This window comes from Arthrobacter monumenti, assembly GCF_054511255.1.
This window is the reverse complement of sequence record NZ_JBTNCY010000017.1, coordinates 1-44600: the sequence shown is the minus strand read 5'-3', so window position 1 is coordinate 44600 and position 44600 is coordinate 1. Positions and strand designations below refer to the sequence as shown.

The following is a 44600-nucleotide window of genomic DNA, read 5'->3' as shown; positions in this document are numbered from 1 at the left end:
CACCGGCCGGCACGCCGACGCCCTGCACGCCTACGAACAATGCCGCCAACTGTTCATCGACGAACTCGGCTGCACCCCCGGACCGGCACTGCAGGGCATCCACCACGAACTGCTCCAAGGCGCCGCCGAAGCCGACGGCAGCCTCGCCGACCTGCTCTCAGCCCTGCTGTGCCTGCACGCCCACACCAACACCGACAGCCACACCACCAAACCCGCAGGCACCCCCGCAGCCACCCCGGCAGCAGCCGCCCCCGCGGCCGCACCAACAACCAGCCACGAACCACTACGCGACGCCAGCCGCGTCCTGACCAACCTCCTCAAACAAGCCCAACTCGTCATGCAAACCCAAATACCCGGCTGAGAGACGAGGGCAAGCAACATAACTACATATTTGTCGTCAAAAGCATGTACGTGGACCTCATTCTGCGGCATACTCCCATATAGCGGCCATTTCCGTTAGGGGGCGATATGGACGGCGGCAATACAGTGGCGCGTACAAGGGTACTGGTCGTGGACGACCACTTGACCTTTGCTGAGCTTCTGACTGCCGCCCTTGACCGCGAACCGGATCTTGTCAGCATCGGTCATGCCACGAGCGCTACGGACGGCATTCGGATGTGCCGGGAGCTGAAGCCCGATCTGGTGGTTATGGATGTCCAGCTCCCGGACGGCGACGGCTTCAGCGCCACCTCCGCCATTCTCGAACACAACCCGCAGGCCCGCGTCATCGTGTTGACTGCCCACGCCACCCCTGAGGTTTTCGAACGCGCAGCCCGCGCCGGTGCGTGTGGCTTTCTGCCCAAGGACGGCTCCTTGGCCTCGATGCTCCAGACCCTCCGGCACGCCCGTCCGGGAAGCCTGGTCGTCGATCCTTCGCTGGTGGCCGGGCTGACGTCCCGCAGGCGGGAACAGGATCAGGAAGCCGAGCGCGTTCCGCAACTGACTCCCCGCGAGACTGTCGTCCTGGAGCTCATGGGTGAGGGCAAGGACGTGCGTATGATAGCCAAGCAACTCGGGCTGTCTCCCCTGACCTGCCGAGGCTATGTGAAGACCATTCTGTCCAAGCTGGGAGCCCATTCCCAGCTTGAGGCGGTCGTCATCGCCTCCCGTCTTCACTTGATCCACCGCGACTATGAGGGCTGAAAATAAGGGCAGGCCGGGGCGCCGAAAATTCCCGAGGTCGGCACAAGGTCTGTACTCCAAACTAAGCCGCATGAGCACCATTTTGGCGCCGGTGGACCCGGCGCCGCTGAACGAACGCGATGATGCGATCCGTTCGGATTTGCACCCGTTGAAGGACGAACAGGCCAACGACAGATCCATCGTCCATGAAACAATCACGATTTTCCTGATCCTCGGTCTCACGGCCATGATTCTGGTTTTCATCCCTTCACTGTTGTGGGTCCGGGCTCAAGCCCTCGATCACGCGTTGGGGAACATTGCCGCCAACACTCAACGAATGGCCAACTTCACCCTCGCCCCATTCGTCAATGAAGACTTGCTGTCTGGAGATCCGGAGGCTCAGGAACGCTTGGACGACGTAGTGAATGCCCGGATCGGTGAAGGCGATCTGATGCGGGTGAAGATCGTCACCAAGGAAGGACGCATCGTCTATTCCGATGAGAACCGGCTTATCGGAGAGCGGATGCAACTGGCAGACCGAGCCACCGCACTTTTCGATGGCGCCTCAACCACGGCCGTCATCGAGGAACCGGACGAAGGGGAAAACCGGTTCGAGTCGGATTCCGGCCAGCTCGTGGAGGTTTACACCTTGGCGACGTCGGCCGCCGGAGTTCCGCTAATCTTTGAGGCTTATTATCCAGCCGACGCGGCACTGGCTGAGCAGGGGGCGCTGTTCCTGCGGCTCGTTCCGGGCGTGCTGCTGGCGCTCGTCCTGCTCCAGGCCGCCCAGCTCCCGTTGGCTATCTGGTTGTCCCGTCGGGTCCAGGGCCATCAATTGGTACGACGGCGGCTGCTGCGGCAGTCGATCGCTGCTTCAGACCTGGAGCGGAGGCGGATCGCCAGGGATCTCCACGATGAGGTCATCCAGGATCTCGCCGGGTTGAGCTACGCACTCGAATCCGTCGAAACGCGCAGTCCCGACACAGTTCGTCCCACTATCGTCCAGGCGCGAACGATCCTGCAGGGAAATATCGGGACGCTGCGTGGCATGCTGACCGAGCTGTACCCCGCCGACTTGAACCGGATGGGGCTTCCCAAGGCGTTAAACCGGCTGGTCGATCCTTTGCGTGAACAAGGTGTGGACGTCTCCCTTGACGTGCCGGAGTCCTTCCAAGTCGACAAGACGACCGAGGTCCTGCTGTACCGGGTGGCCCGGGAAACGCTGGTGAATACGGCCAAGCATGCGGAGGCAACGTCGGTGTCGGTCGAACTGCGCGTCGCAGACCATACCGCTGAAATGCGGGTCGCCGACAATGGAGTCGGCTTCGACTCCACCCAGGAAATCCAAAACGGACATCTGGGACTGCGACTGGCGCGGGACACCGTGGCTGAAGCAGGTGGGACGGTGGAGATTACCTCCAGTACCGGGGAGGGAACATGCGTTATCACCAGCGTTCCACTGGCCTCATAACCGTCCTTGTGGTCGACGACCACGCCGTTATGAGGTGGGGGATCGTTTCCGTGCTGGAAGAAACCGGTGAATTCCGGGTGGTGGCCGAGGCCGGCGATGGTGAAGCGGCCGCCGCGGCCGCCCTTCGGTTGCGGCCCGACGTCGTCGTCATGGATGTCAACATGCCGTTGCTCGACGGAATCAGTGCGACCGAGAAAATCCTCGCGGCTTTGCCCGGGGCTAAGGTGGTGCTGATCAGCGTCGACGCCGGACAGGAGCGGTTGTCGCAGTCGGCGGCCGCAGGAGCTGTGGCCTTCCTCCCCAAGGGCAGTCCCAAAGGCGCCCTGATCGACGCCGTCCATTTGGCAGTGGGCCGCTAGCCTGCGGCCTTCAGCACATCGCGGGTCTGCCGCACGTCCAGGCGCATCTGATCGACCAGCGCCTCCGGCCCCTTGTAGGCCACCATGCCGCGGAGCCGGTCAATGAATTCGACGACCACCATTTGGCCGTACAGGTCGAAGTCGTCCGGTGCCTCTTCCGGCCGGTCGATGACGTGAGCCTCAACCTGGCGGGAGACCCCTTCGAAGGTGGGGTTCGAGCCTACGGAAATCGCAGCCGGCCACCGGCGTCCTGCGGCGTCTGTCATCCAGCCTGCATAAATGCCATCGGCGGGAATGAAGCCGGTCGCCGCAGGGGCAAGGTTCGCGGTGGGAAAACCGAGCGCGCGGCCGCGCGACGCTCCATGGACTACTTCGCCGCGGACCCGGTGCGGCCGGCCAAGGACCTGCGCCGCGGTCTGCACATCGCCGTCGTTCAACAGCTCACGGACCCAAGTTGATGAACACCGGCGGTCGACGGCGTTGCTGCCGTTCGCTACGGCGGAATCGATCTGCGGACCGGGAACATCCGACCCGAATTCGTTAATGACGGCCACGCTGAAACCATACTGCTCCCCCAGTTGCTTCATGGTTTCCAGGTCCCCGCTGTTGCCTTTGCCGAAGCGGACATCATGGCCGACGAACACTTTGGAAGCGCCGAGGGTGTCGACGAAGACTTTCCGGACGAACTCCTCCGGAGTGTTTGCTGCCAGCTCGAGGCTGTAGTGCATCACCAGGACACCATCCAGCCCCGTCGCTTCGAGCGTGTCCAGCCTGTCCTCGAGACCCATGATCTGCTCCGGCGCGCTTTCCGGCCGGTGCACTTTGGCCGGATGCGGCTCGAAAGTAACGGCCACGGCGGAACATCCGTCCTCCCTCGCCGCGGTGATCAGTTGCGAGAGAACCTGCTGGTGTCCCCGGTGCACGCCGTCGAAGTTTCCAATGGTGACCACCGAGGGACCGAAGCCGCTGGGAACCTCGGCCAGGTCTTTCCAGTAGTACACGTATCTCCTCGCGAGCGCTGCAATGCTGTGGCCCGGACCGGGCCATTAACATTATGGCTGATTGTGCCGGAGATAATTTAACCCATGTCCTGCGCGGTTCCCTGCTGGTGGGAATAAGTCCGCTTGAGCTCCGCCGTTTTGACCAGCCAGCGGTGCCAGACCACCAGCACGGGCGGGACCACAAGTTCGAGGACCATCAGCACGATCATGATGACGTGGGGAGTTCCGGAAAGGGCCCAGGAAATTACGCGGGCGATACCGCCAATAAAAACCATGGCGCAGACAAACCAGAGGACATTTGCCCATTCGAATTTCACCGCGATGGTCAGGAATGCGGCTCCGACTCCCACCAGCAGCGCGGCAAAGTACCGGTAGTTGCTTTCCAAAGTAGGTGTGGTTTCCGACGCCGGCCCGGGCAACCCCGCTGTTCCCAACAGGACCTGGAAAACGCCGAAGCCCAACAGCAGCAGCCCCACCAGCGCTACGGCGGCACGGAAAAGTTTCCAGTCGCCGCGGTTCTCATCGTCTTTCTCCGCTGCCTTCCCATCGGCTCCGGTTTTGCCCCGGGCATCCCGCTTTTCGGGCGCGTCGCGTTTTCCACCCGTGGCAGCAGCTGTGCGTATCGGTTTGGTGGCTGCGCCGTCGGCCGGCCGGGGCGACACTGAGCTTGTATTGGACTGACCGGACCCGATTTTCGTGGTCGGAGCCGTTTCCGGCACAGTGTGTTTGCCATGGGTTCCATCGGGCTTTGCGCCCTGGGCACCAGCAGCGTTCCTGACCTCGTCTCCAGCCGGCATTCCCACCTGCTCGTTGGCTGGACCGTTGGAGGAGTCCGGGCCGGGCTGGGACATGTTCAACACCTCACCTCAAGGACAGTACTGGGTGAAGCCATACTCTCACGGCCGGTCCGGGGTTGAAAGCGGTTCAGGCCCCGTCCACGGCTCGCAGGGGTTTCCGGGATCGCCGGCCGCCAGCGTCAGAATCCACGCGTCGGTGGGAACACCGCGCTGGACGAAACAGCCGCGGATCGTGGCCTCGTGCCGGAAGCCGAGCTTCCAGGCCAATTTCCGGCTGGCCCAGTTGGAGACACCGGCCCGCCAGTACAGATACTGCAGATTCAGCTGGTCGAACGCATATCCAGTCAGCAGGCGGGCCGCCCGTTCCGCGGCGCCACTGCCGCGGGATTCCGGTCCCATATTGATCCCAATCTCGGCGCTTCCGGGTTGGAAACGTTGCAGGCCGATGGTGCCCAGCAACTGATCGTCCTCCGCACGGGCAATGGCAAAGTTCTGCTGCTCGCCGTTGGCCCAGGCGGCCGGCACGTGGGTGAAAATATGGTCCCGGGCGTCCTGCTCGGTGTAGCCCTCCGGAACACTCGTCCACTGCACCGCCACAGGATCCTGGCAATTGGCGGTAAGTGCCCCCACATCCTGCTCCCCAAGCCGGCGCAGCACCACTGTGCCGTCGGACAGCTCCGGTACGACGGCGGTCACGTCCAGGTTGTCCGGATGCGGTTCTGCGCTGGGTCCGCTGATCCGCCGGGAATCGGATGCCGTCATGGTCAGGATCCAGCAGTCGGTGCGGCTATCGCCGTCGTCCGCCAGGAGCCGCACTGTTCCTTCCAGCGAAAACCCGGCCCGGTGTGCCAGCTTCCGGCTGGCCCAATTCCCCACTTTGGCATACCAGTGCACGACGGACAGATCCCGCTCGTCGAAGGCATAATCCAGTACCAGTTCGACGGCGCGCAGAGCAACCCCGGTGCCCCGGGAACCGGACGCAAGTTTGATCCCCAGTTCGGCGCCGCCGGCGTGCACCCGGTGCAGGGCCACCGTACCGAGCAGCGCATCACTGACGTCATCGGCAACTGCCCAACGCAGTGTCTTTCCGCTCTCCCAGCCCTTTTCCGCATCGCCGGCGATGAACAGCGCCGCGTCGGCGGCCGAATAATCCGGGCTGCCGTTGGACCACTGGACGGCTTCGGGGTCGCTGGACAGCGCGGCAAACGCTTGAGCATCCGCGACCCGCAGCCGCCGCAGTTTGATCACACCGTCGCGGTTCATCGGTGTTCCCGATCCGAACGGTTGTAATAGAGCCACCACAGACCGGCGATTGGCAATACCAGCGGAACGAATCCATATCCGAGGCCGAAGGCTGACCAGACCGTATCATCGGGCAGAGCGGCAGAGCTCGCCAGCGTGACCGCGCCGACCGTAAGTACACCGATCATTTCGATACTGACGGCCAGCACCGAGGTCCAGAACCACGCCGGTCCCGCTTTGGCCAGCGACACCGCAGCCAGGATATAGACGACGGCGGCGAAGGCGGAGAGGCTGTAGGCCACCGGCGCTTCGGAGAACTTCGTCGCGATCTGAAAACCAGCCCGTGCTGTGGCGGCCAACGCAAATACCGCGTAGACGGCGATGATCAGCCGTCCCGGTCCGCTGGACCGGGACGATGTCAATGTTTCTTCCTCTGTGCTGGACATGGGCTAGAAATTCCAGGCGGCAAGCGCCGCGCCTTCCAGCTGCGGTCCGTACCAGATCTGGTTCATCCTCGCGGTCATGACCAAGGCAATCAGCCCGACTGATCCGAGTACGAAATTGCTCCACCGGCTGCGCTCCATCAAGGACCAATAGACAGCCGCCAAAGGTATGACCAGCGCCGTCACGAGATAACCCCAGAATTCCCAGGCCGGCCCGGACGGTCCTCCTGCGCCGATGGCACTGAAGATTGAGCCGGCCAAATACACCAACAGGGTCAGCTCGACGGCGGCCACGGACAGTATCGTCACGTCGTTGGGCCCCAGACCTTTGATGCCAGCAGCGATGCACACCACGGTGGACAGCAGGCCGACGATCAATACCGCGTAGAAGTACCCATCCATTACTCCTGGTGTCCTCCCGTGGCCGGCGCAAAAACCAGCACCGGTTTGGCGGCGTCGTCCTTGTTTTCCAGCAACGCCGCGAGGGACCCGTCCGGTGCAAAGGCTGCCACCGTTTCCGCCCCGGCGCCCGCGGCGATCCTGCGGCCAAAGGACAACTCCGCCGCCTCGTCCGTAGTAAGTTCCCGGACCGGAAGCAGGGCCCGCGCGGCGGTAGAAATGTCCAGCACAGTCAGTTCTTCCGCCAGTTGCTCCAGCGTACGGGCCTGATCAAGCGTATACGGACCGACCCGCGTCCTGCGCAAAGCCGTTAGATGCCCGCCGACCTGCAGGATGCCGCCGAGATCCCTGGCCAGCGCCCTGATATACGTTCCGGAGGAGCACTCGACAGTAACGTCCACGTCCAGATACTCCCCCCCGTCGCCGGCGGCCGTGCCGTTGCCGGCCGGGATGCGGCGGAGCCCATGAACGGAGAATTCCGATACGGTGACCGGCCGTGCGGCGAGTTTCACCTCTTCGCCCGACCGGACCTTGGCGTAGGAACGTTTGCCGTTGACCTTAATGGCGCTGACACTGCTGGGCACCTGCTCAATGTCTCCGGTTAAGCGTTCGACGGCGGCACGCACCGCGGCTTCGTCAACCCCGGCCGCGGTGGTTTCGGATGTGACGTCGCCTTCGGCGTCGTCGGTAATGGTGCTCTGGCCCAATCGGATGGTGGCCGTGTAGGTTTTGGAGACGCCGACGATGTACGTCAGCAGCCTGGTGGCCTTGTTGATTCCGACGACGAGTACGCCGGTGGCCATCGGGTCCAGTGTCCCGGCGTGGCCAACCTTGCGGGTTCCGGCCAAGCGGCGCATTCGGGCCACCACATCATGGCTGGTCCACCCCTCCGGCTTGTCTACGATCACCAATCCCGATCCGGCCAGCCCAGAAGTCACCCACCCAGTATAGGGTGCTGACGGGCCCGCCCGTTACAGCGGCACGTTCCCCACATCTCTCCGTTCCGCCGGTGGTTCGAGCGGCCCTTGATCAAGCCTGAAAGGCGGGTAGTCGTCGCGCATCAAGGCCGTGTAGGTAATGGTGCGGTAGATCCACCGGTTGATGCCCATCAGCAGGTTGAACAGTCCGAGCCGGTAGACACCGGTGAACAGCAGGATGAGGGCGGTGATCAGGACCAGAAGGCTCAGCAGCGAAATACCGTTGGCCGATCCGGTGTTCGAACCGTCTGTCGAAGCCCACACCCCTCCGGTAAGAGCAGCGACGATAAGCAGTTGCGGCAAGGCGAGAAGCCAGGATTTCACCAACACTTTCCAATGCGAAAGCCTCGCAGGATAAGCCACGTCGAACTCCGCTGGATAATCGGTGCGCGCCAAGGTGAAGGGCGGATAGTGATCCGTGCCGAGCACTCCGTAGGCATAGAACGAAACCCGCCAGTTCCAGCGAAGGACGCCGACTGTGAATTGGAAGAGTGAAGATGGATAGCGGCCGGTAAACAAAATCACCAGGCCGGCCGCCACCGTCACGACCAGGAATGCAATCCAGAGGATGGAAAGCACTATGTAGTGCGGGATGGCCAGAAGCCATTTGAGCAGCCACATCCATCTCGACAGGGCAGGGTCCAGTTGTCCCACCAACCGCGTTGGGTAGGCAGAGGCGTCGGTCTCATCTTCCGGGGGCGTCATCGGAGACTGTGGCTGGATGCCGCGGCCTAGACCGGCGGCTCCGACGATGATAAGCGCCAGCCCGGCGGCGAGCAGGGACAGGCCCAGCAGTACCGGTCCTGAATTGGCGAGCACAGCCGGAGCGGCGGCAAACAGCAGCACTCCCACGATGAGTATGAGCATGTGTACCGGGCTCATTTTTTCGACCGGCGGTCCGGACTGCCGCGAAGACTCGTTCGGTGTTGACATTGACATGGCTTTCTTCTTTCACAGACTATAACTTGTGGCTTGATGGATGGCAGATCAGAGGACTGCCCGCGTATTTAGACAGTGATGGCGGCCTTTCCACGCACGTTCCCGGCGTCGAGGTGGCGCATAGCCTCAGGCATCCGCTCCAGCGGATACGTCCTGTCGATCCTCGGTGTCACCGTTCCCGCCTCGATGAATTCGGCAAGCCTTTGCAGGTCGCTGGAACGTACTTTGCCGGTGAACATGGTTAACCGCTGGCGTATCAACAGTGATAGAGCCAGAGCACGGAACTGGCGGTTCATTCCGCCGGATAAATTGCCGCCATTCTCACCGCCGGTGATGACCACCGTTCCGTTGGCCGTAAGGGCTTTGCGGAGCCGTGAGAGACCCGGGTTTCCTGCAATGTCCAGGATCAGATCGTAGCGGTGGCCCCCGTCGGCGAAGTCGGCGACGGTGTAGTCGATGACATGGTCGGCGCCGAGGGATCGCACGAAGTCGAGTTTTGCTGTGCTGCACACGCCGGTAACCTCGGCTCCGACGGCTTTGGCCAGCTGTACGGCATAGCTGCCTACACCGCCGGATGCACCGATGATGAGTACTTTCTGCCCCCGCTGAACGCGGCCGACATCGCACAAGCCCTGCAGAGCGGTGACCGCTGACACTGGCACTACCGCCGCCTGCTCGAACGTAAGATTGGCGGGTTTGTGGGCGAGCCTGTCCTTGCGCACGACGGCGTATTCCGCCATGGCGCCTTTTCCGAAACCGAAGACTTCATCTCCTGGGGCGAATCCGGTCACCGCCGGACCGGCTTCGGACACCGTCCCCGCGACATCAGCGCCGGGAACCCGATTCTTCGGTTTGCGGAGCCCGAATACGAGGCGCAGCAGATATGGTTTGCCCGTCATCAGATGCCACGTTCCACGGTCCAGCCCGGCGGCGTGCACCCGCACCAGGACTTCGTTGTCCGCTATTTGCGGCCGGGAGATCCGCGCCAGGTGGAGCATGTCGGCCGATCCGTAAGCGTCCTGCACGATCGCCCGCATGGCGCTGGCCGCCGTCGTCGTGGCCTGTGCGGCGGTTCGCTTTGGAGCACGTTCTTTTTGGGATGTCATGGGTTTCTTTTTCCTTGAACCGGTGCCATTCAGCAGTACGTTTTCGTACACTGTACGAATATGGTAACGTACAGTGTACGAAAGCGATAGAGTCCTCCGGGAGCAATATGCCTGAAAAATCCAGAAACAACGGCGGCCAGGACCGCACTCCCCTCAGCCGGGAGAGGGTCCTCCTCTGCGCTCTGGCAATTGCCGATCGCGAGGGAATTGGAGCGCTGACGATACGCTCGCTGGCCCGGGCCCTTGAGACCAAGCCAATGTCGCTCTACCACTACGTTGCCAATAAGGACGAAATCCTTGATGGCATCGTCGATCTCGTCTTCAGCGAAATCGACTTGCCTTCCGCCGGCGGGGATTGGCGGTCCGAGATGCACCGCCGGGCGCAGTCTGCACGTCAGGTATTGCGAGGTCATTCCTGGGCCATAGGGCTGCTTGAGTCCCGGACCACTCCTGGACCAGCAACGCTGCAACATCATGACGCAACACTGGGCACCCTGCGTGCGGCGGGGTTCTCAGTGCAGATGACGGCGCACGCTTATGCACTGCTCGACAGCTATATCTACGGCTTCGCCCTTCAGGAAGCCGCCCTGCCGTTCAAAGGCCCCGGGACCGTAGCCGAAGCCACAGAACCGACAGTCAAGCTGATTTCGGCCGGCGACTACCCTCATCTTTTGGAGATCGCCTCCGAGCACGTCCTCCAGCCTGGTTACGACTTCGGTAATGAGTTCGGGTTCGGGCTCGACCTCATCCTTGACGGCTTGGCGGCATCTATTTCAACCCTCGACCGCCCGCTTCCATCTCCAGCGGCCCTGGCCTGATTAGTGTTCCGAGGCACGAAAAGACCCGCCGGACTGCCCGAAGCGATGATGCTATGGGCAGCCCGGCGGGCCTCCTCTTCACTGGTACGGGTTACGGCCGGTCGGAACCGTCCGCCTCAGCGGTTTCCTCATCGTCCTTACGACGGTAGGGATCCGGTTCGCCCGCATACTTCTGTTCAGCGGCCAGTGAGGCCACCTCCGCGTCCCGCTCCTTGGCGCTACGCAAAAGCTCCTCGAGGTTGCTGGCGTTGACCGGAATCTCATCCGGGACGAACTCCAGCGTCGGTGTCAGCCGCACGGTAATGTTCTTGCCTACCTCGGCGCGCAGAATGCCCTTGGCCGACTCCAGCGCACGGCGCGTTTCCGCCGACTCTTCCTCATCACCGTAGACGGTGTAGTACACCGTCGCGTGCTGCAGATCGTTGGTTACTCTGGCGTCGGTCACCGTGACGAAGCCCAAGCGCGGGTCTTTCACCCGTCGCTCCAACGCCTGTGCGACCACTACTTTGATCCGGTCCGCCAGTTTCGCGGCACGTGCTGGATCAGCCATTATCTTTCTCCTGCCTGAGCGGAGGCGCTCGATGGAGCGCCTCCGCAGATTCTTGCGTTATCGATCGACGCCTTAGGCGCGCGGCTTCTCCCGCATTTCGAACGTCTCGACAGTGTCGCCTTCCTTGACGTCGTTGAACGACCCCAGGCCGATACCGCACTCGAAACCTTCGCGGACCTCGGTCGCGTCGTCCTTGAAGCGCTTGAGCGACTCGATGGTGAGGTTGTCCCCCACGACCTTGCCGTCGCGCACCAGACGTGCCTTGGTGTTCCTGCGGATGGTTCCGGAACGGACGATCGAACCGGCAATGTTGCCGAACTTCGAGGAACGGAAGACCTCGCGGACCTCCGCCGTGCCGAGACTGGCTTCCTCGTACTCGGGCTTGAGCATGCCCTTGAGCGCATTCTCAATATCGTCGATTGCCGCATAGATAACCGAGTAGAACCGCAGGTCAACGCCTTCGCGGTCTGCCAGATCGGAGACCCGCTCCGCGGGACGGACGTTGAAGCCGATGATGATGGCGTTGTCCACGGTCGCGAGGTTCACGTCATTCTGCGTGATGGCGCCGACACCGCGGTGGATGACGCGCAGCTGCACTTCATCGCCGACGTCGATCTTCAACAGGGCGTCTTCCAGAGCCTCCACCGCACCGGAAACGTCACCCTTGAGGATGAGGTTCAAGGTGTCGATCTTGCCCTCGGCCACAGCCTGGTCGAAGTCCTCCAGCGTGATGCGCTTGCGGCGCTTGGCCAGAGCCGCGTTGCGGTCCGCCGCTTCACGCTTCTCGGCGATCTGCCGTGCGGTCCGCTCGTCGGCCGTCACCAGGAAGGTGTCACCAGCCCGGGGCACGGTCGACAGTCCGAGCACCTGCACCGGACGCGACGGATCCGCCTTCTCGACGGCATCGCCGTTCTCGTCGAACATCGCACGGACACGGCCGTGGGCCTTGCCCGCCACAATGGTGTCTCCAACGTTGAGCGTTCCGGATTGGACCAGCACAGTCGCCACCGCGCCGCGGCCCTTGTCCAGGTTCGCCTCGATGGCGATACCGCGTGCATCCTTGTTCGGATTGGCGCGCATATCGAGAGCGGCATCTGCCGTCAGCAGGACCGCTTCAAGCAGTTCGTCGATGTTTTCGTTCTGCCGGGCGGACACATTGACGAACATCGTGTCGCCGCCGTAGTCCTCGGGTACCAGACCGTACTCGGCGAGCTGGCCTTTGACCTTCTCCGGGTTGGCGCCTTCCTTATCGATCTTGTTCACTGCCACAACAATCGGCACGTTGGCCGCCTGTGCGTGGTTCAGTGCCTCAACCGTTTGCGGCATCACACCGTCGTCGGCTGCAACCACCAGCACGGCAATGTCGGTGACCTTGGCACCACGGGCACGCATGGCGGTGAACGCCTCGTGGCCGGGAGTGTCGATGAAGGTGATAGCGCGGTTGTTGCCCTCATGCTCACGATGGATCTGGTAAGCACCAATGTGCTGGGTGATGCCGCCATGCTCTCCGGTCATGACATCGGAGTTGCGCACGGCGTCCAGCAGACGGGTTTTACCGTGGTCGACGTGACCCATGACGGTCACTACCGGAGGACGGGCCTGAAGCTCTTCGTCACCCTCTGCCTCAAGTTCTGCGTTGAGGTCGATATCGAAGGCATCGAGCAGTTCGCGCTCTTCGTCCTCTGGTGAAACCACCTGCAGCTTGTAGCCAAGTTCGTCACCCAGCAACGCAAACGTATCCTCGTCCAGCGACTGAGTGGCCGTAGCCATCTCACCCAGGTGGAACAGGATAGTCACCAGCGACGCGGGATTCGCATCAATCTTCTCGGCGAAATCGGTAATCGAGGAACCGCGGCGCAAGCGCACAATAGTACTGCCGTCGCCACGGGGAACCGTGACGCCGCCGACGCTCGGCGCTGACATCTGCTCGAGTTCGGCCCGCTTTGCCCGCTTCGACTTGCGCTGCTTGCCGCGGCCGGCGCCTCCCTTACCGAAGGCGCCCTGGGTTCCGCCGCGTCCGCGGCCGCCCTTGCCAAAGCCGCCGCCCGGAGGACCTCCGGGACCGCCGCCGGGTGCTCCACCACGGCGCGGGCCTGCACCCGGGCGGTCATTGCCGCGTCCGGGAGGGGCCACACGATCGGTGCGGCCGGGCATCATGTTCGGATTCGGACGGGCTCCGCCACCTGGACGCGGTGCCGCTCCGGCACCGGCCGGACGCGGTGCGCCCGGACGTGGGCCGCCGGATCCTGCTGCCGGACGGGGACCGCCTGAACGCTCGCCCGATCCTTCGCCGCGGCCGCCGCGGGGCATACCCTGCGAGGTGGCAAACGGATTGTTGCCCGGACGGGGACCGCCTGAACGCTCCGAACCGCGGCCTCCGCGGGGCATACCCTGCGAAGTGGCAAACGGATTGTTCCCGGGACGTGGTCCGCCCGAGCCGGGGCGTGGGCTGGCTGGAGTCGCTTTGGCTCCGGGCTTGGGGGCAGGACGCGCACCCGGCTTTGGTGCCGGTGTTGCATCCGCCGCTGCGGGCTTAGGCGTCCCGGCTGCAGGCGCTTCGGGTTCGGCGGCAGGCTTTTCGGGTTCAGCCGCCGGCTTTTCAGTGGCCGCTGCCGGTTTTTCAGCTTCGACCGGCTTCTCGGGCTCAGGAGCCGGGGCTGGCTTCTCCGCCTCTGCTGGAGCTGGTTTTGCTCCAGGCTTGGGAGCAGCGTTGTTTGCTCCGGGCTTGGGAGCAGCCGGCTTGCTGTCAGTCCCGGCCGGGGCGCTTTGCTTCTCCGCCGTGCCGGCCTTGTCAGTGGCCTTCGCAGCGGACTTGGAGCCGCCGCCCTTGCCATCCGTCTTGGCATCGGATGCCGGGAATGCGCCGCGGAGTTTCTTCACCACGGGCGCTTCAATAGTTGATGAGGCTGAGCGAACGAATTCGCCCATCTCCTGCAGTTTTGCTACTGCATCTTTAGAGGTAATCCCGAGCTCTTTGGCGAGCTCGTGTACGCGGACCTTGGCCACATTTCTCCTGTCTCGGCTCGCACCGAGTCAGGCACGAACCGTCTATTTCCTACTGCGACTTTGAGCACTCATGGCAAGTGCGCGGTCGTTTTTAAAGCACAACAAATGAATCATCGTTGGGCACTCATCGCTGGGTACTCATCGGGTTTCCATCTTCATTACTGACCCGCTCTCAGGTTGGACGGTTGTCGTGGGTCCTCCGGTCGTTCCGGTGGATTCCGCTGCGTTGAAATAACTCTCCACATTCCGGGTTTCAACCTGGCCTCTAAAAGCACGGTTGAACGCTCGGCGTTTCACAGCCATTACGAAGCAGGGCCGGCTGGGATGCAACCAGGCACCCCGGCCCGCCATGCGGCGGCGGGCATCGACGACGACGACGTTTGTGCCGTCGCAGTTGGTTGCCACCACCCGCAGAAGTTCGCTTTGGGCTGCTCGATCACGGCATCCGATGCAGGTCCGAAGTGGTTGACGTTTCGTCGTTACCACCAGTGGCACCTCTCGCATCGATTGCACAGTCGAATGACCCGGCCACATACATTCTAGCGCTTCCGGCCCGTTTGCCACGAACCGGAAGGGTGTGAGTCTACTCTGACGCCTGCACCTGTGCCGGGGCAGCGTCCGATACGATGTCGATGCGCCAGCCGGTGAGCTTGGCCGCAAGCCGGGCGTTCTGCCCTTCCTTGCCGATCGCCAGCGAGAGCTGGTAGTCGGGAACCACAACCTTGGCCTGCCGCAGCTGCTCGTCGACGATCGTCACCGATGCCACACGCGACGGCGATAGCGAGTTCCCGATGAACGTAGCCGGATCCTCGCTGAAATCAATGATGTCGATTTTCTCGTCGTTGAGCTCATTCATGACCGCACGGACGCGGGAGCCCATCTCTCCGATGCAGGCACCCTTGGCATTCAATCCTGGAACGGCAGCCTTGACGGCAATCTTGGAGCGATGACCGGCTTCACGGGCCAGCGCAATGATCTCCACCGATTTGTCTGCGATTTCCGGAACTTCCATCTCAAAAAGCTTACGGACCAGGCCGGGATGCGACCTGGACAGCGTGATCGAAGGACCCTTCATGCCGCGGTGGACATCGACGACATACGCCCTAAGCCGTGCACCATGCAGGTAGTTCTCGCCGGGGACCTGCTCGGGCGGCGGCAGGACGGCCTCGACGGCACCAAGATTAACCTGGACCATGTGCGGGTTGTGCCCCTGCTGGATGAGACCGGAAACCAGCTCGCCTTCCTTGCCGCGGAATTCGCCAAGGATGTTGTCGTCCTCGGCGTCCCGCAGCCGCTGCAGAATGATCTGGCGCGCGGTGCTGGCCGCGATCCGCCCGAAGCCGGCCGGGGTGTCGTCGTACTCGCCGACCACCGTCCCGTCGTCGTCGAGCTCTGCCACCCAGATAGTGACGTGGCCGCTCTTGCGGTTCAGCTCCGCCCTCGCCTTATCGTGCGCGCCGGAGGTCTTGTGGTACGCGACCAGCAGTGCCTGCTCGATGGTGGGGATCAATAGATCCAAAGGGATTTCGCGCTCGCGTTCAAGCAGCCGCAATGCGCTCATATCGATATCCATCTCAGGCCTCCTCAGCTGAAAAAGTATGGTTGCCGGCTGTTCCACCGTCAAGGTCCTCATCGACCCGGGAGAATTCAATCTCCACCGCGCCCTTGCGCACCTGCTCAAAGGCAAAGTGGGTGGGTTCACCCTTTTTGGGTTTCATGCCCTTTTTGACCTGCACCTGTGGACGGACCGTGACGCCGTCGTCGTCGACGTCGAGAAGACGCCCGGTGACCTCACCGCCGTCGACCATGGCCATGTTCACCAGCCTGCCCCGGGCACGCCGCCAGTGACGTGGCTCCGTCAGTGGACGGGCCGCCCCCGGCGAGGAAACTTCCAGCTGGTACGGCCGTTCGGTGTCATGGGGATCCTCGTCGAGGAGGCGGGAAAGTTCAGAAGAAACATCGGAAATAGTGTCGAGGCTGACACCGCCGGTCCGGTCCTCATGAAGATCGACGACGACGGAAACCGTGCGTTCCGTGCCTGCGGACTTCACCTGGACGTCCTCCAGATAGAGATCGTGAGCCGAAACGGTAGGTTCCAGCAGTTCACGCAGCCGGTGTGATTCTGCGCGGGTCTGCTCCGCGTCCCCCGGATTGTGATTAGGCCGGACCATTACTGCCTCCCACTCGATGATGTTGTAGCTACTAGCGTAACGACAATTCTCCACAGGCGATGCATTGGACTGCGACTTAGCAATGCATACACCAAGCGGGCGAACGTGAGATCATCGTCTGTTGTGAAGCCCACCGGGAAGAAGTCCGCCGCCACCAAGGCGAAGACTGCCGTCCTGCTTTCCGTTGTTGCCCTGCTCGTGCTCAGCCTGGGCACTGTTGTAGCAGACCGGACGCGGCCTGAACCGGACCCACCGAGCGTCACCGACATGGCACGGAGTATGGCGCGCGCCGAGGCAAAGTCACTGCAGTCACGCGCGCGCGAACTTGCCGGAATTGCCGCGCCAGGCGGGATGAAACGTGCGCTCGCCAACACCGCCGATCTGCTGTCCCGCCATGCTGCGCAGTTGGCTGCGCCGGCTCCGGCATCTCCTCAGTCCGAATCATCCCAGTTGCCTTCACCGGTCATTTCCGCGGCTGCTTCAGGCACAGCGGAAAGTACGTCGGCTCCGACAGTTTCCGGCCTCGTGTCCGCCCTGGCGGCCAACGCGAAGACTCTTCGGCTGGATGCCCGCGATGTGAAGGCCGGAATGGCCAGTCTGTTGGCCACCGTGTCGGCACAACAATTCGTGCTGGCCACCTCCCTGGCCGCCAAGGCGGGGCTGCCCGCTCCCGGCCTTCCTCCCGTACCGCAAAGCACCGATCGTGCCGATTTGATCGACTGTCAGTCATCCGGGGCATCCGATGCGAAGCCGGCAGCGGCTTTGCAGGCGACCTACACCGGATTGCAGCGCACCGTCTACGCCTACGAAGTTGCCACACCGCAGTTCGATGACCCCCTGTTCTCCCTCTCCCGCGAGCGGCGGCAACAACATAGGCGCGCCCTGGAGCAAGGAGAGCCAATGCTGGAAGCCCTGTGTGCACAGGTTCCGGTGGCCGAACCTGCCTATGCCCTCCCGGATGAATTCAGGGACGACCCCGCGGGTGGCCTTGCGCTGGTGGAAGAAGATCTCGCAGCGATGTACGCCGATCTCGTAGGGCTCAGCCAAGGAGACGTACGCACCTGGTCGATAAGCATGCTCACCCGCGCCTCATTGGCGGCCTGGCAGTGGGAGAACCGCGCATGATCCCCGGCTTCGAACTCCCCGCGGCCCTGGAGCGCAATGTGCGTTCCGAACCCGCCGGCCGCACCTGGCTGGCCCAGTTGCCGCAGCAGTACGAGCTCTACATGCGCCGCTGGGAGCTGACTCTGGACCTTCCCGACGGAAAGGAACCGTGGACGGGACACACCGGCGTCGTCATCCCGGTGCGGCGGCACGACGGCACGCGGGCTGTACTCAAACTCACGCTGCCGCATGAAGAGGCTCTGGCCGAGGCCGATGCGTTGGAGCTTTGGGACGGTGCCGGAGCCGTCCGGCTGCTGGAAGCGGACAAACCGGAGCTGGTGCTTCTCATGGAGCGGCTCGACGGCGATCGTTCGTTGGCGGACGCGCCGATGGCAGAGGCGTTGGCTGTCTGGGGAGGACTGGTCCGGCGCCTCGCCGTCCCGGTCCCTGCAGCCACCCGTAATGCGTTCCCGCTGCTGGCTGCCCAGGCGGAGCAGTGGACGGACGAGTTCCCGCAGCGGTGGGAACAACTCGGCCGACCGTTCGAACGCTGGCTTCTGGAAGCTGCCCTGGAAGTGTGCCAGGTGCACGGCGCTGTCGGCCGGCGCAGGAACGATGACGTGCTGGTGCACAGCGACCTCCACTACTTCAATATCCTCGCCTCGCTGGAGGAACCGCACTGGTATCTGGCGATCGATCCCAAACCGGTCATTGGCGACGCCGAATTCGCTGTCGCTCCAATGTTGTGGAACCGCCTGCGTGAACTGCCGGAGAAGAATCCGGAAATAGCACTGCTGGACCGGCAGGCCCGGCTGTGCGCCGCCGCTGGCCTGGACAACGAACTCGCACGGCAGTGGACCCTGGTGCGGGAGGTCCAAAACGCGATCTGGTCGTACGAGGACGGCATGGGCGCGGAAGCAGCACGGTCGCTATGGGTGGCGTCCGCCATGGCGGGCAGGACCTACCCCGGTCTTCCCGACGTCGATGAGCTGCCGGAACCTTAGCTCTGCGGAACCCCGGCTTCGGCGGCGCCTCAACTCTGCGGAACCCCGGCCCGGCGCGCCCTCAGGCTAACCGGCGAAGTTTTCCACCCACACGTCGTAGCCAAGTTTGACGATCAGTACCGATACCACGGCGAGGAATACCACCCGGATAAATTTGCTCCCCTTGGTGATGGCCATCCGTGCCCCCAGATAGCCGCCGGCCATATTGGCGACGCCCAGCAAAAGTCCCAGTCCCCACAACAGGTACCCGTTCGGCGCAAAGAACAGCAGCGCACCGACGTTGGTGGCCATATTGACGATTTTGGCCTTTGCACTGGCAGCGAGGAAGTTGTATCCGAGCAAGGTCACCATGGCGATCACGAGGAATGAACCCGTCCCGGGACCGAGCAGACCGTCGTAGAAACCGATGACCAGCCCGATCGCGACGGCGACTCCGTAATGCCGGTGCCCGCTGTGGCGCAGCTTCGTCAGCGTTCCAACGGTCGGCCGGAAAGCCGTGAAGAGCGCGACGGCAATCAGGGCGGCCACGATCATCGGCTTGAACACCGACGCCGGCAGCAGCGCCGCGAAGACGGCACCGCCATAGCTTCCCGCCAGCGCTATCCCTGCCATCGGCAATGCTGTCCGCAAATCCGGTCTGGCCCTGCGGAAATAGGTGATCGCGCTGGTGGTCGTGCCGAAGATGGAGCCCATCTTGTTCGTCGCGAGTGCCTGTACCGGACCGATCCCCGGCACCAACAGCAGCGCGGGCAACTGGATCAAACCGCCACCACCGACGACGGCGTCAATCCAACCGGCCGCGAAACCAGCGAGGACGATCAGGACTATCGTTGCAAGCTGAAGCTCCTCAAGTCCCGGACCCACCTCAAACTATCCGCGGACAAGTTCGATGAGATGAGCCACGGCTTCTCCTACCGGAACCTTGTTCGCCTCTCCGGTGACGCGGTCCTTCACCTCGACAACGCCGTCGGCCAGTCCCCTGCCCACCACCACAAGGGTGGGAACGCCGATCAGTTCAGCGTCGCCGAACTTCACCCCGGGTGAAACCTTCTGGCGGTCGTCATACATGACCTCGATACCGGCCGCGTCCAGCTCCTCTGAAAGTTTTCCGGCGGCTTCAAACACCTCGGCGTCCTTGCCCGCCGCCACGATGTGGACATCGGCCGGCGCCACCTGGCGCGGCCACGTCAGACCCTTGTCATCGTGATTTGCCTCGGCGAGGGCTGCGACGGCGCGGGTCACGCCGACGCCGTATGAGCCCATGGTGACCACGACGAGTTTGCCGTTCTTATCCAGCACCTTCAGGTCCAGGGCATCGGAGAACTTGCGTCCGAGCTGGAAGATATGGCCCAGTTCGATTCCGCGTGCCGATTCGAGTTTCCCCGAGCCGTCGGGCGCCTCATCGCCTGCGCATACCTCGGCTGCTTCGATGGTTCCCTCCCAGCTGAAGTCCCGGCCGGCAACGAGTCCGAAGACATGCATGCCGGACGTGTTCGCCCCGGTGATCCAGGTGGTGCCGCTGACGACACGCGGGTCCACCAGGTACAGCAGTCCCGTGGATCCTTCGGTGCCAAGTACCGGGGAGTCGGTGCTCAGCCCGGGTCCCACATAGCCCTTGACGAGCTGGGGGTTGCGCGCAATATCGGCGTCGTTGGCGGTCTCCATGATGACCTCGCCACCGGTTTGCAGGTGCGGCCCGATGTTCGCTTCGATCCGCTTGAGGTCGACATCGCGGTCGCCGGGAAGCCCGACGACGAGGATCTGCCGCTCTCCGCTGGGAAGGACGGCAGCCAGGACCACGTTTTTCAATGTGTCCGCCGCCGTCCAGTCGCCGTCTTCCCGCGGGAACTTGGCATTGGCCGTGGCCACCAGCGTATCGATCGTCGGCGTGTCCGGGGTGTGCTCAACCCGCGCTTCCGGAGCGTTCGAGAAGTCGATCCCGTCGGGAATGATGGTGGTGACTGCCTCGACGTTGGCGGCGTAACCGCCGGGCGAGCGCACATACGTGTCCTCGCCGATCGGTGTCGGGTGCAGGAATTCCTCACTCCGTGACCCGCCCATCGCTCCGGAGGTGGCGGATACAGCGACGACATCCAGGCCCAGGCGCTCGAAAATCCGGACATAGGCGCGCCGGTGGGCCTCGTAGCTGACGTCGAGGCCGTCGTCGTCGATGTCGAAGGAATAGGAGTCCTTCATGATGAACTCGCGTCCCCGGATCAGACCCGCACGCGGCCGTGCCTCGTCGCGGTACTTGGTCTGGATCTGGAACAGGCTCAATGGAAGGTCCTTGTATGAGTTGTACAAGTCCTTCACCAGCAAAGTGAACATTTCCTCGTGCGTGGGAGCGAGGAGGTAGTCCGATCCCTTGCGGTCCTGGAGCGTAAAAATGTTGTCGCCGTATTCGGTCCACCGGTTCGTGGTCTCGTACGGTTCGCGCGGCAGCAGTGCCGGGAAGTGGACTTCCTGGGAGCCGATGGCGGTCATCTCCTCGCGGATGACGGCCTCGACTTTGGCCAGCACCCTAAGGCCCAGGGGCAGCCACGAATAGATTCCCGGAGCGGCCCGGCGGATATAGCCGGCGCGAACCAGAAGTTTATGGCTGGCCACTTCGGCGGCATGGGGGTCTTGGCGCAGAGTGCGCAAGAACAGCGAGGAAAGGCGAAGGACCACCGGTGGTCTCCGTTCTGTGAAGCAACTGAAGGTAAAACAACTCGACTACTAATCTAACCGCTCATGCGCACGCCCGTTACCACTTGAACCTTGACGGGAGAAACTCTGCGGCTTAGCTTTAATTCATCAACTGGTGAATTATTCGCAAGGAAGTTCCCATGGCACATCTTCAAGCGGATCCGGCCGCTGCCGTCGTCGTCAATGAATTGCAGATCCGGCGGGGTAGAACAACGGTTCTGGAGGGCCTGGATTTCACTATTGGCGGTGGAGCAATTACCGGCCTCCTCGGGCCGTCTGGAAGCGGAAAAACCACGCTGATGCGCGCCATCATGGGTGTTCAGCATATTTCCGCCGGAAGCATCCACGTGCTCGGCCATCCAGCCGGAAGCGCCGCCCTGCGCAGCAAGACAGGGTACGTCAGCCAATCTCCGAGCGTCTATCCGGACATCACGGTCGAAGATAACGTGCAGTATTTTGGCGCCCTGCACTCGATGCCCCGTTCCCGGACGGATGAGGCGATCGACGCCGTCGGGCTGCGGACGTTCGCCAAGCGCAAAACCGCCGACCTCTCCGGCGGCCAGTTCAGCCGCGTTTCACTGGCCTGCGCCCTGGTATCCCGCCCTGAAGTATTGATCCTCGACGAACCAACTGTCGGGCTCGACCCGGTGCTCCGGGTCGAACTGTGGGAGCAGTTTGCGGCGATGGCTGCGGCTGGAACCACCCTCATCATTTCCAGTCACGTCATGGAGGAGGCCTCGCACTGCGATGCGTTACTGTTGCTGCGCGAAGGACGCCTGCTGGCACAGCTCACCCCCGGCAAGTTGCGCGAACTCGGCGGAACTGACGATCTGGAACTTGCCTTCCTGCGGCTCATCCGTTCATTGCCGAAGGAGACAGCGGCATGAACGTATCGATGATGCTTGCCACCGCCGCCCGCGTGCTGAAGCAGCTGCGGCATGATCCGCGGAGCATCGGCCTCATCCTGGTGGTGCCGGCCCTGCTGTTGGCAGTGGTGTACTACCTGTTCGAGAATGAAACCCTGCCGCCCGGTGTACCGCGCACCTTCGACCGGGTCGGCCTGATGATGCTGGCGATTTTCCCCTTTGTGGTGATGTTCCTGGTCACCTCCATCACCATGCTCCGCGAGCGCACTTCGGGCACTCTGGAGCGGATTCTGACGACGCCGATCCACAAGGTCGATCTGCTCTTCGGCTACGGGCTGGCGTTCTCGATCATGGCTGCGCTGCAGGCCGGTGTTGCGACGGCGTTCGCGTACTTCGTGTTCGGCCTTGAGATCGATGGCAGTCCCGGTCTGGTGATTCTGGTTGCCGTCATCAACGCCGTGCTGGCGGTGGCGCTTGGGCTGCTTTGTTCCGCCTTTGCCAGCACAGAATTCCAGGCCGTCCAGTTCATGCCGGTCGTCGTCGTTCCGCAGATCCTGCTATGCGGGTTGTTCGTCGCCCGGGACGAGATGGCGGACTGGCTCGAGGCCATCTCCAACGCGCTGCCACTGACCTACTCGGTTGATGCCCTGCAGGAAATAGCAACCAACACCGATGCCACCGGCGCTCTGTGGACCGATCTGACGATCATCGCGGGCTGCGTCGTGGTGGTCCTGGTGCTGGCTTCGCTGACCCTGAGGCGGCAGAGCCGGTGAGCAGGTCCCGGCGCGGACGCCGCGGCGGAGGCGGCGACACCCGCGGACAGATCCTTGCCGCCGCGCAGAAGCTTTTCGCCGAACAAGGGTACGAGGGAACCAGTCTGCGCAGTATTGCCCGCGAAGCGGAGGTGGATCCCGCGCTCGTGCATCACTACTTCGATGGCAAAGAGGCTTTGCTGGCGGCGAGTGTGGAACTGCCGGCAAATCCCAACGAGGTGCTCGCCGGGGTCGCAGCCTTGCCTGCTGCTGAACGCGGCGCCGCCCTGCTGCGGACGCTGCTGGCGCTATGGGACTCGCCCCTGCAGCCTGCGCTGCTGACTCTGGTCCGCAGTATCATCGGGTCCCCGCCTCAATCCGCGCTGATGCGTGAGGTCCTGCGGAGACGGATCCTGAACGTCATCATGGCCGGGCTGGAATACGACAAAGACGAAACGCAGCTGCGCGGTGAGCTGCTGGTCAGCCAGGTTTTTGGCCTGATGGTCAGCCGGTATGTTCTCAAGCTCGAACCACTGGCCTCGCTCAGCAGCGAAGAGGTGGTGCGGCTGGTCTCCCCCACCGTCCAGCATTATCTGACCGGCGATTTGGGGAACTGGCAGGCGACGGACCCTGGACGCTAGAGCAGAATCGTTGCGAAAGTCCCGACGCGTTCAAACCCCACCTTGCGGTAACTGGCCATTGCGGGTGCGTTGTAGTCGTTGACATAAAGGCTCGTTACCGGGGCGTGCTCGCGGGCCAGCAGAACGACGGCGGCAAGGTAGGCCGCGCTGAGTCCACGGCCGCGGTAGGCAGGATTCATCCAGACGCCTTGAATCTGCGTCACTTGGGACGAAACCGATCCCAGCTCCGCTTTGAAGACAACCTCGCCGCCGCCGTCGAAATCGACCATTGAGTGGCGGCGGTTGATGAATGAGGCGATGCGCTGTTTGTAGAACTGGTCGCCGCCTACGAGCGGTGAATAGCCCACTTCCTCTTCGAACATGGACACGCAGGCAGGCAACAGGGCGTCGAAGTCCTCCATAATGCTGAACCGGAGGCCCGGATGCGGTTCGATGGCTGGACCTGTCCGCAGCTCCATCAGCGGCTGGTTTGGACGCACATCGAATGGCGACGGCGCACTTGTCTGCAATTCCGACCACAGCTCCATCACTGCCTCGGAGGGACCGAAAATCGACGAAAACGACTTCCCGGTGGCCACCAGGTACCGTCCGAATTCCTGCGCCGCCACCAGTGTCGTTTCGACAGGTACGATATTGGCTCCGGCCCAGCACGCGCTGGCGAGGGAACCGCCGTCGTCGTAGCCAAGGATTTGACCGCCGGCAGGTGTGGGCGCCGCGGTTTTGGTGTTCTCCAGATGGGAGGCGACGAAAATGTTGGCAACCGGATTCCGGTTGACCAATGTCCATAGTTCCGCCGTATCGGAGTCGCCGAGAACCCGCACAGACCCGTGGGCCGGCTTGTACCGGTGCAAGCCGGGATCACGCCGGTGTGCCCTCGTTCCGGAGGCCAGCCACGGTGCCACTTTGGACAGAATCCTCGCCACCAGCCACCTCAATATGTCCTACGCCAATATCTACCCACGAGTCTGTCAGGAAAACGGCCTGCGCCATAGTCCCTGAAGAGTGTTTGCCAGCCGACGCCGACGACGTTTGCCAGCCGACGCCGACGACGTTTGCCAGCCGGCGCTGACGACGTTTGCCAGCCGGCGCTGACGACGTTTGCCAGCCGGCGCTGACGACGTTTGCCAGCCGGCGCTGACGACGTTTGCTAGCTGACGCTGACGACGGGGCTGCCGCTGCCGCTTTCCTCGCTCAGACCTTGTTCCTCCGCGATCCGGTTGGCCTCCTCGATCAAGGTCTCCACGATCTGGTCCTCCGGCACGGTCTTGACCACCTCGCCCTTGACGAAGATCTGGCCCTTACCATTGCCGGAGGCAACGCCGAGGTCGGCCTCGCGGGCTTCACCCGGACCGTTGACGACGCATCCCATCACGGCCACACGCAGCGGGATCTCCATGCCTTCCAGCCCGGCAGTGACTTCGTCGGCCAAGCTGTAAACATCCACCTGCGCCCGGCCGCAGGAAGGGCAGGACACGATCTCGAGCTTACGCGGCCGCAGGTTCAGCGACTGCAGGATCTGCTCGCCAACCTTGATCTCCTCGACGGGCGGTGCCGAGAGCGAGACGCGGATGGTGTCGCCGATGCCCTGCGACAGCAGCGCCCCGAAAGCGGTGGCGGACTTGATCGTGCCTTGGAACGCCGGCCCTGCCTCCGTGACGCCCAAATGCAAAGGCCAGTCGCCCGCCTGTGCCAGCAATTCATAGGCACGGACCATGACCACCGGATCGTTGTGCTTGACTGAGATTTTGAAGTCGTGGAAGTCATGCTCTTCAAACAACGAAGCTTCCCAGACGGCCGACTCTACGAGGGCTTCCGGGGTGGCTTTGCCATACTTCTTGAGCAGACTGGGGTGCAAGGATCCGGCGTTGACGCCAATGCGCAGCGAAGTGCCGTGGTCCTTGGCGGTTTGAGCGATCTCCTTGACCTGGTCGTCAAACTTGCGGATGTTTCCAGGGTTCACACGGACGGCGGCACAACCGGCTTCAATCGCAGCAAAAACGTATTTCGGCTGGAAATGGATGTCGGCGATGACCGGGATCTGCGACTTCTTCGCGATGATCGGCAGCGCCTCGGCATCGTCCGACGTCGGGCAGGCCACGCGTACGATGTCACAACCCGAAGCCGTCAGCTCCGCAATCTGCTGCAGGGTCGCGTTGATGTCGGTGGTCTGCGTGGTCGTCATCGACTGGATGCTGATGGGAGATTCCGAACCTACACCGACGGAGCCGACCTTGATCTGGCGCGTCTTACGGCGCGGGGAGAGGGTGGGTGGCGGTGCTTCCGGCATTCCCAGGTTGACCGAGGTCAAAACGTGCCTCCATGTGTGATTGCTTCATTGATGACGCCGATGAAGACGCCGGATTCCATTATCCTCTTGATCCGCTGAATCGGCGATCCGGCGGGCGTGAGGCAGCGCCACGGGCCGTTTCCGACGCCGCGCGCAGCCAGCTACGCGTGTTCCGTGAAGGCGCCGAGCAGCGGCTTCCACTCCTTCACGCGCATCCCTGACACCAGTCCTGCCTGGTTGAAGGGGTCCTGCTTGAGCTCTTCCAGCAAGGCGGGCTCGGAATCGGCGGTAAACAGCAGCAGTGCGCCGGCACCATCCACATAGGGACCTGAGGACAGGACCCGGCCGGACTCGGTATGCTCCTTGAGCCACTGCCGGTGTGTAGGCAGCAGCTCATTCCGCGCAGCAGCCGTTTCAGCCTCATAAACATATTCGACAACAAAAACACTCATGCGTTGATCCTCACTGTTAGTTGAACCTCACTGATAAGGCCAATCCGCCCGGCGCTAACCGAACAGATTGACAGGCTTTACGATGTCGGCATAAATGAGCAACGCGCCCATGCCAAGCATAAGCACCGCCACAACGTACGTCAGCGGCAGGAGCTTTGCAATGTCGAACGGACCAGGATCCCTCCGGCCGAACAGCCGGGCGATCCGCCGTCGTAATCCTTCCCATAATGCCCCGGCGATATGGCCGCCATCCAGGGGCAGCAACGGGATCAGGTTGAATACGCATAGTGCCAGGTTCACACCGCCGAGGAGCCGGAACAGCAGCGCCACCTTGGATTCGAGGGCGACTTCCTCCATGCTCGCGACTTCACCGGCGACCCTGCCGACTCCGACGACGCTGATCGGGCCGTTGGGATCGCGCGGTGCATCGCTGAAGGCAGCTTGCCCGATCTCATATACATGCTCTGGCAGATTGAAGACGACGCCGGTCACGCGGGCAATGTTTTCGCCCACAGCCGGCAGCACCTCGCCAGCCGGCTGCGGCACCAGCTCCACCTGGGCGCCCATCCCGACGAATCCGACCTCCGTGGTCACTGGATTGCCATTGGAGTCGAGTTCCGCCCGGCCATCGGCGCCGATCACCGGCCGCTCGGTCAGCAGCGGAGTAATTTCCGACTGGATGCGTTCGCCGTCGCGGAGCACCGTGATCGGCACTTCCTCGCCAGCGGCAGCACGGATCCGCTCGGTCATCGCCTGCCAGTTCTCCACCGGTTGGCCATCGAACCGGACGACGGTGTCGCCCGGTTGCAGCCCGGCCGCCGTCGCCGGCGCCTTCGGGTCGCTCGGGAGGCAGTCCTGCTGGCCCGTTTCGGCCTGCTGGCTGACCGGGACGACGCATTTGTAGACCTCGGCGAGCGTCGTCGTCGCCTGTGCGCTGCCGAAACCCATAATCACCACGGCGAACAGCACAACGCCGATCACCAGGTTCATGAACGGACCGCCGAGCATAATGATGATCCGCTTCCAGATCGGCAGCTTGTAGAACATTCTGTTCTCATCGCCCGGCCGGATCTCTTCGGCAGCGAGTTTGCGGGCGTCGTCGGCCAGTGTCTGGAACATCCCGGTGCTGGAGCGGCGGACAGTTCCATCGCTGTCCTCGGCCGGTGGGTACATCCCCACCATGGATACATAGCCGCCGAGCGGCAGTGCCTTGAAACCGTATTCGGTCTCGCCGCGTTTCTTCGACCACAGCGTCGGGCCGAATCCGATCATGTACTGCATCACCCGGACCTTGAACAGCTTGGCCGGTACCAGGTGGCCCACCTCGTGCAGGGCGATCGAAGCGGCGATACCCACCGCAACGAAGAGCACCCCGAGGATGAACAGAAGTACTGTCAACGAATTCTTTCCTTACTGGCTTTCGGTGGCATGCGTTGCCGCAGCAGCGGATTTTCCTCTGGCTAAACGTTCACGGGTGCGGTTTCGTGCCCACTGCTCGGCCTCCAGCACCAGGTCCAACGTCATCTCCGGAGCGGGCGAATGTTCGTCGAGCACGGCTGCAATGGTATCCACAATATCGAGGAATCCTATCCCGCCGGCATGAAATGCGGCGACGGCCTCTTCATTCGCGGCGTTGTACACCGCAGGATATGTGGTGCCCCGGCGGGCAGCCTCCTTGGCCAGCTCGACGGCGGGGAACGCTTCGTTGTCCAGCGGCTCGAACGTCCAGCTCGTGGCCTGGGTCCAATCGCACGGCAGGGCCGCTCCTGCCACCCGTTCCGGCCACGCCAGCCCGAGCGCGATGGGCAGCCGCATATCCGGGGGCGAGCACTGTGCGATGGTGGAGCCGTCGATGAACTGGACCATCGAGTGGATCACCGACTGCGGATGCACGACGGCGTCGATCCGGTCCAGCGGAATGCCGAACAGCAGGTGCGCCTCAATAACTTCAAGCCCCTTGTTCACGAGCGTGGCCGAGTTCGTGGTGACCATCGGCCCCATGCTCCACGTCGGATGGGCCAGGGCCTGCTCCGGGGTGACGTCCGCTAGTTCCGCGCGGCTCTTACCCCGGAATGGCCCGCCCGACGCCGTCACCACCAGCCGGTCCACCTCACCGGGCGAACCCGAGCGGAGGCACTGCGCCAGCGCCGAATGCTCCGAGTCCACCGGAACAATCTGGCCCGGTTTCGCCTGCGACAGGACCAGCTCGCCGCCGACGATCAGCGATTCCTTGTTCGCCAGCGCCAGCGTGTGCCCTGCCTTTAAGGCGGCCAGCGTCGGCGCCAGCCCTATCGATCCGGTGATCCCATTAAGCACGACGTCGGCGGTCGGCCACGCGGCCAGCTCCGCCGCTGCGTCCGGGCCGACGCTGAGTTGCGGGTCGTAGCCGGTTACGCCAGCGGCTCCGGCGGCCGATTCGATGGCCTCCCGGAGGTCCTCGACACTTCCGGAGGCAATTCCGACAACCTCGGCTCCAGTACGGACAGCCTGCTCGGCCACCAGTTGCAGGTTGCTGCCGCCGGCGGCGAGGCCGACAACGCTGAACTTCTCCGGCGCAGCCTCGATCACCTCGATGGCCTGGGTACCGATCGAACCGGTCGAACCAAGCACGACGACTTTCCGGGTTACGGCCGGCTCTGTTTCATCGCGGAAAAGCATACTTCCAGTATGGCTGATCCGCGCAGTGACTACGGTGTGCTATCAGCTACTGTCCGGCCGGTCCCGTGAAACCGGGCGCTCTGGTATCACGCCGCTGAAGTGTCTGCTCCGCGTGCCGGAGGATGGGACCATCGATCATCCGGCCTCGGAACTGGAAGACGCCACCTTCAGATTTCGCTGCCTCCAGCACATCCCGCGCGTAGGCCATCTGCTCATCGGTCGGCAGGTAGGCGTCACGGATGACAGCCACCTGGCTGGGATGGATGCAGGCGGTCGCGGTGAATCCGGACGCCACGGCGTCGTTCGCCTCGGCCGCAAGCCCGTCAAGGTCGCCAATGTTGATGTAGACAGCGTCCAGCGCGGCTTTGCCCTTGGCTCCGGCCGCCAACAGGACCGAAGACCGGGCCTGCACCGCCACGCCACGGTACGATCCGTCGTCGTTCCGGCTGGATGTTCCGCCGAGCGAGGCGACCAAGTCCTCGGCACCCCACATTAGGGCCACCACATTGGGTTCGGCGGCGATGGCGGAGGCATTGACGACGCCGGCGGCTGTCTCGCACAGCGCGATGACTTTGAAGCGGGCCAACCTCTTGAGCTGCTCCGGCGTCTCGGCCTTTGCCAGCATGATTGTCGTATATTCCGTGTCCGCCAGGGCGTTCAAATCCAGCTGGAAAACGTCGGTACTGTCCGGATTGATCCTCACCACAGTACGTTCCGGATCCAGCGGAGTCTCGACCATGGACCGCCGGGCACCGGCCTTGTCCGCCGGCGCTACGGCGTCCTCCAGGTCGATAATGACCGCGTCCGCGCGTTCAGCCGCCTTGGCGTAGCGCTCCGGACGGTCGGCCGGACAGAACAGCAGGGACGGACCCATCGTGAAAGTCATTGTGCCTCCTCGTGGGCGTCCTTGGTCCACATCAGCACCGAGCGGGTCGCGACGGCGACGACGGTGCCATCCTGGTTCTTCGCGGTGTGTTCCATCGTGACAATGCCCTGTCCCGGCCGGGACGAAGACAGCCGCTTGTCGGTGATGACGGTTTCGGAGTACATCGTGTCGCCGTGGTACAGCGGATGTGGAAATTTCACGTCCTTGAACCCCAGGTTCGCCACGATGGTGCCCTGCGTCAGCTGCGCGACGCCGGAGCCCACCAAAGTGGCGAGGGTGAACATGGAGTTCATCAGCCTTTGACCGAACGGCTGCTGTTCCGCCCACGCAGCATCGAGGTGCAGCGACTGGGTGTTCATGGTCGCCGTCGTAAACAGCACATTGTCGGTCTCGGTGACAGTGCGGCCCGGCCGGTGCTCATAGACAACGTCAAGTTCAAACTCGTCGAAGTACAGACCCCGCTGGGTGATCTTCCGCCGGGCCGGTTCGTTCCCGCCGGCCGGTGCGGTCCCGCCTGCCGGTGCGGTCTCCCCCGCTGTCACTTGACCGTTACGTCGTTAGTGTTCAGCTTTGCACCCGTCTTGGCGACCACGTCGTCCACGCTGACCCCCGGGGCCGTTTCGCGCAGTACCAAGCCGTCGTCGGTGACGTCGATGACCGCCAGATCGGTGATGATCCGGTTGACGCAGCCCTTGCCGGTCAGCGGCAACGAGCATTCCTCAAGGATCTTCGGTCCACCATTGCGGTCGACATGCTCCATCATGATGATCACGCGTTCGGCACCGTGGACCAGGTCCATCGCTCCGCCCATGCCCTTGACCATCTTGCCCGGGATCATCCAGTTCGCCAGGTCACCATTGGCGGCGACCTCCATCGCTCCCAGGACTGCAACGTCGACATGGCCACCGCGGATCATCCCAAACGAAGCTGCCGAATCGAAGAGCGCGGCGCCGGCGTTGAGCGTGACGGTTTCCTTGCCGGCATTGATCAGGTCCGGGTCCAGCTCTTCCTCGGTGGGGTACGGTCCGACGCCGAGGATCCCATTCTCCGAATGTAGAACCACCTCCACACCGGCAGGAATGTAGTTCGGAATCAGGGTCGGCATGCCGATGCCCAGATTGACGTACTGGCCGTTTTCCAATTCATCGGCAACGCGGGCTGCCAGCTCGTTACGGGTTAGACTCATGACTGCGCTCCTGCCTGTGCGCTCGTGGCGGCTTGTTCTTCCTTGTTCAGCGACACGGTCCGCTTCTCGATCCGTTTCTCAACGTCCGGAGTGACCACCACGCGCTGGACGAAGATGCCAGGCGTATGGATTTCGGCAGGATTGAGCTCACCCGGTTCGACCAGTTCCTCGACCTCGGCAATCGTGATTTTGCCGGCCATCGCACACAACGGGTTAAAGTTCATCGCCGTGGCGTGGTACACCAAGTTGCCGTGCCGGTCCCCCTTGGCTGCATGGACGAGGGCGAAGTCAGGCGTGACTGAATGTTCCATCACGTAGTGACGGCCGTCGAACTCGCGCTTTTCCTTAGGTTCCGAGCCCTTGGACACGCCGCCGTCGCCGTCGTACCGCTGAGGAAGTCCGCCGTCGCTGATCTGCGTGCCGTAACCGGCCGGAGTATAGAACGCCGGAATACCGGCACCGCCCGCGCGAAGCTTCTCGGCCAGGGTGCCCTGCGGGGTCAGCTCCACCTCGAGCTCGCCCGAAAGGAACTGACGCGCGAATTCCTTGTTCTCCCCAACGTAGGAACTGATCGTACGGCGGATTCGGTGGTCCTTGAGCAACACGCCCAGTCCCCAGTCATCCACACCACAGTTGTTGCTGATGGTTTCCAGCTCGCCGGTTCCCTGCTGATGCAGGGCGTCGATCAGCGCGACCGGGATGCCGCAGAGGCCGAATCCCCCGACAGCCAGTGATGCGCCATCGGGAATGTCCGCAACAGCCTCCGCCGCGCTTGCAGCTACCTTGTCGATCAATGTTCCTCCTCGTCGAGATGACCCACGGCCCTTGGACGCTATTATTACAGACCCATATCCCGGGCGATCAGCATCAACTGTACTTCGGTGGTGCCTTCGCCGACTTCGAGAATCTTGGAGTCACGGTAGTGGCGTGCCACCCGGAATTCGTTGATGAACCCATAACCGCCGAAGATCTGAGTAGCATCGCGCGAGTTGTCCATGGCGGCATCGCTGCCCACCATTTTGGCGATCGAGGCCTGGGTCTTGAACGGCTTGCCGGCCAACATCCGCGACGCTGCGTCGTAGTAAGCCAGGCGGGCGGTGTGGGCGCGGGCCTGCATCCGGGCGATCTTGAACGAGATCGCCTGGAACTCACCGATGCTCTTGCCGAACGCTTTACGCTCCTTGGCGTACTTCCGCGACTCGTCGACACAACCCTGCGCGGCGCCAACTGCCATGGCGGCGACAGCAATCCGGCCCTCGTCCAGGATCTGCACGAAATTCGCATAGCCGCGGCCACGGGTTCCCAGCAGGTTCGCTTCCGGAACGCGCACATCCTTCAACGTCAACGGGTGGGTGTCGGAGGCGTTCCAACCGACCTTGTTGTAGGCCTTTTCCGCCTTGAACCCCGGAGTGTCGGTGGGAACCAGGAAGGTGGAGATTTCCTTCTTGACGGAACCGTCGTCGCGCGTTTCCGTGCCGGTCACAGCGGTCACCGTCACCAGTTTGGTGATATCGGTTCCCGAGTTGGTGATGAACTCCTTGGTGCCGTTGATGACCCATTCGCCGTTTTCCAGCTTGGCGGTCGTCTTCGTCCCAGACGCGTCCGATCCGGCCTCGGATTCGGTCAGGCCGAAGGCTGCCAGGTTCTTTCCGCTGGCCAGTTGCGGCAGCCATTCCTTCTTCTGCTCTTCGGTGCCGAAGCGGTAGACCGGCATCGCTCCGAGCGAGACACCTGCTTCCAGTGTGATGGCCAGTGACTGGTCCACACGCGCGATCTGCTCGATGGCCAGGCACAGCGCGAAGTAGTCGCCCCCCATGCCGCCATACTCCTCCGGGAACGGCAGGCCAAAGAGACCCATCTCCGCCATCTGGCTGACGACGTCGTACGGGAAGCTGTGCTCCTCGTCGTGTTTGGCCGAGACCGGTGCAATGACCTCGTCGGCGAATTCGGCAACGGTGTCAACGAGGTCCTGATAGTCCTCGCCAAGCTCAAAATCAGGCATGGTCATGCTCCTTCACTGATGGCTGCAGCAGAATCTGCATCCTGGTCTGCGGTTTCTGTAGTATTTGCGGCGGCTTCGATGCTGGCGACCACCTGGTCGGCTTTGACAAGGTCGCCGGCCTTGACGGTGACGCTGACAGTTCCCGCCACCATTGCGGTCAACTGGTGCTCCATCTTCATCGCCTCGACGGTCAGGATGGTCTCACCGGCGGCCACGGTGTCCCCGTTGGCTTTGTTGACGGCGATTACGGTTCCGGGCATCGGCGAGCGGACGTCCGGATGCGCTGTTCCTTCCGTCCGGCCAATCCTCGCGAGCTCTTCCGCCAGCTGCTCCTCACGGCTGCGGGCCCTGATTTCGCACGAGAAACCCGCGTCCGCGATAAAGAGGACGTCGCCGCCGTCATGCCCCCCGGCTATCCGAAGACTGGAGGTCAGGCCGTCGTAGCTGAGGCTGATGGCCCCCGGAATTGCCGGATTGACGTGCAACCCTGCCTGCACCGGAGCTGCATCGCCTACGACGACGGTCGCTGCGGTGGGCGGGCCGCTGACCTGGACGTCGGTAAAGCTGGTGGCCGAGGTGCCGAGGCTGAAACGGGTCGGACGCCATTGTCCGATCCGCCAGCCGCTTGGTTGCGCCCACGGTGAGTGCGCTTCGCCCTTGTGGGCGCCGCCGTACCGCTGCGCATGGACAAACAGGGCCGCCGCCGCCAGGATCCGCTCGTCCGGATGCCGGAACTGGAGCCCTTCCATCTTGCGTTCGATCATCGTGGTGTCGAGATGCCCGGCCTGCACGTCGTCGTCGTTAATCAACAGCCGGAGATACTCGACGTTGGTCTGCAGGCCCAGGACGACACTGCCCGCGAGTGCATTGTCGAGCCGGGCAAGCGCCTGCGGCCTGTCCTGCCCCCAGGCGATCACCTTGGCGAGCATGGGGTCGTAGTCGGCGCCGACGTCGAGCCCCTCAACCAATGAGCTGTCCACCCGGACGCCGTCGCCGGACGGTTCCTGCAGCTGGAGGATCGTGCCGGTCGTGGGGAGGAAGCCGCGCTCGGGGTTTTCGGCATACACCCGGGCTTCGATCGAATGACCCGTCAGCAAGACGTCCTCCTGCCGCACGGCAAGGTGCTGGCCGGCGGCAACCCGGACCTGCCATTCCACCAGATCCAGCCCGGTGACCATTTCCGTCACCGGATGCTCCACCTGCAGGCGGGTATTCATCTCCATGAAGAAGAACTCGTCCGGTGAAGCATCGGAAACGAGGAACTCCACAGTCCCTGCTCCGGAATAATCGACGCTGCGCGCCGCGTTGCAGGCCGCCTCGCCGATCCTCGCGCGGGTCGCCGCATCCAGCAGCGGCGACGGCGCTTCCTCGATGACCTTCTGGTGACGGCGCTGCAGCGAACACTCGCGCTCGCCAAGATGGATCACATTGCCATGGTTGTCGGCCAGGACCTGGACCTCAATATGCCGCGGCTGGCGCACCAGCCGTTCCAGGAACAGCGTGTCGTCACCGAAAGCCGAAGCGGCCACGCGCCGGGCCGTCCCCAGCGTTTCTTCCAGATCTTCGGGACGTTCGACGACGTGCATTCCCTTGCCACCGCCGCCGGCTGATGGCTTGATCAGCAGTGGATAGCCAACGTCCTCGGCGGCCTCCATTAGCTGCTCGTTGGTGAGCCCGGGTTTGGCTATGCCAGGAACAACAGGCACCGAATTGGCCGAGACGTGGTTCTTGGAGCGGATCTTGTCGCCCATCACGTTCAATGAATGGACACTCGGGCCGATGAATGCCACCCCGGCGTCCTGCAGTGCTTGCGCGAAGGCCTCATTCTCGCTCAGGAACCCATAACCAGGGTGGACGGCGTCGGCGCCGGTGGCCTTGATGGCTTCGAGGATCGCCGGAATGTTCAAATAGCTCTGCTGCGGAGCGGCCGGCCCGATGTGGACGGCGGTGTCTGCGAGGGCAACATGCTTGGCGCCCCGATCGGCATCGCTGTAGACGGCGACGGAGCGGATGCCCATCGTCCGCAAGGTGCCGATAATGCGGCAGGCTATTTCGCCGCGGTTGGCCACCAGGACTGTTCCGAAGGTCTTGGCGTGCTCCGCCGTCGTACTGCCTGCAGCTTCGGTTGAGCTGTCAGTTGCAGCACCTGGTGCCTTTGTCGTCTGAATTACTGTCATCGTCCCATCACATCCGGAAGAGGCCGAAGGCGGTATCGCCGATCGGAGCGTTTGCACATACGTCCAGGGCGAGTCCGAGGACCGTCCGGGTGTCTGCAGGATCGATCACACCGTCGTCCCACAGTCGTGCGGTTGAGTAGTAGGGGTTGCCCTGGGCTTCATACTGGTCGCGGATCGGCTTCTTGAACGATTCCTCATCCTCGGCCGACCATTCCTCGCCACGGCCTTCAAGTTGCTCGCGCCGGACTGTTGCCAGCACGGAGGAGGCCTGCGGTCCGCCCATCACCGAGATCCGGCTGGCCGGCCAGGTGAACAGGAAACGCGGCGAATACGCGCGGCCACACATCGAGTAGTTCCCAGCACCGAAGGATCCGCCGATGATGATGGTGATCTTCGGAACCCGCGTACTGGCGACGGCGGTGACCATCTTGGCGCCGTTCTTGGCGATGCCGCCGGCCTCGTAGTCGCGGCCGACCATGAAGCCGGAGATGTTCTGCAGGAACACCAGCGGAATGCCCCGCTGGTCGCACAACTCGATGAAGTGCGCCCCCTTCAGCGCCGACTCGCTGAACAGCACACCGTTGTTGGCGACGATGCCAACCGGGTGCCCGTGGATCCTGCCGAACCCGGTGATCAACGAGGTTCCGTATTCCTTCTTGAACTCATGGAATTCGCTGCCGTCGACAACGCGTGCAATGACTTCATGAACGTCGTACTGTCCCTGCACGTCGGTGGGCACGGCGCCGTAGATTTCGCCGACGTCGGCCCGCGGCGCTCGGCTTTCCTCGACGTCCCACGGCGCATGCTGCGGCTTCGGCAGAGTCGAAACTATATCGCGGACGATCTGCAGGGCGTGCTGGTCGTTTTCGGCCAGATGGTCGGTCACGCCGGAGGTCCTGGAGTGGACCTCGCCGCCGCCGAGGTCTTCAGCGCTGACGATCTCGCCGATCGCCGCCTTCACCAGCGGCGGTCCGCCCAGGAAGATCGTGCCCTGGTCGCGGACGATGACGGTTTCATCGCTCATCGCGGGAACATAGGCGCCGCCGGCCGTGCACGATCCCATCACGGAGGCGATCTGCGGAATCTTCGCGGCGGAGAGATTGGCCTGGTTGTAGAAAATCCGGCCGAAATGCTCCTTGTCCGGGAACACCTCGTCCTGCTTCGGCAGGAATGCCCCGCCCGAATCCACCAGGTAGACGCACGGCAGCTTGTTCTCGAAGGCAATTTCCTGTGCCCGGAGATGCTTCTTCACGGTCATCGGGTAATACGTGCCGCCCTTGACCGTGGCGTCGTTGGAGATCACCAGCACGTGGCGGCCGTGCACCAGGCCGATGCCGGCGATGAGTCCGGCGCCCGGGCACTCGTCGTCGTACATCCCATTGGCAGCCAAGGCGCCGATTTCGAGGAAGGGGCTCCCGTCGTCGAGCAACTGGTCGATCCGCTCGCGTGGCAGCAGTTTCCCGCGCGCCACATGGCGTTCCCGCGAACGTTCCGGCCCGCCCACAGCTGCCTCGGCCAGCCGCTTCCGCAGATCCTCGGTCAGGGCAATCTGCGCCTTCTGATTCTCCACAAAAGTGGAGCTGGAAGTGTCCACCCGGCTGGTCAGAGTCTCCATCGACCGCTTTCTCTCGAACTCGCTTTTGCCACCGGACCCAGTCAACGGGCCACAGCTACGGTTAGTCAACGCTAACTGAAATTAGGTTAGTATCTATTAACCGGCTTGTCCACACAAGCCGTGACGAGCTTCACAGAAGGGTACCGCATGAGCGCTGCGCAAGCAGCCGGCGACGGCGCATCGACGCTGCGCGGCCGGGCGAAAGCATCGCGCCGGGCTGCCCTGCTTGCTGCAGCAGCGAATCTTTTTGCGGCCCGTGGGTTCAACGGAGTCTCGATCGAAGACCTTGGAGCAGCCGCCGGGGTGAGCGGCCCGGCCGTCTACCGCCACTTCAACGGCAAGCAGGCCGTGTTGAGCGCACTGCTGGTGGGAGTGAGCAGGGACCTTTACGACGGCGGCCAGGCAGTGGTCGCTGAATCCGCCGACGCCCGTGCTGCCCTGAAAGGCCTGATCGAATTCCAGGTCGACTTCGCGCTCACAAACCCGGACGTCATCCGCGTCCACGACCGGGATCTGGACAGCCTGTCGGAGGAAGACGGAAACAACGTGCGGGCGCTGCAGCGCAAATACGTTGAAGTCTGGGTCAATGTGCTCTCGCAGCTGCACCCGGGGACGGACAAGGCGCAGCTGCGGCTTCGCGCGCACGCCGCCTTCGGGCTGATCAATTCCACCCCGCACACCACGCACCGCAGGAGAACGTCCAAGGACATTGCTGTCCTGCGGCGGATCCTCGAGGAAATGACCCTTGCCGCTTTGACCGTTTAGCAGCGGTGCACCGCGGGTATAGTCACCGCGCAGTGACGGTGTAGCCGCGATGCACCGGTGCTAGATCATTGTCAGGATCATTCCGGGTTCAGCCAGAATCGCGCCAATGTCGGCCAGGAACCTGGACCCTTGTTCGCCGTCCACCATCCGGTGATCGAACGAGAGGCTCAGCGTCATGACCTCGCGCAGGGCAACTTCGCCCTGGTACTCCCACGGCTGCCTCCGAACCGCACCCATGGCCAGAATCGCAGCCTCGCCCGGATTCAGGATCGGCGTGCCCGCATCGATACCGAAGACGCCGATGTTCGTGATGGAAATAGTGCCCCCGGAGAGGTTTTCCGGACTGGTCTTGCCGGCCCGCGCCGTCTCCGTGAGGTCGGTCAAAGCGGTCGACAGCCCGGTCAGGCTGAGCTGCTCGGCGTCCTTGATGTTCGGCACCACTAGACCCCGTGGCGTCGCGGCCGCAATGCCAAGATTTACATAGCTCATCTGCACGATCTCGCCGTTCGCCTCGTCCCAACGGGAGTTCAGCGAAGGATTCCGGGCCAGAGCGACCATCAGCGCCTTGGACAGAATCGTCAACGGCGTGAGTTTGTAGCCTGCAAAAGCGCGGCTCGCCTTGAGTTTGGCCAGCAATTCCATGGTCGGAGTGACGTCGACGGTCAGGAACTCGCTCACATGCGGTGCGGTGAAAGCACTCTTCACCATCGCCGCCGCCGTGTGTTTGCGGACCCCCTTGATCGGAATCCGCACTTCGCGTTCAGCCTGGCGGCGGTCCGCGGGAGCTGCTCCCGCCTGAGCCGGTTCTGCAGTCCCTCCGTCGGCGAAGCCCTGCACATCCTGGCGGGTAATCAGCCCGTCCTTGCCCGTCCCCTCGAGCTGGGTCAGGTCGACGCCCAGGTCCTTCGCGAGCTTTCGTACCGGCGGTGTCGAGCGCGGACGCTCAGCCGGCTTGGCCGCCGTCGTGCCTGATGCCTGTGCACCAGATCCCTGTGCTCCAGATCCCTGTGCGCCCTGCTCCCCCACGGCTGGCGAAGTTTCTTCCGCAGGAGCAGCCTGCGCCGCAGGCCGGGCAGCGGCGCCACGTGCCCGCCGCTTGGGACGGCCATCATTCTCGGCGGCCGGGCCGTAGCCGACCAACACGGACTGACGTTCCGGCTTTCCGTTCGCTGCTTTGGACTCCTGACCAGCATCGGCTCCATCGGCTGCAGGGACTGGTTGGGCGGCGTCATCGCCGGACAATTCCTCTGTCACGTCGATGCTGACGATCGGAGCGCCCACCTGCACGGTGGCACCTTCATCTTCATGCAACGCCGTTACCTTGCCCGCGAATGGCGACGGCAGGTCGACTACGGCCTTGGCCGTCTCAACCTCGGCTATCACCTGGTTGAGCTCAACGGTGTCCCCCACCGCGATCTGCCATTTAACTATTTCCGATTCGGTCAGACCCTCGCCGAGGTCCGGAAGCTTAAAGTCCTTGATCATCGCCTACTGGCCCTTCCAGTTACTCAACGAGTTGTCCTTGCCCATGACCCGGTCGACGGCGTCGAGCATCCGGTCCAGATTCGGCAGGAAGTGGTCCTCCAGCTTCGCGGCCGGATACGGCGTATCGAACCCGGTGACCCGTTCGGGTGCGGCCTCCAGATGGTAGAAGCAGCGCTGGGTAATGCTCGCCGCGATCTCGGCACCCAGTCCACCGAACTGCTGTGCCTCATGCGTGATCACCAGCCGGCCCGTCTTACGGACAGACGCTTCAATGGTTGCAAAGTCGATCGGCGACAATGAGCGCAGGTCGATCACTTCGACCGACACGCCTTCATCCGAAGCCGCGATGGCGGCGTCGCGGGCGGTTGCCACCAGCGGTCCGAAACTGACCAGCGTCACATCATTACCGGAATTGACGACGGCGGCGCGCTCCAGGGAAGGAGTGTCCGCCGTGATTTCCTCGTTGACTTCGCCCTTGGTCCAATACCGGCGCTTAGGTTCAAAGAACAACACGGGATCATCCGAGGCGATCGCCTGGCGGATCATTGTGTGCGCATCCTGAGGGTTGGAGCAGCTGACCACGCGGAGACCGGAGGTGTGCGTGAAGTAGGCCTCGGGCGATTCGGAGTGGTGCTCGACTGCACCGATTCCGCCACCGAACGGGACGCGAATAGTGATCGGCATCTTCACCGCGCCTCCCGTGCGGTAATGCAGTTTGGCGACCTGGGTGACAATCTGGTCGAAACCCGGGTAGATGAAGCCGTCGAACTGGATCTCACACACCGGCCGGTAACCGCGGTAGGCCAATCCCACTGCCGTGCCGATAATGCCGGCCTCTGCGAGCGGAGTATCCATCACCCGGTGGGCGCCGAAGTCCTTCTGCAGACCATCAGTGACGCGGAAAACACCACCGAGCTTGCCAATATCCTCGCCCATCAGGACGACTTTAGGGTCGTCCTCAAGGGCCTTGCGGAGTCCGCTATTAATGGCCCGCGACAATGTCATCGTTGACATCAGTGCCCTCCTTCAAACGACTGTAGATAATGCGAATACTGGTCCCTCTGCCGGTCCAGCCAGGAACTTGAAGTGCTGTACACATTGTCGAACACGCTCAGCGCTTCGGGCTCTTCCATATTCACTGTGCCCGCCCGGATTTTCTTTGCGACGTCGTCGGCCTTTGCCTTCACTTCCGCCTGAAACTCTTCGGTCAGCAAATCCTTGCTCTTCAGGTACGCCTCCGTCCGGGCGATGGGATCCTTGACCTGCCAATCCTCACGCTCGAGGACATCGACGTAGCGCGAGGGATCATCGGATGTCGTATGCGGTCCCATCCGGTAAGTCACGGCCTCGATGAACGTTGGACCGTTTCCGCTGCGCGCACGGTCAAGGGCAATCCGTGTCGCTGCCATCACTGCCAGCACATCGTTGCCATCGATCCGCATGCTGGGAATGCCGAAACCCGGAGCACGGCCGGCGATCGGCGTGCGGGCCTGCAGGCCAACCGGCTCGGAAATCGCCCACTGGTTGTTCTGGCAGAAGAAAACCACCGGAGCCTGATAGCTCGCTGCGAAGATCATCGCCTCGTTGACATCGCCCTGGCTCGTCGCGCCATCACCGAAGTAGGAAATAGCGACCGTGTCGACACCATCCTGCTGGCAGCCAAGGGCATAACCGGTTGCGTGCAGCGTCTGGGCGCCGATGATCACCTGGGACGGAGCCATATTGATGTCATACGGATTCCAACCAGAATGGGCATGTCCGCGCCAAACGCGCATGATGTCGGTGTAGTCGACGCCACGGCAATACGCCACGCCATTCTCGCGATAGCTTCCGAAGACGAAATCGTCCTCCCGCAGCGTCCGCCCGGAACCTATCTGGGCAGCCTCCTGGCCCAGCAGCGGCGGCCACAGTCCGAGCTCTCCCTGACGCTGCAGGGCAGTGGCCTCAGTGTCGATCCGCCGCACGACAACCATGTCCTCGTACAAGGACTTGAGTTGAGCGTCATCCACGTCCTCGACCCAGGAATCGTATTCCGCATTCTTGACACGTTCGCCAGCGGGCGAAAGCAGTTGGACGAGTCCGCCGTCGTCAATGGATCTCATGTCATTTCTGGACACAGTGCACGCAACCTTAATCCGTCGTCTTGCAGCTGCGGGAAACCTCCGCAGCTCTGAAGGGCTCCATTACCCAAAGCTATTGTGACGATACTCACGCAGCTCAATGAGTACAACAGAGGAACAAAATACTGAGCATTGTGCCCGGTTTTGCCCCGAACCGTCGTGCTACCGTTGCGCAATATGCAAGCTATTGATGGTACCGACACCCGGCTGTTGATTGCCCTCGCCAAGGACCCGCGCCGCACCGTTGTGTCGCTGGCCCAAAAGCTCGGACTCTCCCGAAACACTGTACAGGCACGCATGGCGCAGCTGGAAAGAAAGTCAGTGTTCCTGTCGTTCGAACGCCGCATCAATCCAGCCGCTCTGGGCTACCCACTTATGGCATTCATTTCGGTACATGTACAGCAGCAAAAATTACAACAATTAGCCAAGGAATTATCGGAAATACCGGAAGTAATTGAAGCATTCGGTCTCGCCGGCCAGGCTGATCTACTGGTGCGGGTAGTCTCTGTGGACGCAGAGGACCTCTTCCGCATCAATGGCAAAATTCTCGGTTGTACCGGCGTCGAGCGGACCGACACTTCGCTGGCCATGGGTGAGCTGATCCCCTTTCGGATGGAGCCGCTGCTCGAAAAAGGGCCCCGGCCGACACCTTAAATATCGGTTTTTCATCGTGTGTGACATTTATCAGTCGATTTTCCCGAAGAATTCTATTAGCAAATGGATGATCCTTTAACTTGACCCCATCGCCGTCGTAATCGCCTTTCGCAGACACATCCCGGAAAACAATGCCCGCTTCAGGTTATGCTCGGAAGTATCGGAATTAAAGCTTGCCCGCAATGATGCCAAGCGCCCGGTGAGAGCGACGCACAAATGGCACCGCGGGTCGTTAGAAAGTGTGTGACGATGCGCATTGGTGTTCCCCGTGAGGTCAAGAACAACGAATTCCGGGTGGCCATCACACCCTCGGGTGTCCAGGATCTGGTCCAGGCAGGTCACGAGGTTTACGTCGAGACCGAAGCCGGTCTGGGCTCCGCCATCACGAATGCGGACTATGCCGGCGCTGGGGCAGTAATCGTCGAAACCGCCGATGACACCTGGGACAAGGCTGAACTGCTCCTGAAGGTGAAGGAACCCGTCCAGTCGGAATACCATCATTTCCGCGACGACCTGACACTTTTCACCTTCCTGCATCTAGCAGCGGATCGGGCGCTGACCGAAGAGCTCTGCACCAGCAAGGTCACCTCCATCGCGTATGAGACGGTTCAATTGCCGGACGGATCCCTGCCATTGCTTGCTCCAATGAGCGAAGTTGCCGGCCGCTTAGCACCACTGGCAGGAGCCTCGACCCTGCTCAAAGCCAACGGCGGACGAGGTGTGTTGATGGGCGGCGTCCCCGGTACCCACCCCGCCGACGTCGTCGTCGTAGGCGCCGGTGTTGCAGGAGCCAATGCAGTGGCCACGGCTGTGGGAATGCACGCCAGCGTGACAGTACTCGACACGAACCTCAACCGCTTGCGGGAAATCGATGCCCTCTACGCAGGACGCGTTCGCACGGTGGCGAGCAACACGCTCGAACTCGAAAAAGCCGTCACCAACGCCGATCTCGTCATCGGAGCCGTACTGGTCGCAGGCTCGAAGGCCCCCACTCTCGTCTCCAACGAACTTGTATCCCGGATGCGGCCGGGCGCGGTATTGGTGGATATCTCCGTCGATCAGGGCGGATGCTTCGAAGACTCACGGCCGACCACCCATGCCGATCCAACCTTCATGGTTCATGACGCTGTCTTCTACTGCGTGGCAAATATGCCGGGGGCCGTTCCTCACACATCCACGTACGCCTTGACCAACGCCACATTGCCATACGTTAAGGCCATTGCGGCCCACGGGTTCGACTCGGCAACTGAGCGCCTGCCCCAACTAAAACCGGGTCTCAATACGAGATCCGGAGAGGTAACTTTCGAACCCGTCCGCCGGGCGCACGGTTTATAACTGTCACTATTGCAGGCGACCCTATTTGCATCGCCGACAAACTTTTCAATTGAGGTGACACAGGCCGCACCCATCCGGACGGCAGCCTGGCACGAACTCTTAGTGAAAACCCGCAATCGGGTTTCCGTCAAGAAAGAGGGATTCCTTAGGAGTTCCCGTCAGGAAGGGTAATAACAATGAAGACCTCACCCAATCGGTTACTGGCCACAGTTTTTGGAGCGGTATACCTGCTGGTCGGCATTCTCGGATTCTTCGTCACATCCGGCGTCGGTTTCTTCGCCACCGAAGGCCGGAATTTGATCATATTTGAGGTTAATCCGCTCCACAACGTCATCCACTTGGCCATTGGAGCCGCCTTGCTGATCGCAGGGATGAAATCCGTCGCTGCAGCAAAGAGCGTCAACATCACTGTTGGAGCCGTTTATCTGCTGGTCGGTGTTGTCGGACTGTTCATCCTCGACTCCGCGCTCAACATCATCGCCCTGAACGGAGCCGATAACGTACTCCACCTGGCAAGTGCCGTTCTGCTGCTGGGCGTCGGCTTGTCCCAGGACAAGACGGTCCGCACCCGCCGTCAGCACCATATGGCCTAAGCCATGGCTAACAGCGTAGTGGTTGCTGCACCGGCATCGTTTTCGCCGGTGCAGCAACCTGCCCGTACTGCTCAGGGAACTGTGATGAGCGAAGCCACTCGATTGCTGGCCGCATTTGCCGGATTCGGTGCCGCTTTGCTGACATTCGGCATAAGTTCCAACCTGGTGTACGCCTCATCCGGGTTTAGTTTGGTGACTTACCCCTCCGCCGTGCTGGCCGGCTTGTGGGCCCTGGGCCTCGTCGCATGGTCGATTATGACGATGCGCCGCGGCGTAGTCCTCTGGGTGAAACCAATGGTGTCGTTGCTATCTTTCACATCGTTGGTGTTGCTTGGATCTTTGGTTCACGAAGTTTGGATCTCGACTTCAGAATCAAGTGAATTCGACGCCACCGTGGCCGGAGCCCTGGCCCTTCAGCTGATCATGCTGGCCGCGATTGGGTATCTGCGGCGGCTTGGCCCTAGGCCCGCCAGCGGCTCACTTCCAGCGGCCAAGCTCTTACTAGCCTTGGCCGCGGCCGCGACGCTGGTCTCAGCCATTACTGTCCCAGGATTGGCCGCAACAACAGCCGGTGACTTTGCTGTTCCGCACGGCAGCCACGGAGTTCCATCCGAGGGTCCTCCTGTCGATACTGCTGAACTCGACAAGTTGGAGCACGCTGGCCATTGACCGTTGTAGACGGCCGCCCTGCCTGGATACCTTATCCGGCAGGGCGGCTTTTTTGTCGTTGGCTATGAATACCTCCGCCGTTTCAGAATGGTGGTGGTGTTTGGTCGTGGTCGCCGGGTGGGACGGTGTTGGCGTTTTTGGGGTTCCATGGGTCGAAGTGGTGGCCGTTGCCGGTGGCGTAGCGTTGGGCGTCTTTGCGGCTGGTGAGGACGGGTCCTTCGGGTTTGGATGTGTAGGTTCGTCCTGCTGGTGATGTGACG

General features: G+C 62.6%; 45 protein-coding genes. 15 read left to right on the top strand and 30 right to left on the bottom strand.

What is annotated here, in order from left to right; translation table 11 throughout:
• The 4 genes from ACX80B_RS18120 to ACX80B_RS18105 form a co-directional block, all read left to right on the top strand.
• The coding region (locus ACX80B_RS18120; protein ID WP_459298762.1) for an AfsR/SARP family transcriptional regulator at positions 1-361 on the top strand (361 nt) is incomplete at its 5' end.
• Positions 362-468: 107 nt separating this feature from the next.
• Complete coding sequence (locus ACX80B_RS18115; protein WP_459298761.1) at positions 469-1143, top strand: response regulator transcription factor; 675 nt, start codon at positions 469-471, stop codon at positions 1141-1143.
• A 70-nt stretch (positions 1144-1213) separates the two neighbouring features.
• Positions 1214-2593, top strand: coding sequence for a sensor histidine kinase (locus tag ACX80B_RS18110; RefSeq protein WP_459298759.1), 1380 nt, complete (start codon positions 1214-1216; stop codon positions 2591-2593).
• Complete coding sequence (locus ACX80B_RS18105) at positions 2560-2952, top strand: response regulator (protein WP_459298757.1); 393 nt, start codon at positions 2560-2562, stop codon at positions 2950-2952. Before ACX80B_RS18110 ends, ACX80B_RS18105 begins: the two co-directional genes overlap by 34 nt.
• Here ACX80B_RS18105 and ACX80B_RS18100 read toward each other — a convergent pair.
• The 8 genes from ACX80B_RS18100 to ACX80B_RS18065 form a co-directional block, all read right to left on the bottom strand.
• On the bottom strand, positions 2949-3953 hold the full coding sequence (locus ACX80B_RS18100; RefSeq protein ID WP_459298755.1) for a bifunctional riboflavin kinase/FAD synthetase: 1005 nt from the start codon (positions 3951-3953) through the stop codon (positions 2949-2951). The two genes, ACX80B_RS18105 and ACX80B_RS18100, sit on opposite strands and share 4 nt — an antisense overlap.
• 77 nt (positions 3954-4030) lie before the next feature.
• On the bottom strand, positions 4031-4804 hold the full coding sequence (locus tag ACX80B_RS18095) for a DUF4345 domain-containing protein (protein WP_459298753.1): 774 nt from the start codon (positions 4802-4804) through the stop codon (positions 4031-4033).
• 45 nt (positions 4805-4849) lie between these two features.
• Positions 4850-6013 (bottom strand): GNAT family N-acetyltransferase, encoded by a 1164-nt coding sequence (locus ACX80B_RS18090; RefSeq protein ID WP_459298752.1) that lies wholly within the window; start codon positions 6011-6013, stop codon positions 4850-4852.
• A complete protein-coding gene (locus ACX80B_RS18085) occupies positions 6010-6438 on the bottom strand; it encodes a hypothetical protein (RefSeq protein ID WP_459298751.1) in 429 nt (142 codons plus the stop codon). The genes ACX80B_RS18090 and ACX80B_RS18085 overlap by 4 nt, the downstream gene beginning before the upstream one ends.
• A gap of 3 nt (positions 6439-6441) precedes the next feature.
• Entirely contained in the window at positions 6442-6837 is a 396-nt protein-coding gene (locus ACX80B_RS18080; RefSeq protein WP_459298750.1) for a hypothetical protein, read from the bottom strand.
• On the bottom strand, positions 6837-7772 hold the full coding sequence (gene truB, locus ACX80B_RS18075; RefSeq protein WP_459298749.1) for a tRNA pseudouridine(55) synthase TruB: 936 nt from the start codon (positions 7770-7772) through the stop codon (positions 6837-6839). The genes ACX80B_RS18080 and truB overlap by 1 nt, the downstream gene beginning before the upstream one ends.
• A 33-nt stretch (positions 7773-7805) precedes the next feature.
• The gene (locus ACX80B_RS18070; RefSeq protein WP_459298748.1) at positions 7806-8750 is read right to left on the bottom strand and encodes a DUF4389 domain-containing protein; all 945 of its coding nucleotides are present in this window, start codon (positions 8748-8750) and stop codon (positions 7806-7808) included.
• 68 nt (positions 8751-8818) lie between these two features.
• Positions 8819-9856 carry an NAD(P)-dependent alcohol dehydrogenase gene (locus tag ACX80B_RS18065; protein ID WP_459298747.1) on the bottom strand — a complete coding sequence of 346 codons (1038 nt, stop codon included), beginning with the start codon at positions 9854-9856 and terminating at the stop codon, positions 8819-8821.
• Between the two features lie 107 nt (positions 9857-9963).
• Here ACX80B_RS18065 and ACX80B_RS18060 point away from each other — a divergent pair, with 107 nt between their 5' ends.
• On the top strand, positions 9964-10674 hold the full coding sequence (locus tag ACX80B_RS18060; protein ID WP_459298746.1) for a TetR/AcrR family transcriptional regulator: 711 nt from the start codon (positions 9964-9966) through the stop codon (positions 10672-10674).
• A 91-nt stretch (positions 10675-10765) separates the two neighbouring features.
• Here the strand turns inward: ACX80B_RS18060 and rbfA are convergent, their stop codons facing one another.
• The 5 genes from rbfA to rimP all read right to left on the bottom strand — a co-directional run bounded on the left by rbfA (position 10766) and on the right by rimP (position 16401).
• Positions 10766-11224, bottom strand: a complete 459-nt coding sequence (gene rbfA / locus ACX80B_RS18055) for a 30S ribosome-binding factor RbfA (protein WP_459298744.1) — start codon at positions 11222-11224, stop codon at positions 10766-10768.
• 72 nt (positions 11225-11296) lie between these two features.
• Positions 11297-14230 carry a translation initiation factor IF-2 gene (gene infB / locus ACX80B_RS18050; protein ID WP_459298742.1) on the bottom strand — a complete coding sequence of 978 codons (2934 nt, stop codon included), beginning with the start codon at positions 14228-14230 and terminating at the stop codon, positions 11297-11299.
• Positions 14231-14368: 138 nt separating this feature from the next.
• On the bottom strand, positions 14369-14734 hold the full coding sequence (locus ACX80B_RS18045) for a YlxR family protein (RefSeq protein ID WP_459298740.1): 366 nt from the start codon (positions 14732-14734) through the stop codon (positions 14369-14371).
• A gap of 79 nt (positions 14735-14813) precedes the next feature.
• Entirely contained in the window at positions 14814-15803 is a 990-nt protein-coding gene (gene nusA, locus ACX80B_RS18040) for a transcription termination factor NusA (RefSeq protein ID WP_459298739.1), read from the bottom strand.
• A gap of 1 nt (position 15804) precedes the next feature.
• Positions 15805-16401 (bottom strand): ribosome maturation factor RimP, encoded by a 597-nt coding sequence (rimP, locus tag ACX80B_RS18035; RefSeq protein WP_459298737.1) that lies wholly within the window; start codon positions 16399-16401, stop codon positions 15805-15807.
• Positions 16402-16506: 105 nt separating this feature from the next.
• On the opposite strand from rimP, the gene ACX80B_RS18030 reads away from it, so the two are divergent.
• Together ACX80B_RS18030 and ACX80B_RS18025 are read left to right on the top strand one after the other, a co-directional pair.
• Positions 16507-17526, top strand: a complete 1020-nt coding sequence (locus ACX80B_RS18030) for a DUF4439 domain-containing protein (protein ID WP_459298736.1) — start codon at positions 16507-16509, stop codon at positions 17524-17526.
• Positions 17523-18509 carry an aminoglycoside phosphotransferase family protein gene (locus tag ACX80B_RS18025; RefSeq protein WP_459298734.1) on the top strand — a complete coding sequence of 329 codons (987 nt, stop codon included), beginning with the start codon at positions 17523-17525 and terminating at the stop codon, positions 18507-18509. Before ACX80B_RS18030 ends, ACX80B_RS18025 begins: the two co-directional genes overlap by 4 nt.
• Before the next feature lie 66 nt (positions 18510-18575).
• Here ACX80B_RS18025 and ACX80B_RS18020 read toward each other — a convergent pair whose 3' ends face one another.
• Together ACX80B_RS18020 and ACX80B_RS18015 are read right to left on the bottom strand one after the other, a co-directional pair.
• Positions 18576-19373 (bottom strand): sulfite exporter TauE/SafE family protein, encoded by a 798-nt coding sequence (locus tag ACX80B_RS18020; protein ID WP_459298733.1) that lies wholly within the window; start codon positions 19371-19373, stop codon positions 18576-18578.
• Positions 19374-19379: 6 nt separating this feature from the next.
• Positions 19380-21179 (bottom strand): proline--tRNA ligase, encoded by a 1800-nt coding sequence (locus ACX80B_RS18015; protein WP_459298731.1) that lies wholly within the window; start codon positions 21177-21179, stop codon positions 19380-19382.
• Positions 21180-21337: 158 nt separating this feature from the next.
• Here ACX80B_RS18015 and ACX80B_RS18010 point away from each other — a divergent pair, with 158 nt between their 5' ends.
• The 3 genes from ACX80B_RS18010 to ACX80B_RS18000 are packed head-to-tail and all read left to right on the top strand — an operon-like array spanning position 21338 to position 23456.
• Positions 21338-22084, top strand: coding sequence for an ABC transporter ATP-binding protein (locus ACX80B_RS18010; protein WP_459298729.1), 747 nt, complete (start codon positions 21338-21340; stop codon positions 22082-22084).
• The gene (locus ACX80B_RS18005) at positions 22081-22836 is read left to right on the top strand and encodes an ABC transporter permease (RefSeq protein ID WP_459298727.1); all 756 of its coding nucleotides are present in this window, start codon (positions 22081-22083) and stop codon (positions 22834-22836) included. The genes ACX80B_RS18010 and ACX80B_RS18005 overlap by 4 nt, the downstream gene beginning before the upstream one ends.
• Positions 22833-23456: a TetR/AcrR family transcriptional regulator gene (locus ACX80B_RS18000; protein WP_459298725.1), complete on the top strand. Its 624-nt coding sequence runs from the start codon at positions 22833-22835 to the stop codon at positions 23454-23456. The genes ACX80B_RS18005 and ACX80B_RS18000 overlap by 4 nt, the downstream gene beginning before the upstream one ends.
• Here the strand turns inward: ACX80B_RS18000 and ACX80B_RS17995 are convergent.
• The 12 genes from ACX80B_RS17995 to ACX80B_RS17940 form a co-directional block, all read right to left on the bottom strand.
• Positions 23453-24379, bottom strand: a complete 927-nt coding sequence (locus ACX80B_RS17995; protein WP_459298723.1) for a GNAT family N-acetyltransferase — start codon at positions 24377-24379, stop codon at positions 23453-23455. The two genes, ACX80B_RS18000 and ACX80B_RS17995, sit on opposite strands and share 4 nt — an antisense overlap.
• Positions 24380-24603: 224 nt before the next feature.
• A complete protein-coding gene (gene ispG / locus ACX80B_RS17990; protein ID WP_459298721.1) occupies positions 24604-25764 on the bottom strand; it encodes a flavodoxin-dependent (E)-4-hydroxy-3-methylbut-2-enyl-diphosphate synthase in 1161 nt (386 codons plus the stop codon).
• A 140-nt stretch (positions 25765-25904) separates the two neighbouring features.
• Positions 25905-26195 (bottom strand): YciI family protein, encoded by a 291-nt coding sequence (locus ACX80B_RS17985; protein WP_459298719.1) that lies wholly within the window; start codon positions 26193-26195, stop codon positions 25905-25907.
• A gap of 54 nt (positions 26196-26249) precedes the next feature.
• Positions 26250-27593, bottom strand: coding sequence for a M50 family metallopeptidase (locus ACX80B_RS17980; protein ID WP_459298717.1), 1344 nt, complete (start codon positions 27591-27593; stop codon positions 26250-26252).
• A 12-nt stretch (positions 27594-27605) separates the two neighbouring features.
• Entirely contained in the window at positions 27606-28853 is a 1248-nt protein-coding gene (dxr, locus tag ACX80B_RS17975; RefSeq protein WP_459298715.1) for a 1-deoxy-D-xylulose-5-phosphate reductoisomerase, read from the bottom strand.
• 46 nt (positions 28854-28899) lie between these two features.
• Positions 28900-29739, bottom strand: coding sequence for an HpcH/HpaI aldolase/citrate lyase family protein (locus tag ACX80B_RS17970; protein ID WP_459298713.1), 840 nt, complete (start codon positions 29737-29739; stop codon positions 28900-28902).
• Positions 29736-30209, bottom strand: a complete 474-nt coding sequence (locus ACX80B_RS17965) for a MaoC family dehydratase (RefSeq protein ID WP_459298763.1) — start codon at positions 30207-30209, stop codon at positions 29736-29738. Before ACX80B_RS17965 ends, ACX80B_RS17970 begins: the two co-directional genes overlap by 4 nt.
• Positions 30210-30277: 68 nt before the next feature.
• A complete protein-coding gene (locus tag ACX80B_RS17960) occupies positions 30278-30925 on the bottom strand; it encodes a CoA transferase subunit B (RefSeq protein ID WP_459298711.1) in 648 nt (215 codons plus the stop codon).
• Positions 30922-31719: a CoA transferase subunit A gene (locus ACX80B_RS17955; RefSeq protein WP_459298709.1), complete on the bottom strand. Its 798-nt coding sequence runs from the start codon at positions 31717-31719 to the stop codon at positions 30922-30924. Before ACX80B_RS17955 ends, ACX80B_RS17960 begins: the two co-directional genes overlap by 4 nt.
• Positions 31720-31763: 44 nt before the next feature.
• Positions 31764-32927: an acyl-CoA dehydrogenase family protein gene (locus tag ACX80B_RS17950; protein ID WP_459298707.1), complete on the bottom strand. Its 1164-nt coding sequence runs from the start codon at positions 32925-32927 to the stop codon at positions 31764-31766.
• Positions 32928-32929: 2 nt separating this feature from the next.
• Positions 32930-35104, bottom strand: coding sequence for an acetyl/propionyl/methylcrotonyl-CoA carboxylase subunit alpha (locus ACX80B_RS17945; RefSeq protein ID WP_459298705.1), 2175 nt, complete (start codon positions 35102-35104; stop codon positions 32930-32932).
• 7 nt (positions 35105-35111) lie between these two features.
• A complete protein-coding gene (locus ACX80B_RS17940) occupies positions 35112-36719 on the bottom strand; it encodes a carboxyl transferase domain-containing protein (protein WP_459298703.1) in 1608 nt (535 codons plus the stop codon).
• Between the two features lie 147 nt (positions 36720-36866).
• Between ACX80B_RS17940 and ACX80B_RS17935 the strand changes: the two genes are divergently transcribed.
• The gene (locus ACX80B_RS17935; protein ID WP_459298701.1) at positions 36867-37484 is read left to right on the top strand and encodes an SACE_7040 family transcriptional regulator; all 618 of its coding nucleotides are present in this window, start codon (positions 36867-36869) and stop codon (positions 37482-37484) included.
• A 60-nt stretch (positions 37485-37544) separates the two neighbouring features.
• On the opposite strand, the gene ACX80B_RS17930 is transcribed toward ACX80B_RS17935, so the two are convergent.
• Genes ACX80B_RS17930 through pdhA form a run of 3 tightly spaced genes read right to left on the bottom strand, consistent with a single transcriptional unit; the run spans position 37545 to position 41071 of the window.
• Positions 37545-38969 (bottom strand): dihydrolipoamide acetyltransferase family protein, encoded by a 1425-nt coding sequence (locus tag ACX80B_RS17930; protein WP_459298699.1) that lies wholly within the window; start codon positions 38967-38969, stop codon positions 37545-37547.
• A gap of 3 nt (positions 38970-38972) precedes the next feature.
• Complete coding sequence (locus tag ACX80B_RS17925) at positions 38973-39983, bottom strand: alpha-ketoacid dehydrogenase subunit beta (protein WP_459298697.1); 1011 nt, start codon at positions 39981-39983, stop codon at positions 38973-38975.
• A complete protein-coding gene (gene pdhA / locus ACX80B_RS17920; protein WP_459298695.1) occupies positions 39983-41071 on the bottom strand; it encodes a pyruvate dehydrogenase (acetyl-transferring) E1 component subunit alpha in 1089 nt (362 codons plus the stop codon). Before pdhA ends, ACX80B_RS17925 begins: the two co-directional genes overlap by 1 nt.
• Positions 41072-41266: 195 nt before the next feature.
• Here pdhA and ACX80B_RS17915 point away from each other — a divergent pair, with 195 nt between their 5' ends.
• From ACX80B_RS17915 to ACX80B_RS17900, 4 genes are all read left to right on the top strand, one after another.
• Complete coding sequence (locus tag ACX80B_RS17915) at positions 41267-41743, top strand: Lrp/AsnC family transcriptional regulator (protein ID WP_459298693.1); 477 nt, start codon at positions 41267-41269, stop codon at positions 41741-41743.
• A gap of 249 nt (positions 41744-41992) precedes the next feature.
• Positions 41993-43078 (top strand): alanine dehydrogenase, encoded by a 1086-nt coding sequence (gene ald / locus ACX80B_RS17910; RefSeq protein WP_459298692.1) that lies wholly within the window; start codon positions 41993-41995, stop codon positions 43076-43078.
• Positions 43079-43254: 176 nt separating this feature from the next.
• Positions 43255-43671 carry a DUF4383 domain-containing protein gene (locus ACX80B_RS17905; RefSeq protein ID WP_459298690.1) on the top strand — a complete coding sequence of 139 codons (417 nt, stop codon included), beginning with the start codon at positions 43255-43257 and terminating at the stop codon, positions 43669-43671.
• 3 nt (positions 43672-43674) lie between these two features.
• Positions 43675-44340, top strand: a complete 666-nt coding sequence (locus tag ACX80B_RS17900; RefSeq protein WP_459298688.1) for a hypothetical protein — start codon at positions 43675-43677, stop codon at positions 44338-44340.
• Positions 44341-44600 lie beyond the last annotated feature (260 nt).

Excerpts from the sequence above, each read along its gene's own strand:
- ACX80B_RS18115 (WP_459298761.1), top strand. The coding sequence starts at position 469 with ATGGACGGCGGCAATACAGTGGCGCGTACAAGGGTACTGGTCGTGGAC.
- ACX80B_RS18110 (WP_459298759.1), top strand. The coding sequence starts at position 1,214 with ATGAGCACCATTTTGGCGCCGGTGGACCCGGCGCCGCTGAACGAACGC.
- ACX80B_RS18105 (WP_459298757.1), top strand. The coding sequence starts at position 2,560 with ATGCGTTATCACCAGCGTTCCACTGGCCTCATAACCGTCCTTGTGGTC.
- ACX80B_RS18095 (WP_459298753.1), bottom strand. The coding sequence starts at position 4,804 with ATGTCCCAGCCCGGCCCGGACTCCTCCAACGGTCCAGCCAACGAGCAG.
- ACX80B_RS18090 (WP_459298752.1), bottom strand. The coding sequence starts at position 6,013 with ATGAACCGCGACGGTGTGATCAAACTGCGGCGGCTGCGGGTCGCGGAT.
- ACX80B_RS18085 (WP_459298751.1), bottom strand. The coding sequence starts at position 6,438 with ATGTCCAGCACAGAGGAAGAAACATTGACATCGTCCCGGTCCAGCGGA.
- ACX80B_RS18080 (WP_459298750.1), bottom strand. The coding sequence starts at position 6,837 with ATGGATGGGTACTTCTACGCGGTATTGATCGTCGGCCTGCTGTCCACC.
- ACX80B_RS18070 (WP_459298748.1), bottom strand. The coding sequence starts at position 8,750 with ATGTCAATGTCAACACCGAACGAGTCTTCGCGGCAGTCCGGACCGCCG.
- ACX80B_RS18065 (WP_459298747.1), bottom strand. The coding sequence starts at position 9,856 with ATGACATCCCAAAAAGAACGTGCTCCAAAGCGAACCGCCGCACAGGCC.
- ACX80B_RS18060 (WP_459298746.1), top strand. The coding sequence starts at position 9,964 with ATGCCTGAAAAATCCAGAAACAACGGCGGCCAGGACCGCACTCCCCTC.
- rbfA (WP_459298744.1), bottom strand. The coding sequence starts at position 11,224 with ATGGCTGATCCAGCACGTGCCGCGAAACTGGCGGACCGGATCAAAGTA.
- ACX80B_RS18045 (WP_459298740.1), bottom strand. The coding sequence starts at position 14,734 with ATGCGAGAGGTGCCACTGGTGGTAACGACGAAACGTCAACCACTTCGG.
- nusA (WP_459298739.1), bottom strand. The coding sequence starts at position 15,803 with ATGGATATCGATATGAGCGCATTGCGGCTGCTTGAACGCGAGCGCGAA.
- rimP (WP_459298737.1), bottom strand. The coding sequence starts at position 16,401 with ATGGTCCGGCCTAATCACAATCCGGGGGACGCGGAGCAGACCCGCGCA.
- ACX80B_RS18025 (WP_459298734.1), top strand. The coding sequence starts at position 17,523 with ATGATCCCCGGCTTCGAACTCCCCGCGGCCCTGGAGCGCAATGTGCGT.
- ACX80B_RS18010 (WP_459298729.1), top strand. The coding sequence starts at position 21,338 with ATGGCACATCTTCAAGCGGATCCGGCCGCTGCCGTCGTCGTCAATGAA.
- ACX80B_RS18005 (WP_459298727.1), top strand. The coding sequence starts at position 22,081 with ATGAACGTATCGATGATGCTTGCCACCGCCGCCCGCGTGCTGAAGCAG.
- ACX80B_RS17985 (WP_459298719.1), bottom strand. The coding sequence starts at position 26,195 with ATGAGTGTTTTTGTTGTCGAATATGTTTATGAGGCTGAAACGGCTGCT.
- dxr (WP_459298715.1), bottom strand. The coding sequence starts at position 28,853 with ATGCTTTTCCGCGATGAAACAGAGCCGGCCGTAACCCGGAAAGTCGTC.
- ACX80B_RS17970 (WP_459298713.1), bottom strand. The coding sequence starts at position 29,739 with ATGACTTTCACGATGGGTCCGTCCCTGCTGTTCTGTCCGGCCGACCGT.
- ACX80B_RS17960 (WP_459298711.1), bottom strand. The coding sequence starts at position 30,925 with ATGAGTCTAACCCGTAACGAGCTGGCAGCCCGCGTTGCCGATGAATTG.
- ACX80B_RS17950 (WP_459298707.1), bottom strand. The coding sequence starts at position 32,927 with ATGCCTGATTTTGAGCTTGGCGAGGACTATCAGGACCTCGTTGACACC.
- ACX80B_RS17945 (WP_459298705.1), bottom strand. The coding sequence starts at position 35,104 with ATGACAGTAATTCAGACGACAAAGGCACCAGGTGCTGCAACTGACAGC.
- ACX80B_RS17940 (WP_459298703.1), bottom strand. The coding sequence starts at position 36,719 with ATGGAGACTCTGACCAGCCGGGTGGACACTTCCAGCTCCACTTTTGTG.
- ACX80B_RS17935 (WP_459298701.1), top strand. The coding sequence starts at position 36,867 with ATGAGCGCTGCGCAAGCAGCCGGCGACGGCGCATCGACGCTGCGCGGC.
- ACX80B_RS17930 (WP_459298699.1), bottom strand. The coding sequence starts at position 38,969 with ATGATCAAGGACTTTAAGCTTCCGGACCTCGGCGAGGGTCTGACCGAA.
- ACX80B_RS17925 (WP_459298697.1), bottom strand. The coding sequence starts at position 39,983 with ATGTCAACGATGACATTGTCGCGGGCCATTAATAGCGGACTCCGCAAG.
- pdhA (WP_459298695.1), bottom strand. The coding sequence starts at position 41,071 with ATGAGATCCATTGACGACGGCGGACTCGTCCAACTGCTTTCGCCCGCT.
- ACX80B_RS17915 (WP_459298693.1), top strand. The coding sequence starts at position 41,267 with ATGCAAGCTATTGATGGTACCGACACCCGGCTGTTGATTGCCCTCGCC.
- ald (WP_459298692.1), top strand. The coding sequence starts at position 41,993 with ATGCGCATTGGTGTTCCCCGTGAGGTCAAGAACAACGAATTCCGGGTG.
- ACX80B_RS17905 (WP_459298690.1), top strand. The coding sequence starts at position 43,255 with ATGAAGACCTCACCCAATCGGTTACTGGCCACAGTTTTTGGAGCGGTA.
- ACX80B_RS17900 (WP_459298688.1), top strand. The coding sequence starts at position 43,675 with ATGGCTAACAGCGTAGTGGTTGCTGCACCGGCATCGTTTTCGCCGGTG.